The sequence below is a fragment of the Singulisphaera chitinilytica genome (assembly GCF_049331405.1).
In the GTDB taxonomy this organism is placed as follows: domain Bacteria; phylum Planctomycetota; class Planctomycetia; order Isosphaerales; family Isosphaeraceae; genus PoT.
In genome coordinates, this window is record NZ_CP186274.1 from 2,760,453 (window position 1) to 2,818,123 (window position 57,671).

A 57,671-nucleotide genomic window follows, 5' to 3' on the forward strand; every position below is an offset into this window, starting at 1 on the left:
CCGTCGAGGCCGGGGACGGCGAGGGCGGCGAGGGTCCCGCCGTGGCCGTCGGGGCTGAGGGCGAGCCGACCCTTGTCGGCGAGGAGGACCTTGCCCGTCTCGCGGTCGATGGCCGGCATCTGCCCCTGGACGAAGAAGCGGACGTGCTCCAGGCCGAAGTTCTTGTTCTCGGCGAAGAAGGCGACCGTCGTGTCGTTGTTCTCGGGGCTGGTCATCACGTAGAGGGGCACGGTCTTGCCGTGCCTCCGCCCCAGCGCGACGATCTTTTCGGCGTGGATCTGGAAGAGGCTCGCGCCCGAGACGGGCCCGATCGGGTACGTCCCCTTGGGTCCTTCGAACCCGAGGCGGGTGCCCGAGCCCCCCGCGACCAGGATCACGCCCACCTCGCCGGCGGCCAGGGCGGCATTGCCGACCTCGGTGATGTGGCGACGCGCGACTCGCTCCCCGTCCGTCTTGGGCAGGCGGAACACCTCGATCGGCTCCACCTTGTCCCAGGCGGCCGGCTCGTCACCCGAATCGCCCTTCAGCATCTTGGCGACGAGCTGGTCGAGCTGATCCAGGTCGAGGGCCTCGACCTCTCGCGCGAGCCGGACTTGCTGGCCCTCGTCGAGTTCGGACCACCACCGGAGGAGGTGTTCCTGACCGTGCTGCGTTAACCGCTCCAAAAGTTCGCGGTCGGGGGGCATGCAATGCGACTCCCAACGTTCACCGCCATGGGGCTCGAGGGAGGTTGCCTCCCCCGGCCGCCTGCGCGGCATCGAAAGTAAGAATTTCAAAATTCCAGGGCGAGGCCATCGTAGGCCAGGGCAACTTGGGGGGGCAAGGTCGACTCGGTCGGGCCGTGGTCGAAACTGTGCGAGAGATGCGTGAAGAAGGTTCGTCGGGGCTTGAGCCGCTCGACGACCTCGAGGGCCTGTTCCAGGTTAAAGTGGGTCGGGTGCGGCTCGAACCGGAGGGCGTCGAGGATCAGGGTGTCGAGGCCTTCCAGGAGCGGCCAGCTCGCGTCGGGGATCTTGCGGACGTCGGTGCAATAGGCGAGGTCGCCGATCCGGAAGCCCACGACATTGAATCGGCCATGCTCGAGCCTGATGGGCAGGATTCGTTCGCCGAGGACTTCGAATGGCACGGCGGGGGCGATCGACTCGAACCGGAGCTTGGGCAGGTGGCCCGGCGGCAGGTTCATGCCGAGCTCGTTGAAGGCGTAGTGGAAGACGCTCCGGATCGTCGCCTCGGTCTCGGGCTCGCAATAGATCGGGACCGGCCCCCCCAGGAACTTGGGGAAGAGCCGGGCGTCGTCGAGCCCGAACAGGTGGTCGGCGTGGTTGTGCGTGTAGGCGATGGCGTGGACGAGCTTGATCCGCTCGCGCAGGAGTTGGATGCGCATCTCCGGCGTGGTGTCGATCAGGAGGTTCCCCTGCGGGAACTGCAGGAGGACGCTCGGCCTGGTGCGCGAATTCCGAGGGTCGGTCGAAGAGCAGACGGCGCAATCGCAACCGAAGACGGGCACGCCCGTGGACGTGCCGGTGCCGAGGAACAAGAGCCGCCTGCTGCGGGTGGTTGCAATCATTTCCGGCAAGCCACTGACCTCCGATGCCGCGATGCGAACCGAGCCGACGGCGCGTCGTCCCCCCTCTTCCGGCCCTGCCTAGAATCGGGACGGGATATTGTACGACCTTGCCGCGGGATCTTCGACGGCAACTTGATCGCGACGGAACGAGCCGGGCGAAGTTTACGCAGGTCATTGTCCCATGAAGGTTAGAGTGCGGCGTCTCGGGACGGGTCTCACCCCGCCATTCCGCTTGACGGAGGGTCGCCGGCAGTTGTAAGATCGCTGCTACAATCGACTTATTCCGACTACAATGCTCTTCGGGGCAGGGCGAATTCGGCAATGGAACTGCTTAGCGAAATTTGGGATAAGACGAACGACGCGTTCTCTGCGATGTCTGAGGGGGTCTCCGAAGGGCTGATCCGCCTCTTCGGGAACTCGAACGAACGTCAGATCCGCCGAATGCGGCCGATCGTGGCTCGAATCAACGAACTCGAGCCGTCGATGCAAAGCCTGACCGATGACCAGCTCTACGCCAAGACGGAGGAGTTCCGGTCTCGGCTGGCGAAGGGCGAAACCCTGGACGCCCTGCTGCCCGAAGCCTTCGCCGCCTGCCGCGAGTCGGGCCGGCGGTTCCTCAAGATGCGGCACTACGACGTCCAACTCATGGGCGCCATGGTGCTCCACGGCGGCAACATCGCCGAGATGGTCACCGGCGAAGGCAAGACCCTCGTCGCCACCCTCGCCGCCTACCTCAATGCCCTCACCGGCAAGGGCGTCCATGTCGTCACGGTGAACGACTACCTCGCCCGCCGCGACGCCGAGTGGATGAGCCCGCTCTTCAGCGGCCTGGGCATGACCGTCGGCGCCATCCAGTCCGAGATGGACTCGGAAGAGCGTAGGGAAGTCTACTCCCGCGACGTCACCTACGGCACGAACAACGAGTTCGGCTTCGATTATCTCCGCGATAACATGAAGCCGACCAAGGACCTGCAGGCGCAGGGGCCGCTCAACTACGCCATCATCGACGAGGTCGACAGCATCCTCATCGACGAGGCGAGGACGCCGCTCATCATCTCGGGCCCGGCCTTCGACGACGTCCGCAAGTATGCCGAGGCGGACCGGATCGCACGCCTCCTCCGCAGGGACGTCCACTTCGAGGTCAAGGAAAAAGAGCGGACCTGCCACCTCAACGACGAGGGCATCCGCGAGGCCGAGAAGATCGCCGGGATCGAGAGCTTCTACACGCCCGGCAACATGGAATGGCCGCACCTCATCGACAACTCGCTGAAGGCGCACCACCTCTACAAGCGCGACCGCGATTACGTCGAGATGAACGGCGAGATCGTCATCGTCGACGAGTTCACGGGTCGCCTCATGACCGGCCGGCAGTGGTCGGACGGGCTCCACCAGGCGGTCGAGGCCAAGGAACGCGTCAAGATCAAGGAAGAGAACCAGACGCTCGCCACCATCACCCTCCAGAACTTCTTCAAGCTCTACAAGAAGCTCTCGGGGATGACCGGCACGGCCATGACCGAGGCCAACGAGTTCTACAAGGTCTACCACCTCGACGTCGTCGCCATCCCGACGAACCGGACCCTGACCCGGCAGAGCTACGCCGACGTGATCTATCGCTCGGATCGGGAGAAGTTCAACTCGATCCTGAAGGAGATCCAGGAGGTCCACGCGACCGGGCGGCCGATCCTCGTCGGCACGACCTCGATCGAGAAGTCGGAAGAGATCGCCGACCTGCTCAAGCGGCACGGCATCCCGCACCAGGTGCTGAACGCCAAGTACCACGAGCGCGAGGCCGAGATCGTCGCCCAGGCCGGCCGGAAGGGGGCCGTGACGATCGCCACCAACATGGCCGGCCGCGGCACCGACATCATCCTCGGCGGCAACCCCGAGTTCATGGCCTGGGCCGACCTGAAGCGCCTCACGAACGAGGACGGCCGGCCCCTCTATCCGACCCGGCTCGAAGTACCGCCCCAGGTCTGGGTCGCGGCGGTCGAGAAGTACGCGCCCGAGATGAAGGCCGAGGGACGCGAGGTCGCCGAGGCCGGCGGCCTGCACATCATCGGCACCGAGCGCCACGAAAGCCGCCGGATCGACAACCAGCTCCGCGGTCGCGCCGGCCGTCAGGGGGACCCGGGAACGTCCCGATTCTTCCTCTCGCTCGAAGACGACCTGATGCGGAAGTTCGCCGGGGAGTGGGTCTCGAACGTGCTCACCCGCCTCGGCATGGAAGAGAACGAGGCCATCGAGAGCAAGCTCGTCTCGCGCCGGATCGAAGGGGCCCAGAAGAAGGTCGAAGAGCGCAACTTCGACTCTCGTAAGAACCTGCTCGAATACGACGAGGTCATGGACGAGCAGCGGAAGCGGATCTACTCCTTCCGGCAGCGGCTCCTGGACGGGTACCCGGCCAAGGACTCGATCCTCGACATGATCGACGAGCAGGTCAAGGGCGCGGCCGACCGCTTCCTGGCCGACGACTATGGGACCGCCAGCTTCGCCGAATGGGCCGGCCAGCGGCTCGGCGTCGAGCTTGCGGCCAGGGACTTCCGCGGATCCGAGTTCCAGGACGCCGAGGAAGAGGCCAAGCGCCAGGCCGAGCGGCAAGCCAACGACCAGGTCCGCGAGGCGATCGAGGAGAACCTGCCCCCCGACGCCGACCCGTCGGAGTGGACCTGGCAGTCGCTGGCGTCCTGGGCCAACACCCGCTACAGCCTCAACCTCAAGGACAAGGACCTTCGCAAGTTCGGGAGCTACGAGGGGGGCGAGTTCGAGCTCGACCGAAACGGCCTCGAAGACTTCCTGGTCCAGAAGGCCAACCACACGATCACGACCGTCGACCTCGCCCCGTCCCAGGAGTTCCTCAAGGGCGACTGGGGCCGGCGCTCGCTGGCGGGCTGGGTCCACCACAAGTTCGGGCTCGCGATCGACCCGGCCGAATGGGAGCAGCTCTCCAAGGCCGAGATCGTCCGCAAGATCCAAACTCAGACCCGAGAGCTCTACGCCCGCAAGGAGGCCGAGTTCCCGGTCCAGGTCGGCCTGACCAAGTTCCTGGCCGAGCGTTCCCAGAACCAGAGCCCCCGGTACGACCGCGACGGCCTGGCCCTCTGGGCCTCGGAGCGGTTCCGCACGGCCGTCGACCCCGAGGAACTCCGGCCGCTCCTGCGTCCCGAGATCGAGGCCTTGCTCCTCGAAGTCGCCCGCAAGCACTATCGAGGCGCCAAGCTCGCCGAGGAGCTCGAGCGTCGGATCGACGCCGCCTACGGGCCCAGGCCCGAGGAGACCCGATTCGGCCCCGCCCCCTCCCCGGCCCCCGACGCCAAGAAATTGGCCGAGCTGGTGGCCTGGGCTCGCGCCGAGCTCGGCGTCGACGCGAACGTCGAGGAGATGACCGACGAGGGTCGCGAAGAGGCCCGACTCGAACTCTTCAACGCGCTCGACTCGCAGCATCGGCCCGAGATGCGCGAGATGGAGAAGGTGCTCGTCCTCCAGATCCTCGACTCGAGCTGGATGGAGCACCTCCGGGCGATGGACCACCTCCGGAGCTCGGTCGGCCTGCAAGGGTACGCCCAGATCGACCCGAAGGTCGAATACAAGCGCGAGGGCATGCGGATCTTCTCGGAGATGTGGACCGGCGTCTCCGACAAGGTGACCGACCTGATCTTCCGCGTCGAGCAGTTCGATCCGGAGTTCCTCTCCTACCTGGGGAGCCGCTGGCAGCTCGACCGCGCCCAGACGATCCACCAGGCCCCGGCCTCCGAGCTTTCCGCCGCCAGCCCCGCCTCCGGCATCCGCGCCCAGCAGGAAGCTGCGATCGCCTCGAGCCAGCAGTCGACCGAGAAGAAGGCCGAGCCGGTCCGGAACCTCGGGAAAAAAGTGGGTCGAAATGACCCCTGCCCCTGCGGATCCGGTAAAAAATTCAAAGCTTGCTGCATGAGGAAAGAGGCCGCGGCCGATTCTTTCTGAATGGCGACGCGAACTCATGAGGGTTCATACCCTCGCTGACACGAGCATGCCGAGCCTAGCCGCTCGGCATGTTCGTTTCCCGGCGGATACAACATTGTGCCGCATCTCATTCAAGAGGCCGGAGTTAGGTTCGACGGGCGGCGAACGCTCGTCGGATCGACGCAGATCGTAGGCTGAGTTCTTCCGACTCATCCCGGGCAAGGGCCCGGGATGGGGGGTGTTGCACGCGGATACCGAGGTGAATCGGGCACACGAGTTGCTTTAACGGGTGACTGTTCCGGTTACGCCGGAGTACGCGATGCTGGTCCGGGAAAGGATTCCCCATGCCGTTGCTGTTGAATCTCGTCTATCTCGCCCTTTTGACGGCGTGTGCTCCCCTCCTCATCATCAGGGGGCTGCGAACGGGTCGATACCGCGAGGGATGGCCTGAGAAGTTCCTCGGCCGGGCCCCGATCCGGATCTCCGACCGTCCCTGCCTCTGGTTCCACGCGGTGAGCGTCGGCGAGGTGCATTTATTGCAACCACTGGTCCAGGAGCTCGCCCGCAGGCGGCCCCGCTGGGACGTGGTGATCTCGACGACGACGACCACCGGGCTGGCCTTCGCGAGACAGACTTTCCCCGACCTCGTCACCTTCTACGCCCCGCTCGACTTCAGCTGGGCCACCCAGCACGCGATCAGCCGGGTCCGGCCGACCGTCCTGGCCCTCGTCGAGCTCGAGCTCTGGCCCAACCTCGTCTGGGCCGCGAAGCAGGCCGGGGCGCGGGTCGCGATCGTCAACGGGCGACTAAGCCATCGGAGCCACCGCGGCTATCGCAGGCTCCGGGGCCCTCTCGGCTCGACCCTGCGTCGGATCGACGCGGTGACGGCCCAGACCGACGAGTACGCCGCGCGTTTCATCGACCTCGGGGTGCCGAGCCAGCGGGTCCGCGTCACCGGCTCCATCAAGTATGATGGCCTGGAGTGCGACCGAGCGAACCCGAGGACCCTCGCCATGCGTCGGGCGCTCGGCCTCTCGGCCTCCGACCTCATCTTCGTGGCGGGGAGCACCATGGAAGGGGAAGAGGCCGCGGCCCTCGCCGCCTTCCACGCCGCGAGAACCAGGCACCCGAAGCTGCGGCTCGTCCTGGTCCCCCGGCACCAGGATCGGTTTGAAAAAGTTGCAGAGTGGCTCCGCTCGAAGGGTGAAACCTTCGTCCGCAGGAGCGAGGGGCTCGAATCCCCCTCGATCCGGAACCCGGCGCCGATTATCCTGGTGGATAGCATCGGCGAGCTCTCGGCGGTCTGGGGCCTGGCCGACGTGGCGTTCGTCGGCGGCAGCCTTCTGCCTGGGCGTGGCGGCCAGAACATGATGGAGCCGGCCGCCTTCGGCGCCTCGGTCATGTTCGGGCCTTACACCGAGAACTTCCGCGAGACGGTCGAGCAACTGCTCTCGAGGCGAGGCGCGCGTCGGGTCTCCAGCGCCGACGAGCTGACCCATGCCCTGATCGCCGACCTGGACGATCCCGAGGCCGCCGCCGAGCGTGGCGAGTCGGGTCGTGCCTACGTCCTGGCCCAGCACGGGGCCTCGCACCGGACCCTCGCCGAGCTCGACCGCCTGGTCGACGCCACTCCGGCACTGGCCAATTGACAGGCCCCTCGACCGCCCGCGATACTCTCGAAAGCGTCCCGGGCGGTTCCGCGGGAAGGCCTGAGCCGGCCGGCATCTCGAAGCACGAAGTCCCGGCTTGCCCGCGAGTCGAAGGCGGATCCTTCGGCCCGTGGGCTTACTGGTTAATCGCCTCTCGCGGAGCAAATCGCCCCGCCGTGCGGCTTTGGAATCGCCCTAGAGGTAACTCCGGGCGGTTGTGAGGTCTCAAGCGGGTGTGGTACGCTCGGCTCCCATCGCCGCTATGGCGCCGGGAGAAGTGATAATAGGGAGATCGAAATGAGCGAACTAGAGAATCCTGAATCCGCGGCGGGCTCGCAGCACCATCCGATCCAGCAGCAGACGACGGAAGTCGTCGTCGACGATTCGGGGACGGTGCCCTCGTACTCGAATTTCTGCCGGGTGACGGCGACGCCCGAGGAAGTGATCCTCGACTTCGGCCTGAATCCCCAGCCGTTCGCCACGGGTCGCCAGGAGGTCAAGGCGAACCAGCGGATCGTCATGAACTTCTACACGGCCAAGCGGTTGCTGACCGCCCTGGGCATGACCATCCAGCGCCATGAGCAGACGTTCGGCTCGATCGAGCTCGACGTCCGTCGTCGCGCGGGCACCGCCCAGCAGCAGTTCCCGCAGCCGACCGCCGGCCGCCCCACCGGCCCCAAGGGCGTCGTCGAATAATCACGCCCCGACCGAGACAAGGCGGCCCGGACCGGCCCTCGCCTCGACGGGCCGGCCTCGCCGTCGGAATCCTCGCCCTCATCTCGCCCCAGGCATCCTCGCCGTCGTCAGGCACGACGAGCCTCGGACGCCACTCCGGCAGGTGAGGGTTCTTCGCGCGCGGCCGGTTCAACTCGGTTCGCTTCATCCCGCCTCGGTTCACTTCCGAATCCCTCCTCGCTTCTCCTCGGGTCGCTTATCCACGGTCCCGGCGTGATCCACAACACCTCGTATCCGGTGTCGGACGTGGCGATTTTGCGGGTTCCACCCGATCTTTCGTTGATGTCAAGGCGGCGATCAGCCGATTCTTCTCAGCAGAATGGTCCGCGCACGCCGGTCGTGCCGGTTCTCTTGGATCGCCGCCTATTCCGACTGATCCGCGAGAACTAGCCGCGCCGATACCGTAGATTGCCGGGCAACGCCTCGGTCCTGGAAGGACCCGTCGATCCTAAGGAGAGAATGGAATGTCTCACCCAACCCGACCGCAGGCACAGGGCCCAGCGCGGCGGCGTCGTCGTGATCTTCGGATCGAGCCCGTTCAAGCCCTCGAACAGCGCTCATTGCTCGCTCCCTTCGTGGCGACGGGTCCGATCACGGCCTCGTTCGCCACGGCGACGGGCACGCCGACCAATGCTAACCTGGGCACGGTCACGATCACGTCCGGCATCACCACGGGCAGCAGCACCACGTTCCCGACGGCGGCCCCGACGACGTCGGTTGCGATGCTGACCCCGGCCTCCTCCTTCGGCGGCGACATCGTCCGGATCAAGGCCGGCCCCGGCGGCGTCTTCGGCAACGTGCTCTACGCGGTGGACCGCGGTGCCGGCGGGAACTCCAGCGCCGCCAACCACCCGGGCGTGATCTATCGCGTCGACCCGGCCACGGGCAAGGCGAGCGTCTTCTTCGACCTGAACTCGGTCATCAACCAGCTCGAGCCGGGCGGCAACGCCAGCAACTCGGTCGGGGCCTCGACCGGCTTCGTCAACTGGTATGACATCGCGTTCGACCCCGAAGGGACGTTCAACGGCACCCCGTCGATGTTCGTCAGCAGCGTCGACCGGACCGACCCGAACAAGAACATCATCTACCAGATCAGCCCGCAGGGGACCTTGCTCGGCACGTTCGTGAGCCTGACGGACGGGCAGTCGGCCCTCAAGTTCAACATCAACCCGACGGCCATCCTGGTCCCGCCCGTCCAGGATCAGAGCTTCCTCCGGGGCCTGATCGCGGGCACCGGCACCGGCTCGACCACCAGTTCCAGCTCCGGGACCACGTTCGCCGCGCTCTACTTCAACGCGAACGCCTACTCCCCGGGCCAGAACATCAGCACGAGCACGCTGCCGACCGGCGTCTCCCAGACGAACCTCGACCTCGGCCCGCAGGTCGGCCTGACGGCGGCCAACCAGGATTACCTCTCCCAGGTGTACTCGGCCTACACCGACTTCGGCACGCCCGCCAGCGACAGCGGCGGCATCCCCGCCAGCCCGGGCCTCTCCGGCGTGCAAGGGCTGAATGGCGAGGACCTCATCGGGCTCTTCGGCACGACCTCCACGAGCCTCACCCCCGACCAGACGTCGGAGATCTCGACCACCTTCCGCCGCTTCCAGGACATCGCGTTCGACCAGTACGGCTACTTCTCCCAGGGCTTCCCGCTCAGCACCACCACGTCGACCAGTTCGGGGACGGGCAGCACGGGGAGCGGGACGACCACGTCCTCGGCCTCGCTGGGGACCCCGGTCTCGGCGGGTAACCTGTTCGTGGCCGACCTCGCGACGGGCCTGAGCGTCAGCGTCACCCCGCTCGCGCCGCTGGCGACGACCGCGATCCAAGTCCCGATCCAGGGCCCCGGCACCATCGGCGTCACGACCGACGCCTCCGGCAACGTGGTGCCGATCGTCACCAACGGCAACACGACCGATGGCAGCAACATCGGCGGCCGCATCGTCCGGATCACGCCCGACGGCACGGTGACGACCTTCGCGGCCGGCTTCAACACCTCGGGCGCCCAGGATTCGACGAGCTTCCTCGACTCGAGCCTGAGCATCTCGTTCTCGGCCGACGGTACGACCCTGTACGCCTCGGACGACGACGGCATCTGGCAGTTCAAGACGACGACCAGCCTCGCCACCTCGACGACCGGCTCGTTGATCGGCCTCAACGACCTCCGCACGTTGGGCGTCCCCTACGACGGCAACGGCAGCGCAGTCGCGATCGTCGATACGGGCGTCGATGCCACCTCCCCGCCGTTCCGCGGCCGCGTGGCCGGCGGTACGAATGTGGTGACGGGCGGCCTGGGCAACACCGACACCGCGACGTCCGTCTCGAGCTCCGGCGGCAGCACGGGCTCGACGGGCGGGACGGGCGGTAGCACCGGCGGCTCGGGCTCGAGCAGCGGCGGGAACTCGATCACCGCGGTCTCGGTCGACGGCCACGGTACGCTCGTCGCGGGCGTCGTGGCCCAGTTCGTGCCCCAGGCGACCCTCAATCCGGTCAACGTCTTCTATCCGTTCCTCTCCGCTTCGTCCACCACTTCCTCCGGTTCGGGCAGCGGCACGGGTGGAGGAACCGGCGGCGGCACGGGCGGAGGAACCGGCGGCAACACCGGGGGCAACAACGGCGGGACGACCATCACCGCCAACTCGAACGCCTTGACCACCACCAACGCCGTCTACCAGGGGACGGCTTACGTGGCCTCCCACCCGTATGTGAATGACCCGGTCCGGCCCAACAAGGTCAACCGCGTGATCGCATCGGTGTACGGGTTCGGCTCGACGGAGACGTTCGACACCGAAGGGACCGCGTACCGCCGGTATCCGCAGATCGTCATCGCGTTCAAGAACCAGCTCAGGAAGTTCCGTGCCCTGGGCATCGCCCCGGTCGCGGCGGCCGGGCAGTTCGGCGCCCCGTTCGCGGCCGGCTCAAGCTCCAACAGCACCAGCGTCGGCGGCGGCACGGGCGGCAGCGGCGGGACCAGCGGTGCCACGATCGGTGCGACCGGCACCAACAACGCGAACAACTCCAATGACGGCGACGTCAACGGCATGGCCTTCCCGGCCGTGCTGAACGAGATGGTGTCGGTCACGGGCACGATCCCGTTCCCGTACTCCAGCTCCCCCTCGAGTGCCCCGACGGACCCGACGATCGGCGTCCTCCAGACCAACATCAACAATGTCCCCGCCCAGATCCTCTACGAAGGGGTCGCGGTCGGAGGCATCCAGCTCGCCACGGGCACCAGCGGGACGGGCACAGGCTCCGGGACGACGTCCGGCAGCTCGGACCCGATCAGCCAGCTCACGCAGGGCAACCTCGCGATCTACAGCGACCGGGTCCTCGCGTCGGCCAACCGCAGCGCGACGACCGACTTCGCCGCCCCGGCCATCGACGTGCCGACCTTCCGCCGTCGGTTCACCCAGACCACGAGCAGCACATCGACGGGCACCAGCGGGACCTCTTCGTCCACCAGCACCCTGACGGGCGACTCGACCGACCCGAACGATCACCTGACGTTCATCCAGGGCGGTACCTCGCTGTCGGCCGCCATCGTCGGCGGGTCGTTCGCGATGGTCTCCTCGGCCCTGAACTACTGGTCGACGATCAACCAGACGGGCGTAACGTCCGATGCGTACCTGACCACCCCCGTCCAGGCGATGACCCTGAACTTCGGCGGTGCGGGTGCGCTCAAAGACCTCTCGATGTACAACAACCCGGACGGGATCAACGCGATCCTCCAGTGGACCGCCGTCCCCGTCACGGATGCGAACGACGGGCTCAGCACCGCGAGCCCGCCGTACCTCACGGGGAGCACCGACTTCCGCTCCTACTCCCGCATCGACGTGGGGAACGCCATCGCGGCCGTGGAAGGCACGATCGCCATCCAGTACCTCTTGCAGCACAACGACTTCCCGCTGATCGACGAGAACAACGACGGGAGCATCACGGCCCAGGAAATCCAGGACTTCGTCGACAACGCGCCGAAGACCGGGCAGTACGAAGCCGCCGCGATGGCCCGCCTGCTGGGCGGAACGTCACGCATCCCGAGCGACAGCACCACGCTCTTCGGCGAGCAGCCTGACCAGCCGGACGTGCTGCAACGCCGGTTCAACTTCTTCGACGCGGCCGCGGACGGGCAGCTCAACGGCTCGATCAGCATGGCGCAGCTCCGCATGCTGTCGAAGACGCTGCTGCCGTCCCCCACGGCCTTCACCATCACGAACCGGCAGAAGTCGGCGAACGCCGGGTATCTGCTCGACCCCAGCGTGACCCGCAACTACCACGACTTGCAGCACCTCCAGCCCAGGTACACGCTGGTGCCGAAGAGTGCCCTGGTCAAGTACCGCAACATCTCTCCGGATCGCTTCAAGGTGAACCGGCTGGTGGGCACCGACTCGATCGCGGGCCAGTTCCCGTTCTACACGCTCTTCGCGGGCGGTAAGACGACCAGGACCGTGGTTCAGAACTCGGTGAAGCCGGCCAGCGTCACCACGAGTTCGACGACCCCGACGGTCGGATCCTCGACGCACACCACGACCGGCACCGGGACCGCCGGCGGCAGCACGACCACAGCCCAGACCACGACGGGCACGGGCTCCGGATCGACCTCGACGACCGGGACCGGGACCGGCACGAGTGCGGCCCAGTCCGCCGCCACGGCCCAGGGGCTGATCGACTACGCCAAGCAGCTCGCCAGCGGCTCCGGCACGACGACCCCGACGACCACCGCCTCCACCACGACCACCACGGGGACAGGTTCGGGAACGGGGTCGACGGGCAACACGAGTTCGAGCACCAGCACGAGCAGTACGGCGTCGAACAGCAGCACGGCCTCGTCGCTCCCCTCCATCTTCGGATCGGATACGAGCACGACGACTGCCTCGAACCCGCCGGCCCAGACCGACCCGACCAAGAAGACCAGCTGAGGTCTTCCCGCAAATCGGGTCCCCTGAAGTCACGAAGGACCGACCGGCTTCCGAAAGGAGGCCGGCCGGTCCCTTTTCATTGCCCGGCCGAGAGCCCCGATCAACATCAAGAATGCTTGATTCGATACCACGTTGATGGTTCGAGGTGAAACGGGAAGACGCAGACGGCCGACGCAGCCGGCCTGATCTCGGGACAGGGGAATGCCTCGGCGATCGGACTCACGAGGGCGATGCAAGCCTCGAGGCCCAGGCCGAGGAGATGCTTGATCCCCCGCGAATGCACCGACTCGAAGTGGCCGACCGCCCCCGCCGCGTGGTGACTCATGCCGCGTCGAGTCCCTTCGCGGACCTTGACACCCGCCGCCGCGAGCCTGATCAACCCCTGGAGCACGACCGCCTCGGCCCCTTTGCGTCCGTGCGCATGCCAGAGCGCCTCCCAGTATTCGTGCGACTCCCAGTAATATCCCGCGTTGAAGAGTTCGAAGGCCCGGAGATAACAGGCCGAGACCTCCCAGCGATCGTCCACGATCGGCTCGGCGACCAGCCGGGGCCTGGCGAAGGAATGGCCGGCCTCCGAGCGGACGGGATGAGGCCAGGGGCCCTTCGGGAAGTAGGTGTAGGGGGGGAGGGGGTCGTCGGGTCCGATTTTCATCTCGAACTTCCTGGCCTGGGCGTGCGAAGATGGCGACTCGGCCGGACCTGCCTGTTCGATCATGGACGAGAGGGCCCGGGGACGGCAAGATTCGTCGGCCGGCGCGGAGGGATCCCCGGCCGATCGCCCACCCTCTGACGCGGGATCCTTCCTTTGCTAGCAACCGCCCCCCTGGTCCTCATCAACGCGGTCGGCCTGACGGGCCGGCTGCTGCCCCATGCCCCCAGGCTCAAGGCCCTCGCGGACTCGGGGTGGTCGAAGCCGCTCCGCGAGGTCCTGCCCGCCGTCACCTGCACGGCACAGGCCAGCATCCTGACGGGAAAGCCCCCTTCGGGACACGGGATCGTGGGCAACGGCTGGCTCTTCCGCGAGACGGGCGAGGTCCGGTTCTGGCAGCAGTCGAACCGCCTGATCCAGGGCGAGCCCCTCTACGAGACCGCCCGCAAGCGTGCCGAGGCCCAGGGGCGGACCTTCCGGACGGCCAAGCTCTTCTGGTGGTTCAACCAGGGGGCGGCCGTCGACCTGAGCGTGACCCCCAAGCCCTATTACGGCTCCGACGGCAACAAGGTCTTCGGGATCACCGGGTTCCCCGACGGGCTCTGCGAGCGCCTGGAGTCGGAACTGGGGACGTTCCCGTTCCGGACCTTCTGGGGGCCGGGTGCGGGCTTGCCTTGCACAACCTGGATCGCCAACTCGGCGGCCAAGGTGCTCGAGACCGAGCGGCCCAACCTCAGCCTCGTCTACCTGCCGCACCTCGATTACGACCCCCAGCGCCTCGGGCCTTCGAAGTCGGACATGCCCAGGCTCGTCGGCGAACTCGACTCGGCCTGCGAACGCTTGTTCGAGGCCTGCAAGCGCCTCGGCGCCCGCGTCTGGGTCGTCAGCGAATACGGCCACTGCGACGTCTCCCGCCCGGTTTACCTGAACCAGGTCCTGAGGCGCGAGGGGTTCCTCGTCGCGAGGGACGGGCCGTTCGGCGAGGTCCTCGAGACCTTCCAGAGCCGGGCCTTCGCCGTCTGCGACCATCAGCTGGCCCACGTCTACGTGCGGGATCCGGAAGACCTGGCCCGCGTGGGGGACATCCTCGCCGGGGTCCCCGGCGTCGCGCGAGTGCTCGCGGGAGAGGCCCGCGAGGACGTGGGGCTCGACCATCCGCGCTCGGGGGAACTCGTCGTCCTCTCCGACCCCGACGCCTGGTTCGCCTACCCGTACTGGCTCGACGACAAGAAAGCCCCCGATTTCGCCAGGACGGTCGACATCCACCGCAAGCCCGGCTACGACCCCTGCGAGCTCTTCTTCGACCCGAAGCTGCCGTGGGCCAAGGGGCGCGCGATGCGCAGGCTGATCCAGAAGAAGCTCGGATTCAGGACCCTCTTCGACGTCATCCCGCTCGATGCGGGCCTGGTGAAGGGGAGCCACGGGCTCTACGCGCAGGCTGACGAGGATCGGCCCATCCTGATCGGCGACGGGCCGGAGCCGACCTGCGAGGGCCTGCTCGACATGACGGCCATCCACGGGATGCTGCTCAACTCGCTCGTGCCGGAGTGAGGCGTCGGCACCTCTCGAAGCCAAACGATGTTCCACATGAAAACGCCTCCCGAATGATCGAGAGGCGTTTTCATTAACATTAATTCATGTCAGGCCACGGCCGCCTGGACGAACGGCTTCGGTTGGAAGTTGGGGGTCCAGGTCGGGAGGTCGCAGAGGCCGCCGCCGCAGAAGATGTGGTGCCAGAGCTGGGTCGAGACGACGCAGGTCAGGCCGACGTCGAAGACGAACCGACGCGCGGTGATCCTGGGCATGTGGGTCTGGAAGAACCGCTCGCGGGCGATGACCTTCGGGTCGAAGTAGCCCGTCTTGCTGAGCGACTCGGGGCTGAGGAGCTGGTCGACCCAGGCCGGGCGCTTCGGCCCGAGGAACGTCTGCGAGAGGCTGGCCCGGAACATCGTCTTCGGCCGATTGGCGATCTGCGCGGGGAGGGTCTTGGCCGCGACCTGGCGCAAGATCCATTTCTCGGTCCGGCCGTGCAGCTTGTAGTTCGGGTCGATGCCCGCGCAGAACTTGATCACGTCATCATCGAGGAACGGGTAGCGGGCCTCCACCGACGAGTGCATGGCGATGCGATCCCCCTTGGAGATCATCAGCAGCCCGGCGAGCATCACCTTGTAGCCGACGTAGAGCGACTGGTTCAGCGGGTGCCAGCTCCCGATGCGGTCGTTGGTGATGCTGAGGTCGCCATACGGGTTGTGATCCCCGAGCTTGCTCCACATCCCGGGCGTGTAGAGGATCGAACGGGCCTGCCCGATGAGCTCGTACATATCTTGCTGGGCTGTTCTAACACCGCCGATTGCACGCTCGGAGGGCCGGTGGGCCGAGCCGCCGCCGATCGCCGTGAGCAGGAACTTGCGGGTCAGGCGGGGCAGGAACGGCCCCACGCTGTTGATGACCGAGTCCCGCGCCTTCTGAGTCTTGAACCAGACGTAACCGGCGAGCGCCTCGTCGGCCCCTTCGCCGGTCAAGACCACCTTATATCCTTGCCCGTGAACGGCCTGGGCGAGCCGCATGAGCGCCGCGCACGAGGTGTCGAGGACCGGGCCTTCGGCCGCCACGGTGAGCTCGGGGAAGGCGTTGGCGATCTTGTCCTTGTCCATCGTCACCATCGTCAGCTTCGAGCCGAGCACGTCGGCAGCCTCGGTCGCCTCCGAGCGCTCGTCGGGGCCGGCGTTGTCGAGTCCGATGGTGAACGAGGGGACCGCCTCGCCCCGCTGCCTGCTGCTCATGCCGAGGACGACGGTGGAGTCGAGCCCGCCGCTGATGTAGCTGACGACCGGCACGTCGCTGCGGAGCCGGCGCTCGACCGACCGGCGGAGCACTTCTTCGAATTCGTCGACCAGGGGCCTCGGGTCGTCGAGACGACGCTCGTCGCCGGCGTCGGGGAAGTCGAGATCCCAGTACTTCTTGACCTCGACGCGCCCATCCTTGATCTTGAGGTAGTGGCCGGGGGCGAGGGACTTGATCCCGTCGAAGAACGTCCGCGTGGTCCCCGCGCAGAAGAACGAGAAGAGGTGGTCGATCCCCTTGTGGTCGGGGCGGGCCTCGACCATGCCCGAGGAGAGCAGGGCCTTGATCTCCGAGCCCCAGAGGAGCCAGCCGTCGCGCTCGGTGTAATAGAGCGGGCAGATCCCGACGCGGTCTCGGCCGAGGATCAGGGTGCGGTTTTCGCGGTCCCAGAGCGAGACGGCGAACTGGCCGCGAGCCTTCTCGAACATCCCCTCGCCGAGGTCCTCGTAGAGGTGGACCCAGGCCTCGGTGTCGCAATGGGTGGAGAGCCGGTGCCCTCGGCCAAGGAGCTCCTCGCGGAGCTCGGGGTACTCGAAGAGCTCGCCGTTGAAGGCGACCCAGATGTCGCCGCGCTCGTTGGGGATCGGCTGACGCCCGCCCGCGAGGTCGATGATCGACAGCCGGCGTGCGCCCAGCATGACGCCGGGCTCGCTATGGAATTGCTCGTCGTCCGGCCCTCGGTGTGCGATCGCCCCGGTCATGGCGAGGAGTCGTTGCACGGGGAACTCTCGGGTGCCGGTCAAGTCCAAGGCTCCGGCGATTCCACACATCGTCGATCCCTCTTCCAGGTGGTCTCTCGGGAATCAAGCCGCCGCGACGCCTGGTCCGCCTTGGCGAGCGGCACGCCCGGCCGACTTGCCGTGTGTCCGCGATCTTACTACCGCAAAGGCCGACGAGACTCGTGGAGCCTTCCCGATCTGGAGGCGAAGGCCCGCGACGGGATGGGCACGACTCGCCTCGGCTGGCGCCGGCGCATCGGCTTCGGGGGGATTGAGGCCGCGAATGGGTCCGCGTCAGGGTCCGACGGGTTGCGAGACCCTTGCGTCATCTTGCAAGGATCCGGCCGTCGCCGTCAATCTCCGATCGGCAGGAGGTCGCCTTCGCCCAGGTCGAAATTCAGGATCACGGGGACGATGCTCAGGGTCCGGCGACGGCTGGCGCGCCAGTAGACGACACCGCCGAAGACCGTGATCAGGAGAGTTCCGACCTGGAAGCAAATTCCGCGGAAGCCGAGGGGGACGTAGAACGCCATGTCTTCAGTCCTCGCTGGGGATGGATGGTGATGGATGAAATCAGGACTTCTTCCTCGACCCCCGCGATCATCATCGGCCCGTGTCGGCCGTCGCTGATGCTGCTGAGGCCCGCGAAACGATCGGCGATCTTCGTCGTGAGGACCGGGATCACGGTCTGCGTGTGCCCGCACTGGTTCGCGAAGATCACGGGGATGCCCAGGTCGCTGGCCACCTTCCCCGGGATCGCGCCCGAGAGCGGGCCTACGTGACCGAAAAGCCAGTGCTTGCGACCGGTCTCGCGATCGGCGAAGTCGGGCCAGGCCGCCGAGACAATGGCCAGGTCGATCCGGTCCCGATAGTCCCGCCAAACCTTCCGGTAGATCATGTCCGCGCAGATGGCGAAGCCGATCCGACCCCAGGGGGAGTTGACGATCAACGGCTTGCGACCGGGCGCGAAGCGGAACCTCTCCCAGAAGACGAGGTTGCGCTTGCGGTAGATCTGCGTGTCGCCGTCGGGCATGACGAAGGCGAGCGAGTCGTAGAGGTGCCGGCCTTCGCGCTCGACGAAGCCCGCGGCGATCCCCATCTTCCAGCGCCTGCTACGCTCGCGGAGGTGGGCCAGCGTCGGCCCATCGCGATCCTCGGCGTAAGGCGTATAGTCGGGACAGAGCCCATAGCCCGTGTTGAACAGTTCGGGCAGGACGACGAGCTCGGCGCCGGCATCCCGGGCCTCTTTGATTCGGGCGTCCGCCCGGCCGATATTGGCCGCGACGCTGAGTGGTTCACACGAGAGCTGGATGGCTGCGGCGGCGATCTTCACGTCGGTTCACCCCCATCCCTGAGGATGGCGAACGGATGTGGCGGTGCGTCACTTGGAATTTGGGGAACGGGATCGAGCCGGGGCTCGACGCAGGCTCGGACTAGCGAGGCGACTCTCTCTTTATCGGGCCGGCTCGAGGTCAATCCATGACCCGTTTGCCGGCCGATTCGGGGGGCCAGTCGGTCAACAACTGCAAAACCAGCGCAATCCGCACTCTCTCACAGGCTTCGGCGGACTGCCCTTTCGTCTCAGTCGGGGCCAACCACCGTGTCGAGGCCGGGTTGCGGATTCTCCAATAACCCATTTCGAAAAAGGCGGGTAGATCAACTCAACTTTTCCAGTACGGATTCCGAGGGACCGGCTTGGAACACTCCTCAAGCTTGATGCCCTCGTCGCCATTCGAGTATTCTTTCGGTAGAGACTGTTTGGGCAGACCGAACGGAATTTACCGTGACATTGACTCCTGCTGCACAGAAATTCGTCCTCCACTGGGGCGAGATGGGCCAGGCCTGGGGGATCAACCGTACCATGGCCCAGGTCCACGCCCTGCTGTTCGTCTCGCCGCAGGCGCTCGACGCGGAGGAGATCAGCAAGCTGCTCGACGTCAGCCGCTCCAACGTCTCGACGAGCCTGCGCGAGCTGATCACCTGGGGTGTGGTCAAGCGCGTCCACATCATCGGCGACCGCCGAGACCGGTTCGAAGCGCTCAAGGACGTGATGGAGACCTTCCGGGTCATCATGGCCGAGCGCAAGCGCCGGGAGATGGATCCGACGATCGCGCTCCTGGAGCATTGCGTCCGGGAGGCGAAGGCCGGCGGCCCCGCCGAGCAGTACACGCGGGAGCAGCTCGAGAAGATGCTCGAGTTCACGAGCATGGTCACGGCCTGGTACAGCCAGATCGACCGCCTCTCGACGCCGGCCCTCCAGCGCCTCTTCCGGGGCGGGGCTAAGCTCGCCAACCTCTTCAGCCTGGGCAGCCCGGCACAGGAAGAGCCCGAGCCCCCCAGCGCGAACCCGGCCTGAGCCGGGGGAGGGCGTTGATTGTCGACATTGCTCAGCGCTTCTTCGTCGCCTTGGACTTCGCCTTCGCCTTCTCGGCCTCCTCTTCCTTGGCACGCTCGAGCGCCTCGGTGTAGGCCTTGACCACCTCGTCGTCGAGGTAGCGGTCGATCAGGGCCTGGAGGTCGGAGAGCTGGGCCTGGGCGGTCTTGGTCAGGATCGCCGCCTTCGTCCTGGCCTGCTCGACCGTCGCGTCCTCCTTGAGCTTGGCGAGGCGGTCCGCGTACTTCGCGCGGGGCGGGAGCGAGGCGAACTCCTTGAGCGCCTCGGCGACCCCCGTCCAGTCCTCGCCTTCGGACCGGGCCTTGAGCCTCGACTCGAGTCGGGACCGCCTGGCGACGAGGTCGAGCACGGCGTCCCGGAGCGAGTCGAGCTGGGTCTCGAGAGCGACGGTCTCGGGCCTCGGGTCGAAGGGGATGACCCGCTCGTCGGTCCCCTCGCCGAGCATGAGGGGGACCTCCACCATCGGCTCGACGTTGCCGGCGAGGAGCCGCAGGATCACGAGGCCGTCGGTGATCCCCGGCTGGAGCACGACGCGGCCGTCGCGGTCGGTGGTGCCCACGTCCTGGGGAGCGCCGTCGGGGACCGAGCGGGCGGTGAGGGTGTACCCGGCCGCCGGGGCCTTGTCCGCGCGGGTGACGAACCGGAGCCGCGTCGGCAGGTCGCCCGGCTTGATCCCGAGTGCGTAGATCGTGTTCTTGCGGGCGATCCGCTTCGTCAAGGGGTCGCGCAGGGCGCTCACGATGGCGCAATGGGCGCCCGGACTGCTCAACGTCTCGGCGCGCAAATACGTGAACGGAATTTTGAGGATCCGGTTGCTGCCGTCGGGCTGATAAACCAGGCGCAGCGGCTCGAAGACGGTGCCCGTCTTGACCACCTGCCCCGTGGGGCTCGCCGGGGGAATCGACGAGCCGTGGACGGTGACCGAGACCCCGCCCCCCGCTGGCTCGCCGATCTCCGCGATCGGGTTGAAGACGTCGAGCGAGAGCCGCAGCAGCTCGCGAGGGAGATCCGAGGGGAACTCGACCACGCGATGCCGGAGCGGCCCCAGGCGCCTGAGGAAGACGTCGTACTCGCGGCCGACCAGGGCGAGCCGGCCCCCCTGCATCTGGAGCTGGAGGATCCAGACCTTGTCGAAGCCGCTCCCCGCCTTCGCGAGGGGCTCCGTCGTGACCGTGCCCAGCTCGAGCAGCCCGATCGGGTCGTCCCCCTCGACGATCTTCAAATCCCAGGGGGGGCCGACGAACCGATCGACCAGCCGGGTCCACGCGACCTGGATCAGCTCGAGCCGCCTGGCGTCGATCCGGGCGGCGGGATCGACGCCGAAGTGGACCTCGATCCGGTAAGGCCGGCGGTCGATGGGGACGGTTTCCGCGGGGCTCGGCGACGGCGCGGTGGCCGGGGTCGGGGCCGCCGCTGTCGGGGCCGAGGCTGGTGGCGGCACGGCCGCGGGGGTCGGCTCCGCCCCGATTAAGGGCAGCGTCGACAGGCCCAGGGCCAGGCAGAGCGAGGCCAGGCTCACCAGGGGTCCTTGGCGTACCACGGTTGGATCTCCCAGGTTTCGATCCCTTGATAGAGCGTGTCGGCGACCTCGGGCGGGCCTTGCAGGCGGGTCCGCCAGGCGTAGTGATCCTCGAGCTGCCAGAGGGGGATCACCGGCAGTTCGTCGCGCGTCTCGGCGTCGATCTGCGTGGCGATCCCCTTCGCGGTCGGCCACTCGGGGGCGCGTTCGAGCTGGAGCAGGAGCTGCAGGATCCTCGGGCTCGCGACGGAGGCGAGGGCATCGCCGCTCGACGGCGCGTCATACCCGGGGCAGAGCATCCGGCCGGCCTCGAGGACCGGCTCTTCCGGCCTGGAGGCGCGATAGGCCAGGTCGAAGCGTCGGCCGCTCCGCAACTCGGCCTCGAGCTGCGACTCGGGCCATTCCTTCGTCGTGATCTCCAGGCCGATGACCTTGAGGACCTCGACGATCTTGGGGATGACGGCCTGCGCCTCGGGGAGGGCGGGGTATTCCAGCGTGAGCTTGATCGGGTTCCCCCCCATCTCCTTCCTGGCCGCGGCGACGAGCATCTTGGCGAGGTAGGGGTCGAACGTGAACGGCTCGATCCCGACCGCATCGGCATAGCTCCCCTTGGCGAACGGGCCGTCGGAGACGAGGTTCGCGGCGTCGGGCGGGTGCTTCAGCAAGGTCTCTTCCAGCAGGGTCCGGCGGTCGACGGCGTACGAGATCCCGCGCCTCAGGGCGCGATTGCGCAGGGCGGGGGTCCTGCCGTCGAGGGCGATCCGATGCAACGAGGGCCTCGAGTAGCGGCCGATTTTGATGTCGGCCTGCGAGGCCAGGCTCGCGACCCGGTACGAGGGGACGTGCTCGAGCAGGCTGATGTCGCCCCGCACGAGCGAACCGATGCAGGCCTCGGCGCTCGGGAGGACCAGCTCACGGATCCGCCGGATCTTCATCCCCTTGGCCCCCCGGAGGACCATCGACGTCTCGTTCGAGGCGCTCCACTGATAGGGGCCGTCGCCGACGACCACGCGGCTCTGGTCCCCCATCACGACCCGGCCGTCGAACCCCGCGTGCGCCGGGCCGACCGGCATGATCAGCCAGGAGGCCGGCTTCAGGAGCGCCCGGGCGAGCTGGATCTCGACCTTGGAGTCGTCGGGGGTCTCGACCTGCTTGAGGTTCTCGGCCCAGCGCGCGTTGAAGGCGGGCGACGTCGGGCTCGCCCGGTCGATGAAGGCGCGGGCGACGTCGGCCGAGGAGACGGGGCGCGAGCCGTCCGACCACGGGATCGACTTGCGGATCGAGACCACGAGCTTGCGGCCGAGGTCCCCCGACTCGAGCCCCGAGGCGAGCTGCCCGTGGGCCTTCCCCTGGATCGAATCCTCGTCGTCGTGGGCGAAGAGGGGCAGGAAGAGGAGCCTGTTGATCCGCTCGTCGGCCGGGGTCTCGATCCAGGGCCCGATCGGGTGCGGGACGTCGGTGACGGCCACGTCCAGCGTCGTCTCCTCGCGGAAGGAGGTCGCGTAGCGGTCGCCCAGGCCTTCCAGGGTCGGCCAGACCCGCAGGCCCTCGACGAGCATGTCGAGCCGACGGTCGCCGCTGGCCTTCCCGGCGTCCTCGGCGAGCTTTTGCGCCCTGGTGATGAAGCGGGACTGGACCTCGCGCAGGGTCGGGTGATTCGGGGCCAGGGGCTCGAGTTCGTGGAGGATCCGCCGCCCCTTGGCGTAGAGCCCGAGGTCGAACGCACGCGAGGCGCGGGTGCCGTAGGCGGTGGCGAGCTTGTCGGAGACGCCGGGGTACTTGGGCTTCCTCGCGAAGAGCTCCCGGAGCAGCCGGACGCCCCGCTCGCCGTCGCCGTCCCGGAGCGCGGCCGAGCCTTCTTCGAAGAGGAGCTGATTCACATGATCATCGAGCCCCGGCCAGTTCCCCTGCCGGTTCTGCACCCGGAGGTACGATTCGAAGGCCTTGGCGAAGTCTCCGGCGCGGACGAGGCGCTCGCCGTCGGCGAGCAGCAAATCCTCGAAGTATTCGACCTTCTTGATGAGTCCTCGCTTGATCTTGTAGTCGCGGATCTCCCCCTGGAGCAGGTGGAGGGGAATCTCCACCTGGCTGGGGGGGACCTGCTTCTCCTCCTCTTCCTTCGGCAGGCCGAGCTTCTCGCGCTCGCCGGGGATGAATACGTTGCCCACCTTGCTCGCCTCGGGGCGAGACTTCTCCTTCAAGGGGTCGAACGGCGGCAACGGGCGGGGGCTGATCGGGTCGACCAGGAGCACCTTGCCGTCATTCAGCGTGACGCGGTCGAAGGGGGTCGCCCGCAGGAGGTCCTTGGGGATCGGGTCGTCGCTCCCCTGGCCGAGCGCGGGCATCGGCATCTCGAGAGCCAGACCGAGCGCCAGGGAGAGGCCGAGGAGCGCAAATAAAGGCTTGCACAGAAATTTCATTCGTAAAATATGGTCACGCGAATCCGCATATTGCTTGTTCATGGCTTGGCTCCCTCGGACTGGGAGGTGCCCGGGCTCGAGAGGACGCGGAGCGACCCGGCGGCGACCGGGATGAGGAGCTGGGAGCCGGATCCGACGAGGTCCCCGCCGGGGGTCGAGCCCAGGGGGATCTGGTCGAGCAGGACGCCGTCGTTGAGCGAGCGTGACTCGACGGTGCCGTTCTTGCAGAGGAAGTAGGCCGTCTCCTCGCGCAAGACTGGGGGCCCGAGCGGCGTGCCATTCTTGAGGGTGATCGACCAGAGCCGCTGGCCGTCGGGGGCCAGGGCGAGGACCTTGCCATCGCGCGTCGCGATGAATGCCCGACCGTCGATCGCGAGCGGCGGCTGGGCGAGGGGGGCCGAGAGCGGCCAGGCCCCGACCGGGCTGAAGTCGCGGGCGGCGAGGCTCCGGACCCGGTTATCCACCGTGGTGATGACCACCGCGCCTCCCGTCGAGACAGGATCCTTCGAGAGCGGCTCCTTGAGGTTCACCTCCGAGTTGACGACGAGCCGCGGGCGTCCCTCCGCATGGAGCGTCAGGCGGCGGAGCCGGCCCGATTCGTCGACGAGGGCGATCGTGTCATCTTCGAGTCGGAGGGCGCCTCGCCAGAGGGTCGGGTGCTCGCGATCGAAGGGGGGGACGTACGGTTCCGCCCGCGACTGGCCGGTCCTGGGGTCGATCAGGTAGACGCGGCCATCCTCGCCGGGCAGGAGCAGGCCCTTCTGCCAGACGATGGGGGTCGCGGCCAGGGCGACGGGGAGCTCGACCCAGCGGAAGGGCTCCTGCGGGCCTCCCAGCAGGAGCGATCGCGGTTTGTCGCCGGCCAGGAGGATGGTGAAGTTGTCGCCGTCGAGACGCCGCAAGGGGCCTGGGGGCAGGCTGAACTCTCCGGGCCGAGGCAGGAGGGTCTCGATGAACCCGCCCGCCTTGAGTTGGTCGGGCTCCAGGGCGATCGTCTGGCCGTCGATCCCCAGGGTGGTCAGGGATTTCGAGGGGTTCGCGTCGGTCGGCTGCACGACCCAGGGGGAACCAAGGACGGTCCGCCAGCGCACCGTGCCTTTCTGGGGCTCGACCCCGCAGACGAGGACTCCCGGCCGTTCCGAGATCTGCTGCGTCAGCACGGCCAGGGGCCCGGCGAGTTGGATCGGTGCGAGAGCAGGGCCGGCCTCGGCGATCGACCAGGTCGGTCGGATCTGGCCGGTCTCCGGGTTCAGGTCGTAGCGCCCGCTCCGGCTCGAACTCAGCCAGACCTCGGTCTCGGAGCGGGCGAGGGCGTAGGTCGGGCCGGTGGGCTTGGCCTCGTGGACGAGCTTCGCGATCGGCCGCAAGGGGGTCTTGGCCTCGTAGGCCCCCACGGCATAGGCCGAGAGCCCTCCGCGATCGCCCGAGGTCCAGAGGACCGAGCCGAAGGCCCCCGGGGCGCTCCAGGTCCAGCCGGGGACCTCGATCTGCTGCACGGGCCGGATCTTGGCCCCCTCGGCGTCCAGCACGAAGATCCGCCAACGACTGTTCAACAGCGTATCATTCTCGGGGATGATCAGATATCGCCCCTGTCGCGAGGGGGGGCTCAACACCGAGCCGATCGGGTGCCCGAGGTATTCCACCGAGGCACAGGCGAGGGGGTCGCGCGTCAGGATGAAGAGGCAGTCGCGCTCGGCGAGGACGTAGAGGAATTGCCCGGCCTCGTCGCTGACCGGCGTCCTGCCGAGGGGGAGCCCCAGGTTCAAGGTCCCGCGGATCTCTCCCGAGTTCAGGTCGAGGAAGAGGAGCTTGCCGCTCGGCGTCGCCTGGATCACCTGATTCCCCAGGACCAGGGGAGGGTCGGTGATCGGCTCCTCGGTCCCTTGCCTCCAGACGAGCGCGCCGGTCCTGGCGTCGAGCCGCACGAGCTCCTGATGGATCCCGTCGAAGACCAGCGCGGTCGAGCCCCCCGGGATCGCCTGGGGCGGGAACGCGGAGGAGAGGCCGACCGGGTACTGCCAGAGCGGCGCCCCGCTGCCCCCGTCGAGCCCGTACGCGATCCCGTCGGCGATCGCGAAGACGCGCGACGTGGACGGGCTCGTCGGCTTCGCCAGGTTCGGCCAGCGCATCACGAGCGAGGTCAGGGGGCCGAGCTTGTCGTCGTGCGGCTCCTTCTCCGCGGGGCGTCTCGAAGGGTCCAGCTTCACCGCCTTGCGGACGAGTTCGTTGGCCTGCTTGAGCCTGGCGACGAGGTCGCGGTCCTCGGCGAGGTCGGCGTACTGATGCACGAGCGTGTCGCGGGCCTCGTAGACCCCGGCCGAGGATCCGGCCGTGATCGCCGCATCCATCGCGGCCAGGGCCTTCGTGCGGATCCCCGCCTTGACGACCGCCGCGCGGGCCTCGGCGAGCTTCGGCAGGTACTTGGAGTGCTTCAGCAGTTCCTCGGCCACCGAGCCGGTGATCCTGGCGTGGAGCGCCCTCGCCGACTCTGCCTCGGCCAGGACCTTGGGATCGCCCGAGATCTTCGCCCGATCGGCGAGGGCCTCGCCCGCCTTGATGACCTGGTCGTCGAGGTCGGTGCTCGAGTCGACATAGGCGGGCTCGTCGCTCACCGTGTCGATCATCTCGCGGGCGGCGTCGAGGGCGTTGGACCAGGAGGCGCCCGAGGCGGTCGTGAACTGGCGGACGTTCGCCAGGGCCCGGAAGACCCTGGCCTTGCTCACATTCTTGGCGTCCTTCGGCTTCCGCTCGAGGTATTCCTCGAATCGGAGGATGGCGTTGCGATAGTCGCCGTCGTCGAGGCTCTCCACCCCGCGCTGGAAGAGCCTGGTGGTGATGGTCCGGGAGATCACCCCCTGGAGGAAGATGCCGGCCACGATCAGGACGGCCAGCGAGCCCACGAGGCCGATGATCAGCGGGGAGTTCAGGATCGTCTCTTCGCCGGGGGCCGACTGCCGGCCCGAGAAGAAACGCTTGAGGGCGTTGGGGTGCTGCCCTTTGGACTTGGCGTTCGCCGCGTCGGTGATCGCCTGCTCGGCCCTGGCCTCTTTCTTGGAGCTTCGCGCGAAGCCGAGGGCGTCTTCCGCGGCGAAGCCCGACTCCCGCTTCTTACTCTCCTCTTTCTTCGGCTTTACCTTCTCCTCCTTGCGCTCGACCGGCAGGGCGGGCCTGGGGCGGGAGGAGGCGGCCGGGGGGTTGCTCGCCGAGGGGTTCAGGAGGATGGGGGTCGCCATCACCCGGGTCGCATCGTCGCGCGGCAGGTCCTCGTCGGCGTAGATCATGAAGATCCGGCAGGGGCCGACGGTGATCTCGTCCCCCTCGCGGACGCTGGCCGAGGTCATCCGCCGGCCGTTGACCTCCAGGAACTCGGCGGCGGGGAAGGCGTCGACCTTGTACCGTTCGGTCCGCCAGCGCATCCGGCCATGGAACGGGAGCACGCCCTCGCCGGTCAGGACGATGTCGCACTTCGGGCTCGAGCCGAAGAGCACCGTCTGATCCCGCGAGATCTCGACGCGATGCACCTGCCCCTGTCCATTATGAACTTCGAGTGTGGCCATGCAGCTTGGTCAACCCCGCGGATCGGAACGTTGGAGACGGCCCTCTCGTATGGGCCAGCCTGTCGCGAAAGGTGGACGATTCGATGGGACTGCAAAGACTTCGATTCGAACGTTGAGCCTGCGTTTAACGGAGCGTCTCCTGCGCCAGCACGACGAACCCATAGCTGTCCCCGTCGGGGACGACGCTGAAGCGAGTGACGCGGATCTCCGCGGGATCCCTGCCCTTGAACCGCTTCTCGAGCTGGGCGAGCTCGTTCTCGACCTTCTGGGGATAGAACTGGATGACGACCCCCTCGCCGACGTCGATGCCCGCCTTGCTCAGCAGGGCGATGTCCGACGCCTTGCGCCCGCGCCCCTGCCAGAGGAAATAGAGCCGGCTATCTCCCTGCCCGCTGCCCGATCGCTTGTGGGGCGTGTCCTCGGAGAAGTGGGAGACGTATGTGAGCTGATTGCCCGAGACGACGGCCAGCTCGACCCCGAGCGCGTCGAGCTGCCGGGCGTACTCGTCGGCCGTCTGGCCGGGGTTGTAGACGATGCTCCAGCGCTGCTCGCGAGGGACGCCGCCATCCCCCGGGCCGAATCCGAGGCCGGGGCCTCCGGTGCCGAACTTGGAGGCTCGTCGGCCGGTGGCGACCGACCCGCCGCTGGGCATCACGGCTCCGAGGTCGACCTCGGCGAGGTTCTGGCCCGCCTCGGCCACGGCCTCGAGCATGGCGGCCGGGGTCTGCTGCACGGATGGCTCTTCGAACGCGCCCGGGGCCTCTTCATTGTTCGAGGCCTGGGCGGCCACGTCCGCGCCGGCGATGTCGACCTTCTCGGTCGAGCCGGGGGTCCCGTCGGGGCTCCCTCCGCCGCCGCCGAAGACCTCCACGATCTCCAGGGGCGCGGTGACTCGCGAGGCATAGGCCTGGTTCGTCTGGTAGATCAGCCAGAGCCATCCCACGACCAGGGTCGCCCCGACGACCAGGGCCATCAGGAACGAGCTGACGCGGTCGTAGAGCGACTCCCCGCGTACCTGGGGTTGCATCGGGTCTGGGGCAGGGGGTGTCGTCGTGTTCAATGGTTCCTGGCTCATCTCGGGCTCCGGGGGGATGAACCGGTCGATGTCGGGAGCGTCGGGGAGGTGCCCACGGTCCCCGTCTCCTCCTGCCCTTCCAGGTCGAGCGGCCTGATGGCGGCGTACCACTCGCGCCAGCGCTTCGCGGCCTGCTGGCGTTCGTCGGGCGTCGAGGGGGTCGAGGGCCCGAGCCCCGCGATCTTGCGGCTGAGGATCTGGAGCCCGAGTTTGGCCTCGGAGACCACCTCCTCGTCGGGGTCGGTGATCATGTCGATCAGGCTGGGGACCACGTCCATGTCTCCCGTCCGGCCGAGGGCCCAGGCGCCGACCCGGCGGACCCCCGGATCCCTGTCCTTGAGCATCTTGCGGAACCGGTCCTTCTGGGGACGCAGGACGTTCGGCCCCTGCGTCTGGTAGCGCCCGACCAGTCCGGCGAGCGCGGCCTCCGTGTCCTGGGCCCGCGGATCCTCGATCACGGCGAGCATCCCTTCCACCGCGCCATTCATCGGGCGCGAGACCACGCGGCCGCCGGCGACCGTCATGCTCGAGAGGTCCTTCGGCAGTCCGCGACCGCCGAGCAGCGTCCCCGCGCCCAGCCGCTTGACCTCGACGCGACGGAGGGACTTGGCCGTCGACCTCGTGAGGAAGAGGATCGCCCAGACCGTGTTCATCTGCACGCCGTGGGTCCCGGTCCAGGATCCGTCCTGCCCCTGGCTCGAATTGATGTAGCCCCGGCCCTGTTCGAACCAGTTGACGCGCCCCAGCGACTCGCGCTCGGCCAGGGCCCCGATGCGCTCGATGCCGTAGAGGCCGTAATAGGTCGAGGGGCCGAAGACTCCCGTGTTCGCCAGCGGGAAGTTGTTCGAGATCCATCCGATGCCCGCGCGGACGGCCTGATCGATCCGGGCGGTGGACGTCTGCACGTCGTAATGGGCGGGCGACCCCTGGGGGCTGAGCGCGACGAGCAGGGTGCTCGGGGCATCAGGTGCCTTGCGCAGGGGCGCGAGCTGCCGGCGGCAGATCAGGAGGCTGCCCACGCCCGCGGCCGTCATGGAGATGGTCTCGCGATACGCACCGTCGCCCGGGTGATACGACCATCCCCCTTGGGGCGACTGCACCGACAGGAACCACTGGGCCGCCCGATCCCAGACGCCCGGCGGGATGGTGGCGCCGGCGTTCTCGGCCTCCCAGAGGCCGAGGACGGCGTATTGCGAGATCGAGGTATCCCCCTGGGTCCGATTGTCGTAATCCCAGGAGCCGTTGGCCTTTTGCTTGCTGATCAAATACTGGGCGAGGGATTCGACAGCGTTGCGCTGACCGCCATCGAGGTTCGAGAGCAGCATCGTGGCCACGGCCGCCTCGTAGACGTCGTGGCCACCCCGTCGCTCGGGCACGTACCCGCCCGAGAAGCGTTGCAAGACCTTCGCGGCGCAGGCGGCGACGACCGGATCCGTCGCCGGGACCTCGGCCTTGAGCAGCGCGAGGCCGATCAAGGCCGATTCGCCCACCTGCTGATTCGCGACGTGGGAACGGAGATAGGCAACGCCTCGGGCCGCCGCGGGATCGACCTCGGCGCGAACGCTCCCCTCGACGCCCCAGGAGAGGCAGACGAGGGTCAGAACGATCCGTCGGAGGACGTCACTGCGTGCGGCCATCGGGCTCGATCCCCAACGACTACGGATGTAGCACATGCATCATATTGTAGCGTGGATGCAACGAGGTGCAAATCTCCCACGAGAACGATATCGAAGGACGCCGATAAGTCGAGAGGGCGACTTGAGCCGATGCCCGGACAGCCCGGCTCGGTCGGGGCGGCGTCAGGGCAGCAGGGGACGCACTTCGATCTTGCGGAAGAAGATCTCGGCGGCCTCCGACTGGAACTGGATCTTGCCCTTGGTGAGGCTCGAGCCGGTCCCGACGTTGACGACGTAGCCGTTCATGATATTCGTGATCGTGTCCCCCTTGCAGATCACCTCGAGCCGGTTCCACTCGCCATGCGGCTTCTCGACGCCGTACTCGTCCTGGAAGCCGATCGTGTCGGTCCACTTGAGGTTCCGGCCCCACCAGTTGTAGCGGCCGGCGTTCTTCGTGACCTTCTCGCCCCCCTTGGAGTAATAGAGCTGCTTGTCGGCCTTGACGACGGTCTCGCAGGAGAGCGTCGGCTTGCCCTTGCCCGCGACCATCAGGAGGTCGCCGCAGCCCCCTTCGATGATCTGGCACTCCTGCGACTCCATCCAGTGCCCCCCCGCGGCGCCATCGGGGCCGACGCAGTGGAGCAGGATGCCCGAGTCGCGGGCGGCCTTCGTGCGGGGCTCCCAGGTCTTGTCGCCCCAGCGCCACTCGGCGATCAGGTGATAGTCGGAGTATTCCTCGCGAGTGGCGAACCCGCCGAATTCCTCGCCCGAGACGCGGATGATGCCGTCGTTCACCGTGAAGACCTTCAGCGGGTCTTCGTAGTGGTGATCATGGGTGTAGACATAAAAGCCCGAGAGGTCCTTGCCGTTGAACGCGAGGATCGGCTCGCCCGACTTGACCTGCGGGAGCTCCCTGGCGAACGAGGGGATCGGATCCTTCGCGGCGCCCGCCGAGAGGGCGACAGCAACCAGTGGCAGTGCGGCGGCGACGAGGATCCGCCGGAGGGTCTTGGCTTTCTTCATGGAGGTGGGCCTCGGGGGTAGGGGTGCGGGGCTGAGGGGGAAGAAAAACTCGCTCGGGCCGATGCCGATCAGGAGCCACGGCGATGGATGGCCGCCCCTTGCTGGCGGCAGACCTGTTCGACCCGGCCCATCATCGTCTCGTCGAGGCAGGCGACCGAGAGGATCATGCCCTGGCCCCCCTCGATGCACTCGGGGGGCGTGACCCCCAGGCGATCGTTGGGGACGCCGATGGCGGTGAGGAGTTGGATGGCCGCGTTCCCCTGCGCACTGTTGTAGAAGAAGGCGACGACGCGCGGCAGGGGTTCGGTGTGCTCGACCTTTCCCGGCCGGACCTGCGGCATTTCCATGGGACGTTTCTCGAGCCTCGAAGAGTCGGGGGCCGTCTCGATTTCGTCGCATTGCGACGCGTTCCGAGAGTATCGCGTCAGTCCCGCACTTGCGAGCGATGTCCAGGCCCGCCCCGGCAAGTTTTCGACGACTCACTGCGAGCGCGGACGTGTCTCGGTGGCCAAAGGGCCGGACGCTCTGCTAGGATCGGTAAGCCCGGTCACCCAGAGAGGCGATTCGCGATGATGTCGAGCCTGATCCTGCTGTTCGTACTCTTCAAGGGGGATGCGCCGAGTGCGCTCGAACCGCTCGGCAAGCTCGATCATCGGCCGATCAAGGAGGCGTCGGGGATCGTCGAGAGCCGTCGATTCCCCGGGATTTTCTGGGTCCACAACGACTCGGGCAACGCCCCGAGCCTCTATGCCGTGAAGCGAGACGGCACGCTCGTCCGGGAGTACGCGGTCGCGATCCCCAACATCGACTGGGAAGACATCGCGATCGACGACGCCGGGCACCTCTACATCGGCGAGATCGGCAACAACGGCACGAAGCTCCCCCTGAGGGTGATTTACCAAGTCGACGAGCCCGACCCCTCCAAGGCGAGCGCCGGGCCCCTCAAGGTGCTCAAAACGAGCTTCTACCAGTTCGCCGATAAGGACTCTCGCTTCGACGCGGAGAGCCTCTTCATCGACCGCGGGCGGACGCTCGTCATTTCCAAGCATCGCGACGAGAAGGTCGCGGAACTCTTCAACGTCCCGTTCGACCCCCCGGGGAAGCTGCTCAGCCCGGTGATCCCCGAGAGCTTGGGCAAGCTCCCAGGCTTCCGCGAGCCGGCCACTGGCGCCGACCTGACGCCTGACGGTAAGCGTCTGGCGGTCTGCTCGTATCAGGTGAGCCGGGTCTACGAGCGCGGTGAAGGGGACACCTGGAAGCTCGTGGGAACGTTGCGGTATCCGCAGGAGGCCATCGAGGCGATCTGCTGGTCGGGGAACGACCTGATCCTCGCCTCGGAGAGCCGGCGGATGTTCCGCATCTCGGAAAAGGCCTGGCGCCTGGCGCCTGCCGACGACAAGGCACACCCCGGTCGAGGCAAGTCGCCCGGGAAATAAGCGGAAGATTCGACCCAAGATGTCCATGAATTCGACTGATATCGTCGTGATCGGCGGCGGGGTGATCGGGCTGTCGATCGCCTACGTGCTCGGCCGGGAAGGGATCCGGACCACGGTCCTCGACCGCCGCGAGCTGGGCCGTGAGGCCTCCTGGGCCGGCGCGGGCCTGATCCCGCCCGAAGGCGTCAGGCCGGGCGGGCACCCGCTGGGAGAGTTGCGGTCCTGGAGTTCAAAGCTCTATCCCGAGTGGTCGGCCCGCCTGCTCGAGGAGACGGGGATCGACAACGGCTATCGCCTGACGGGGGGCGTCGACGTCGCCTTCACCGATGACGAGGAACTGGCCCTCAAGACGGCCGCGGGGCGCTGGCGGACGGAGGGGATCACGTTCGAAAGGCTCCTACCGAACGAGTTCGACCGCGTCGAGCCGGCCTTGAGCCGCGACCTGCGCGTCGCCTACTTCCTGGCCGACCGGGGCCAGATCCGCAACCCCCGGCACCTCCGCGCCCTGGCGGCGGCGGTCTCGAAGCAAGGGGGGCTGCTCCAGCCCGGCCGGGAAGTCATCGGGTTCGAATTCGCCGACGGCAAGGTCACGGCACTCCACACCGAGGAGGGGAGCATCCCCTGCGGCGGCGCGATCATCGCCGCGGGCGCCTGGTCATCCTCCGTGCTGAAGACGCTCGGCGTCGACGCGCCCACGCCACCGTTGAAGGGTCAGATCGTGCTCCTCAAGAGCGATCGGATGCTCCTGAGGCGCATCGTCGAGCACGGCAAGAACTACCTCGTGCCGCGCGACGACGGCCGGATTCTCGTCGGGGCCACCGAGGAGGACGCCGGCTTCGACACCAGGACGACCAGCCTCGGCGTGCGGACCCTCCTGGACGAGGCCATCCAGCTCTGCCCCTGCCTGGCCGAGGCGGAGGTCGAGAAGGCCTGGGCGGGGCTCCGGCCCGGCAGCATCGACACCCGGCCTTACATCGGGGCCGTGCCCGGCTTCGAGAACCTCTTCCTCGCCTCCGGCCACAAGCGGTCGGGGCTCCAGCTCTCGCCGGGAACGGCCGAGGTGATCGCCGACCTCGTGCTGGGCCGAACCCCTCGGGTCGACCTCAGAGACTTCCGCCCCGATCGCGAGCCGGCCGAGGCCGGCGCCGGCGAAGACGCCTTCCGCTCCTAACGCATCTCAGCGGAGGACCTTGCCCTTCACGTCAAGGACCCGCGCGACGGCGAGGCTGTTGCCGAACGTGCGGAAGTCCTTGAAGGTCCAGACGACCTTCTTGGCCTCGTCGACCTCGATGAGCTGGGGGTTCTCGGGGCCTGCGTGGCAGTTGCCGATGATGACATGGCCGTTGGGCAGGACCTGGAGCGTGGTGACCCAGGCGAGCCGGATGTTGGGCAGCTCGTCGTGGCCGACCTCCCAGACGATCTTGCCCTCAGGGGTGACCTCGATCACGCGGTTGCCATTGCCGGCGGCAATCAAGGTGTTCTTATTCGGGAGCCGCAGGGCGCCGAAGACCTCGGTCCCGTGCCCTTCAGGTCCATGCCCGTCGGATCGGGGACGGCCGGCCAGGTCGAGCGTGTAGCTCCAGACGACCTTGCCCGAGCCGTCGTACTCTCGAACCGCCGAGTCCCCCTCGTGGCAGACGAGGTAGTGGCCGTCGTCGAGCTTGCGGACCATCCGCGTATCCCGGTGCGGGTCGGGATGGTCGAGGACGAGCGGGATCTCGCGGACGATCTTGCCGTCCTTGTCGACCTCCACGAGCCGGCCGTTGCCGCTCTCGGCGACGAGGGTCAAGCCGTCCTCGAGGCGCAGGAAGGCGTGGACCTCGATCCGCCCCTTGTAGCCGGCCTTCGGCTTCGCGGTGTACTGCCAGACGATCTCTTTCTTCGGCGTGACCTCGACGATGGTGGTCGCGTCCTTCGGCAGCAGGATGTTGCCGTTGGGGAGCTGGGCGAGGTCGTGGGGCGTCCCCTGGACGGGGTACTCCCACTCCACCTCGCCGCTGGCGCCGACGATGGCGACCCGATCTCGATCCGAGCCCAGCACGCGATACGGTGGACCGCCCCGCTCCTCGCCCAGGGCCGAGGCCCCGGCGCCGCCCAGGACAATCAGCACGGCGGTCGAAAACACCCTGGCAATGCTCATCGTGGTCGTCTCTCGGAGGGCTTGGGGTCGGACTCAGATCAGGTTTTAAACATCAACCGACGCCTCGGATCAGATGATCGAGGCGATCGGCTCGGCCCCTTCGACCCCGACGAGCTTCTGGTCGAGGCCGTTGTAGAAGTACGAGAGGCGGTTGGGGTCGACGCCGAGCTGGTTCAGGACGGTCGCGTGCAGGTTCTTGACGTGCAGGCGGTCGCTGATGGCCTCGCCGCCGAGCTCGTCGGTCTCGCCGACGCTGACGCCCCCCTTGATGCCGCCGCCGGCCATCCACATGGTGAAGCCATAGGCGTTGTGGTCGCGGCCGGTCCCCATCGCGTACTCGGCGGTCGGCTGGCGGCCGAACTCGCCCCCCCAGATGACCAGGGTCTCGTCGAGCATCCCGCGACGCTTGAGGTCCTTCAGGAGCGCGGCGATCGGCTTGTCGGTGCGGCCGGCGTGGTAGTTGTGGTTATCTTCGAGGTCGCCGTGGGCGTCCCAGTTGCTGTCGTTGTGCGCCCCGCCGGCGTAGAGCTGGACGAAGCGGACCCCGCGCTCGACGAGGCGCCGGGCGAGCAGGCAGCGGCGGCCGAAATCCTCGGTCTTCTTGTCATTGAGACCGTAGAGCTCCTGCGTCTCCTTGGTCTCGCTGGCCAGGTTGACAGCCTCGGGGGCGTGCCGCTGCATCGAGTAGGCCATCTCGTAGCTGGCGATCCGCGCCGAGAGGTTCGTGTTGTCGACGCGGGGGCCGAGGTGGTCGTTGTTGTACGCGTGCAAGGTGTCGAGCAGGTGACGCTGGCGCGACTCCGAGACCCCCTCGCCGCGGTTGAGGTCGAGCACCGGCACGCCGGCCGAGCGGAGGATCGTCCCCTGGTACGAGGCGGGCATGTAGCCGCTCGACCAGTTCTTGGCGCCGCTGATCGGCCCGCCGGTGGGGTCGAGCATGACGACGAAGCCGGGGAGGTCCTCATTCACGCTGCCGAGGCCGTAGTTGACCCACGAGCCGAGGCAGGGGCTCCCCGAGAGGATCTTGCCCGTATTCATCTGGAGCATGGCCGAGCCGTGGATCGGCGAGTCGGCCGTCATCGAGTGCAGGAAGGCGATGTCGTCGACGCAGGTCGCGAGGTTGGGGAAGAGGGTGCTGACCCACTTGCCGCACTCGCCGTACTGGTGGAACTTCCACTTCGGCCCGACGACGCGCCCCTCGTTCTTCTTGCCGCCTCGGCCGAACGTCTTGATGGTGATGGTCTTGCCATCGAGCGCGTACAGCTTGGGCTTGTAGTCGAACGTGTCCATGTGGCTCGGGCCGCCGTACATGAACAGGAAGATCACGCTCTTGGCCTTGGGGGCGAACTGCGGCGGCTTGGGGGCCAGCGGGTTGGCCTGCCGCCCCTGCACGAGGCTGGCCGCCTGGGCCGCCTTGGAGAAGAAGCCGTCGCCGGAGAGCATGCCGGTGAGCGCGAGCCCGGTGAAGCCGGCCCCGGCCTCCCAGAGGAACTCGCGGCGGGTCCGGTTGCAGAAGTTCCCAGCGGGCTGCTGACCGTCGTGACTGGGCTGGTTCATCGCTTGGACTCCGTCGTCGGGTTCAGTCGAGGTACACGAATTCGTTGAGGTTGAGCGCCAGGAGGCAGAAGGAGTCGACCGCGTTCTTCGCCGAGGCCCCCTCCTGCTTCTCGAGGTACTCCACGAGGGCGAGCCCCCGGTTGATTTCCGCCTGGGTCGGCACGCGGGTCGTCACCAGCTTGAGGGCGAGGGCGACCTGATCCTCAACCTTCTCCCCCGCCTCGCGCCTGACGCGCTCTCCCATCCTCGCGGCCTGCTGGTTCAGGAAGGCCCCGTTGAGCATGGCGAGGGCCTGGGTCGGCTGCGTGGTGGCGAACCGCACGGGGGTCGAGCGGTCGGTCTCGGCGAGGTCGAAGCTCTCCAGGATCGGCGTCAGGAGCGACCGCTTCACGTGGATGTAGATGCTCCGGCGGACCTGCTCCTCGGGGGGCGACTTGCCCCAGCCCGCGCCCGGGACCGACTGCCCGGCCATGACCTCGGCGGGGATCTCGGGATAGATCCCGGGCCCGTACATCTTGAGGTTCAGGGACCCGGTGGCGGCGAGGATCGAGTCGCGGATCTCCTCGGCGCTCAGGCGCCTCATGTCGAACCGCCACATCAGGTCGTTGATCGGGTCCTGGGCGAGGGCCTCGGCGTTGGCCTTCGAGGACATCCGATACGTGTTCGAGGTCATGATCGTCCGGTGCAAGGACTTGAGATGCCAGCCTTGCTTGAGGAACTCGGCGGCCAGCCAGTCGAGCAGCTCGGGGTGGGTCGGCCTGTCCCCCTGCATGCCGAAGTTGCTGGACGACCGCACGATCCCCCGGCCGAAGTGGTACTGCCAGACCCGGTTCGCCATCACGCGGGCCGTGAGCGGGTTCTCGGCCGAGACCATCCAGTCGGCCAAGACCGAACGCCGGCCGCTGGTGGTCGCCCCTTGCGGCGGCTGCGGGATGACCGGCGTGGCATTTCCGAGGACCTCGAGGAAGGCCGGCTCGACCTTGTCTCCCTGGACGTGGGCGTTGCCACGCAGCAGGACGAAGGTATCCGGGGCGGTGGTCCCCGACTCGGTGACGCAGAGGGCCCGCTCGGGGGCGGCCGTCTCCTGGCTCAAGGACTTGAGCTCGCGCCTCAACGTCTGGTAGCGGGCCATCCGGTCGGCGCCAAGGAGACGCTTCCCTTCGGATCGCATGAGCTGGACGACGTCATCCCCCTCGGCCTGGGCCACCTTCGGGGCCGACAGCGAGCGGCGCTCGAAGCCAGGGCCCGACCAGGCGACCGAGAGCCCCATCGCGTTCGACTTCTGGAAGTATTCGAGCTGGATCGGCAGGCGGCCTTGCGAGAGGGTCACGGTCCCCTTCTGCTCGCGGCCGACCTCGTGGAGCCCGTCATGCTCGACGACGGTCTTGCCCGCGACCTTGAGCCTGGAGCCGTCGTCGGAGTCGAGGAAGAAGGTGTACTCGCCGTCCTTGGGGACGATCAAGACCCCTTCGAAGACGAAGCCGAAGGCGTCGTCGCGGGTCCGGGGGCCCAGGTCGAAATAAGGCTTCGGCATCGTCCCGACGTCTTCGGGCTTGAGCGTGGCGAAGTCGGGGAGCTTTTCCCAGGTGTCCCGGTAGTAGCGGAAGTGGAGGTCGTCGAGGTCGACCGTCGCGATGGCCTTGGCCTTCTCCTGCTGATACGCGGTGCGGAAGGCCTGCTCGATGCCGGCGACCTCGACCTGCATGGCGTCGCGCCTGGCCTGGGTCTCCTTGACGCTCGCCTCGAACTGCTCGCGGGCGGCCTGGTTCGCGAAGATCGCCACCTCATCCGTCGGCCCGCCGTTGCGGTATGGCTGGACGTTGTGGAAGAACGAGAGGAGCCGGTAGTAGTCCTTCTGCGGGATCGGGTCGAGCTTGTGGTCGTGGCAGCGGGCGCAGTCGATGGTCAGGCCCAGGAAGACCTGCCCTGTCGTGGCCACGACGTCGTCGAGACTGTCGTAGCGGGCCTGGACGCGGTCGGTTGGCTCGTCGTCCCAGATGCCGAGGCGGTAGTAGCCCGTCGCGATCAGGGCGTCGTTGGTGCGGTCGGGGAGCTCGTCGCCGGCGATCTGCTCCTTGACGAAGCGGTCATAGGGCTTGTCGTCGTTGAACGACCGGATGACGTAGTCGCGATAGCGCCAGGCGTTGGGCTTGGGATTGTCGCGCTCGTAGCTGTTCGTCTCGGCGTAGCGGACGAGGTCGAGCCAGTAGCGGCCCCACTTCTCCCCGTAGCGGGCCGACGACAGGAGGCGGTCGATCAGGTCCTCATAGGCCCTGGGGGACTGATCCGCCTCGAACGCGGCGACTTCCTCGGGGGTCGGCGGCAGGCCGGTGAGATCGTAATAGGCCCGGCGGATCAGCTCGCGGCGGCTGGCCGGGGCGTTGGGCTTGAGATCCTTGGCCTCGAGCTTGGCCAGGACGAAGGCGTCGATCGGGTTGGCCACCCAGGCAGCGTCCTTGACGGCGGGCAAGGGGGGCGAATGGATCGGCTGGAAGGCCCAGTGGGCCCGCTCCTTGTCGCCGATCTTGAACTCGGCCTTGCGGGGCGCGGCGGCCGCGCCGTGGTCGCCGGGCCAGGGGGCCCCGATCTTGATCCACTGCGTCAGGTCGGCGATATCCCGGGCCGCCAGCTTCTTGGACGGGGGCATCTTCGGGCCGTCGTCGCCGTGGTTGATGGCCCCGACGAGCAGGCTCTCCTCGGGGTTGCCGGGGACGATCGCCGCCCCGGAGTCTCCCCCCTCGATCATCGCGGTCCGGGAGTCGACCCGCAGGCCCCCCTTCTGCTTCTCCTCGCCGTGGCACTTGGTGCAGTGGGTGACCAGGGTCGGCCGGATCCGGCTCTCGAAGAACTGGACCTGTTCCGGAGAAGGAGCGGGAGCAGGCGCAGCCTCCTGGCCGAAGGCAGACCCCGAGCCGGCACTCGCGCAATAGGCGCCGAGGCATAAGACCAGATTGCGGAGCGGGGTACGCGTCATCGCGGCACCTTGGTGCTTCGGAGGAGGGCCTGGAGAATCAGGGCCCGGGGAGGGAGCGTACGCTGGCTTCTCGAGCTCGAAGACGGCCGGGAGAGGTAACGCATCAATTGTGCCACGAAGCCTCAAACTCCGGGAGCAGAATTCCCCGGCAATTTCTGCGTTGTTTCCGCCTGAATTCACCGGAAATCCTCGATAAAGCCCGGAGTGGAGCAGGGCACGAGAGAGGAACGGTTGCCGGACCTGTCACCGGATTGTAACCTGGATGGAGAACAAAGAAACAGCAGGGTGACAGGCCTCACGTTGTAAGTCATGCCATCGATGGAAGTTCCCCCCGCACGCCGCGTCTGGACACGCAAGCCGAGTGGCCCCCTGATCGGAGTCGTGGCGGATTCGGGGCAATTGGCCCGGGTTGCCTCGACGGCCGGCATCGATTTCCTGATGGGCCTGAGCGCCGGGATTTACCGGAATCATGGGGCGTCGGTGCTGGGCGGGTGCCTCCCGTTCGTGAACAGCAACGACATGACGGAGGCCTGGGTCTGCGAGCGGATCGTCCCGGCGGCCGGCTCGACCCCCGTCTTCGCCGGGCTCCTCGTCGGCGATCCTACGTGCCCGATCGAGGAGCGGTTCGAAAGGCTCCGGGCCCGGGGGGTCTCCGGGATCGTCAATTACCCGTCGCTTTCCTTGCTCGACGGGACCTTGCGGCAGATCTACGAGGCCAACGGCTGCACCGTCGAGGCCGAGGTCGAGTTGATGGCCCTGGCCCGCTCGTTCGGCTTCACCACGTTCGGGTTCGTGGGGGCGGAGCGCGAGGTCGCCACGCGGTTCGTCGACTCGGGGATCGACCTCCTGATCATGACCCCCGGCCTGACCCGGATGCTCGAGGACATCCACGAGCGTCGCGACCGCCTGCAGCACGATATTTTGCGGCTCAACGAGGTGCTCGAGGAGGTCCGGCGGCGGAGCCCGCAGCTCCCTTGCCTCGTCTACGGCGGGCCGATCACGTCGCCCGAGGACCTGGAGCAGGTCTATCGCCAGACGACGTTCGACGGCTTCGTCGGCGGCTCGGTCTACGGGCGATACCCGGTCGAGTCGGGGCTCTCGACGGCGATCCGGCGGTTCCAGAGCGTCGGCATCCACCCCGAGGGGGAGCGCCAATCCGGGCTCGGCCCGATGATCGGCGCGACGCCGCCGATGCGGGAGCTCTTCCGCCTGATCCGGAGGGCCGCGGCCTGCGACCTCAACGTCTGCGCCGAGGGGGAATCGGGCGTCGGCAAAGAACTGGTCGCCACGTCGATCCACCGGCTCAGTTCACGCTCGCAAGGGGCCCTGGTGACGCTCAACTGCGGCGCGATCCCCGAGTCGCTGCTCGAGAGCGAACTCTTCGGCCACGAGCGCGGGGCCTTCACCGGCGCCGATCGCCGACGCCTCGGCAAGTTCGAGCTGGCCAACAACGGCACGCTCTTCCTGGACGAGGTCGGGGACCTGAGCCTCCGCGCCCAGGTCGCCTTGCTCCGCGCGATCCAGCAGCGCGAGATCACCCGGGTCGGCGGAAACGTCTCGATCCCGGTCAATGTCCGCATCGTCGCGGCGACCAACCAGCCCCTCGCCAGCCTGGTCGACCAGGGGAAATTCCGCGCCGACCTCTACTACCGGCTCAACAACCTGACGCTCGAAGTCCCGCCGCTCCGCGACCGCCTCGACGACATCCCACTCCTGGTCGAGCCGATCCTGGCCAACCTCCGCGTGCAGATGAGTCGAGAATTCCTCGACCTCTCCCCACCCTTCCACGAGAAGTTGCGCAAGCATGCCTGGCCCGGGAACCTCCGGGAATTGCAGCACGTCATCGCCCAGGCCGCGCTTCTGGAAGACGGGGCTTTGTTGACGGGTCGCCACTTCGTCCCGAGCGCCGGCGAGGCCTCTCGATTCCAGGCCAATGGCAAAGCCGCCGCGCGAACGCTGGCGGAGGACGTCGGCGCCGACCTCCGCGAGAGCCGCCGCGGCCGGATCCGCCAGGCCCTCCACGAGGCCGAGGGGAACAAGAGCCAGGCCGCCGAGATCCTCGGCGTGAGCCGGAAGACCTTGTACGCCTGGCTTCGAGAATTGAACGAATCCGAATAACCTCAGGCCAGCAGCGGCTTGACGATCTCGCCCGAGACGTCGGTCAGGCGGAAGTCGCGCCCCTGGAACTTGTACGTCAGCTTCGTGTGGTCGAAGCCGAGCAGGTGCAGGAGCGTGGCGTGGAGGTCGTGGACGTGCACCTTGTCCTTGACGACCTGGAAGCCGAAGTCGTCGCTCTCCCCCAGGGTGACGCCCGGCTTGATGCCGCCGCCGGCCATCCACATCGTGAAGGCGTTCGGGTGGTGGTCGCGCCCGTCATTGCCCCCCTGGACCATCGGGGTGCGGCCGAACTCGCCCCCCCAGACGACGAGGGTGTCGTCGAGGAGCCCGCGCTGCTTGAGGTCCTTGACGAGCGCCGCCGAGGCCTGGTCGGTGTTCTTGCAGTTCTTCTTGAGGTCGCCGACGAGGTTCCCGTGCTGGTCCCAGGCCTCGTGGAAGAGCTCGACGAACCGCACGCCGTTCTCGATCAAGCGGCGCGCCAGCAGGCAGTTGTTGGCGAATGACGGCTTGCCCGGCTCGGCCCCGTACATCTCGAGGACGTGCTTGGGCTCGCGCGAGATGTCCATGACCTCGGGCGCCGTGCTCTGCATCCGGAAGGCCATCTCGAACGAGCTAATCCGCGTGGCGATTTCGGGGTCGCCGACCGTGTCGAGCCGCATCTGGTTCAGGTCGCGGACGGCGTCGAGCGAGTCGCGCTGGAGGTCGCGATCGACCCCTTGCGGGTTCGAGAGGTAGAGCACCGGGTCGCCGCTGCTGCGGAACTGGACGCCCTGGTGGACGGTCGGCAGGAAGCCGTTGCCCCAGTTCGAATTCCCGCCGCTCGGCCCCTTGGAGCCGGAGGAGAAGACGACGAAGCCGGGCAGATCCTTGGACTCGCTCCCGAGCCCGTACGTCGCCCACGAGCCGATGCTCGGGCGGCCGAACTGCTGCGACCCCGTGTTCATCATGATCTGGGCCGGAGCATGATTGAACGCGTCGGTGGTCATCGACTTGACGATGGCGATGTCGTCGACGATCTCCGCGAGATGCGGCAGCAGCTCCGAGATCTCGGCCCCCGACTGCCCGTGCTTCGCGAACTTGAACTTCGGCCCGAGCAGGGTCGAGCTCGGGTTGATGAACGCCGCGCGGTACCCTTTGATCAGCTCCGGCGGGGGGAGCGTCCCGTCGAACTTGGCGAGCTGCGGCTTGTTGTCAAACAGTTCGAGATGGCTCGGCGCACCTGCCATGAACAGGAAGATGACCCGCTTGGCCTTGGCGGCGTAGTGCGGGGCCTTGGGGGCTAGCGGGTCGGCGGGCAGAGAGGCCGTCGAGTTCGAGGCCGCGTAGCCTTGCTCACGCAGGAGGTTGCCGAGGGCCATGGAACCGAGGCCCACCCCGCACTGCTGGAAGAACCAGCGGCGGGCCACCAGCCTCGGGTCGGCATGGCGATAGTAGTGATCCTGACAGTTCATGGCTGGCCTCACTCCTTGCAAATCGTTTCGTCGAGGTTCAGCAAGACGCGCGAGACGGCCGTCCAGGCGGCGAGGTCGGCCGGGGTCTTCCCCTCGGGCAGGGTCGGCGGCTTCTCGGGATTGGCCGCGGCCAGATCCCAGGGCTTGAGGTTCCCCGCCTTGAACCGCTCGGCCTGCTTCTCGAGGAGCCCGAGCAAGACCGTCATCTCCCGCTCCGTCGGCGGCCTCGACACGCAGCGCCTGAAGGCGAAGGTCAGGCGGTCGTGGTCGCAGCAGGCCTCCTCCTGGAGCGTCTTCAGTGCCAGGGTCCTGGCGCACTCGAGGAAGAGGGGCTCGTTCAGGGTCGTGAGCGCCTGCAAGGGCGTGTTGGACCGGGAACGCCGGACGCACGAGAAGTCGCCGTTAGGGGCGTCGAAGCTCTGCAGGGCCGGGTAGGGGACCGAGCGATAGCGGAACGTGTAGAGGGCGCGCCGATAGCGTTCCTCCCCCTTGGCCTCGCTCCAGACCTTCGGGCCATAGCTCACGGGAGGCTGGAAGAGGAACTCGGGGGCGGGCGGATAGACGCTCGGGCCGCCGACCTTCTCGTTGAGCAGGCCGCTCGCGGCGAGGGCGATGTCCCGGACCACCTCGGCGTCGACCCGGAACCGAGGCCCACGGGCCAGGAGCCGGTTATAGGGGTCGCGGGCCGCCAGCTCGGGCGTGACGCGCGACGACTGGCGATAGGTGGCCGAGTTCACGATCAGGCGCTGGAGGCTCTTGACGCTCCAGCCTTGATCCATGAATTCGACCGCGAGCCAGTCGAGCAGCTCGGGGTGCGAGGGACTCTCGGCCTGAGAGCCGAGGTCCTCGCTCGTGCTGACGAGCCCGGTGCCGAAATACGACTGCCAGACCCGGTTCACGAACGAGCGTGCGGTCGTCGGCGCCTTGCGGTCGACGAGCCACTCGGCGAAACCGAGCCGATTCTGGGGGGCGTCGGCGGGAAGCGGGTTCAGGAACGAGGGGACGCCAGCCCCGATCTTCTGCTCGGGCTTTAGGAAGTCGCCCCGCTTGAGCAGGTGGGTCTCCCTGTGCATCTGGCGGGCCTGGAGCACGAGCTGCGTCGTCCCCTGGGGATGCCCCTTCCAGAGTCCGTCGATTTTCGCGTTGGCGTCCTTCCATTCGGGGACCGTCGTCCGCCAGTAGCTGAAGATCGCGTTGGTCTGAGCCTGGGAGCGCCGGGCGGCGGGGATCGCCAGGATCTCCCGGACCTTCTGCGGCAGGGGGTCGGCCTCGGCCTTGTCCGCCGCGGTGATCGAGAGGCGGAACCGGCCGAGGTTGTAGCTCTGGTTGTCGTCGGAGTTCCAGCCGCCGTGGTTCTGCTTGACGTAGAACGTCAGGATCGTGCCGGACGGGAAATTCAGGGGCTTCTCGGCGACGAAGACCGCCTTGCGAGGCTGGTTGCTCCGACCGGGGCCGATGTCGATCCCCCAGGCCGTCTCGTCCTTGCCGTCGATCGCGAAGTCGACGGGCCCGGTCACCCTGCGACGCTCGCTCTTGTCGTCGAAGATGGCGGGGATCTCAGTCTCGGGAGGATTCACGTCGGCGGTCGCCCGCACGAGCTTCACCGGCGTCACCTTGCCCGGAGTATCGGCGGGGGCGGCGTGGATCTCGAGGTCGGTGAGTGCCGCCAGGCCGTTCGGCGACCGCCCGGGGCCTGCCTGGGGCAGGTCGGGGTCGTTGAGGAGTTCGAGGCGGAACGCGCGGATGTCCTTGAGGTCGGTCTTGGCGGTGAGCTTCAGGGTGTGCTTCGTCGGGGCGTATCCCTGGGCGAGGAGCGAGTCGTCCTCGCGGAACTGCATCTTCTCGCCGCCGGTCGAGATGTCGTCGACCTCGGGGCGGACGACCGTCCAGGCCGGCTGGTCGTGGGCGACCTTCGCCTCCCAGTCGGCCATCTGCTTCTCCCAGTCGGGCTGGCGATGGCGGAGGTCGGCCTCGATCTCCGCGACCTGGCGGAAGATGTCGGCACGCTTCGATTCCTGCTCGGGCGTGTAGACGGCGATGTTCGATTCATGCGTGTCATTCAAGAACGCGAACATCTTGTAGTAATCTTCTTGCGTCAGCGGGTCATATTTGTGGCTGTGGCACTGGGCGCACTGGATGGTGAGGCCCAGCATCCCCTTGCCGATGGCGTCCATCCGGTCGAACATCGCCTCCATGCGGAACTGCTCGGGGTCGACGCCCCCTTCCTCGTTGATCATCGAGTTCCGCAGGAAGCCCGTCGCCACGACCTGGTCCTGCGAGGCCCCCGGCTTGAGGTCCCCCGCGAGCTGGTCGACGATGAACTGGTTGTACGGCATGTCGTGGTTGAACGCGCGGATGACCCAGTCGCGATAGAACCAGACCTGCCGCGACTTGTCCTTCTCGTACCCGTCCGAGTCGGCATACCGGGCGGCGTCGAGCCAGATCCGCGCCCAGCGCTCGCCGTAATGGGGCGAGTCGAGCAGGCGGTTGACCTGCTTCTGGTAGGCGTCGGGGCTCGTGTCGGCGAGGAAGGCGTCGACCTCGGCGACGGTCGGCGGCAGGCCGATCAGGTCGAGGCTCAGCCGACGCAGGAGGGTCGTCCTGTCGGCCTCGGGCGAGGGCTTGAGCGACTCCTTGGCCAGCTTCGCGTCGATGAAGTCATCGATCGCGTTGCGGCGCCAGGCAGCGTCGCGAACCTTCGGGGGCTCGGGCTTCGTCGGCGCGATGAAGGCCCAGTGGGCGCGGTAATCCGCCCCTTGCTCGATCCAGGCCTTGATGAGGGCGACCTCGGCCGCGGTCAGCGGCTTGCCGTCCTTGATCGGCGGCATGTGCTCGGAGTCATCCTCCGAGATGATCCGCTGGTACATCTCGCTCTCGTCGAGCTTCCCGGGCACGACCGCGTGGTTGCCGGTCTTCGACTCGCCGAAGGTGCTCTCGGGGGTGTCGAGCCGGAGCCCCCCCTTGCGCCTGGGCTCATCGGGGCCGTGGCAGGTGAAGCATTTGCCCGAGAGGATCGGCCGGATGTCGCGATTGAAGTCGACCCGATCCGCCGCATTCGCGACGCCGAGGGGCGCCCCGAAGACGAGGCCCGCGAGGAGCCCGAAGGCCGCGAGTCGGGTGCGAGATCGCCCCGGGTCACCGCAGACCATCCCATGGAGACCTCCGACCATGCGTCCTCTCCCTTCGCTTCGCTGGTGCGCGCCAATGCCACGGGTGGTCACAAGGATCTTGTGAATGACCAAGTCGGCGAGTTCATCTGGCTGGAAGGAGTGCTGAGGCCCGCCTGACCCAGGCGTAACCCCTCGACACAAGCTCATGATATCCGCATTCGCCCGGCGTTGGCAATGTTTGCGCACGTGACAATTGTCGGCGCCGGGCGTGCGTTCGTCACGTTTTCGGGCGTCGGCCGGGCCGGGGAAGCTCCCGGCCCCGGCTCGCGAAGGTGGACTTACTCGGCGGGCTTGGCGAGGGTGCAGTCGGATGAAGTCGGGTCGAGGGACAGGGTCTCGCGCATGGACTGCGTCGACTGCGACTGCGAGATGGTCAGGCGAGCGATCGCCTTGCGCATCAGGGACCAGTCGATCTCGTGGACGTCGACGGGCATGCCCACCCCCTTGAGCATTGTCAGGGTGAGCCGCCCGCCCAGGTGCTGGCGGAATTCTTCGAGGCCCCGATAAAGGCTCTCGCTGTCGGCCAGGACCGCGTGCCCCAGCGGGAAGCCGAGGTCGATCAGGCACTGCATGACCTGGTCGGCGACCTCCTGCGGCAGGCCGAGCGCCATGGCCGAATAGAGGCAGTCGATGGCCACGCCGATAGCCACGGCCTCGCCGTGGCGGACCTGGAAGTCGGTCATGCTCTCGAGCTTGTGAGCCGACCAGTGGCCGAAGTCGAGCGGCCTGGCCTCGAGCGACTCGAACGGATCACCCCCCTGGGTGATGTGCCGGCGGTGCCACTCGGCCGAGGCCCTGATGATCGGCAACGCCACCGAGTTATCCCGCTCCCGGATGCGGGACGCACCCCGGCAAATCTCGGCGAACATGGCCGGATCCTTCAGGAGCGAGACCTTCACCGCCTCGGAGAATCCGCAGATGAAGTCGCGGTCGGGCAGGGTGGCGAGCAAGGACGAGTCGTTGATGACGGCCCAGGGGACCGCGAACGAGCCGAGCCAGTTCTTCTTGCCGAACAGGTTGACCCCGTTCTTGACGCCGACGCCCGAGTCGGCCTGGGCGAGGGTCGTGGTCGGGAGCCTGACGAGCCTGATCCCCCGGTGGGCGATCGCCGCCGCGAACCCGACGGCGTCGAGCACGGCCCCGCCGCCGATCACGACGACGTAGCTCCTGCGGTCGAGCTTCGCCGCGTGGAAGACCTTGAGCATCCGCTCGAGGATGTGGATGTCGTTCTTGACCGCCTCCCCCCCGGGGACGATCTGGAGGTTGCCCGCGAGCTCGAGCCGGCCGGCGTTCCGGGTCGCGAACGTCTTCAACGACGCCCGGAGGTCCGGCATGGCGTCGGCGACGTGCTGGTCGGCCCAGAACTGGACCCGAGCCTTGAGCCCTTCCGTCTGCTCGAGGACTTCGGCGAGGACGTGCTGGTCGGCGCCGAAAATATCGTCGGTGAATCGCAACCGATGCACGAACGCGGGGGCGAACGGCACCTCGGCTGGGATGGAATTCGTCTCGATTGTCATCGGCGCGAGGCTTCCAGGTTTCGTGGGGCGGGTCACCTCTGACCGGGCCTTTGAGATTGGCCGGCGGGGGCGGTCGAATACCTTACTATACGGCCCGCTTCCGGCCGGGTCGAGTCGTCAATCGCCCCGACCGGAAAATCTTTGGGAGGGTCCCCTCGATCCTGCCGGCACCCTCGCTCAGGGCTTCGGGACCTCCCAGATGGTCCCCCCCAGGAACCGGGTCGGGCCGCTCCGATCGTGATAGTAGTAGACCGAGACCATCTTGCCATCCGGCCGGATCACCGAGCGCACGTAGCCGACGTCGCGGCCCCCGCCGTCGTCGCGGAGACGAATCGGCTCGCTCCAGGTCTTCCCCGTGTCAGAGCTCAAGCGGGCCCTGATCCCATAAGGCTTGGCGCGCAACCCATAGATCAGGCAGAGCCGGCCATCCTCGAGCCGGAGCAGGCTCGGCGGATTCCCCTCGCCGGCCTCGGGCTCGGGCTTCGAGAGCAACGACCACGAGGCCCCGTCGTCGCTGGAACCATAAGCGTCGATGCAGCTCTCCGACGGGTCGAGGCGCCTGATCGTCGTGACGAGGCTCGAAGGGGAGACCCGGACCGTCGAGGGCATGATCGCGTAGCCGGCCGGCTCGGGGCCGATGAACGATAGGAACTTCCAGGTCAGGCCGCCGTCGTTGGTCCTCGCGGCGAAGGGGCGTCCTTCCTTGCCGTTCGACTTCGATGCGGTGAGGATCAGGTGGCAGTCGTGCGGCCCGTTGACGACGTAGTCGGTGCGCCCCATGACCCCCTTCTGCCCGAAGAGGGGCAGGCGATAGGGGCCTCGCCACGACTTGCCCCGGTCGTACGAGTAAAAGAGCCGCGAGACCCCGTTATTCGTATTCTCCATCCGGACCGTCATGGCGAAGTCGGGATGGGTGAAGTCGATCTTCTCGACGAGATCCTGGAGCGGCCTCTCGACGGCCCCCGGCGGCATCTGCCCGTGCCTCATGCCGGGTGTGCCCACGAGGATCCCCTTCGGCTCGGGCTCCTCGAGCTTCCAGGTCTTGCCGCCGTCCTTGCTCCTCGCGAAGGCGAACTCCTCCGCCTTGCTCTTGTCGATATGATGAAAGTCGCCCCGGTCCTTGTAATAACCGCGGCTGAATCCGACGAGAATCTCGTCCCCCCAGATCCAGATCCCGTGGTTGGCCGGCCAGCCCGCGAACCGCCCTTCCTCGCGGTAGACGACCACGTGCTCGACCTTCTGAGCCGGGACCTCGGCGGCCTCGATTCCGCAAGTGCCCCGGCACCCAAGGGCGACCAGCCAAAGGCGCAGCGCGAACACCCAACCTCGAGCCCGGCGACAGACCATCGGACGATCTCCTTCGATCGGCTTCCTGGAATGGAGAATCAGACGGCGATTCTGCCCGCGAACGACCGATCTCCATCGATCTTCCCACCTTGAGCGTCGGGCGTTGTCCCGTCAAGGAGGCAATCGTTCGCCTGATCATCTTCGGGCGGATCCTGGGTTGGATCCGCCGTGCGCAAAAGTTCTTCGAAATCTCGGAATCAGCAAAGTTCGAAGGCTTCGGCAAACTCGCAGGGGGTTGCCGATCAATGGGCAGAGGGGTGGACCATGCCGAGGCTCTCGTAGGGGCAGTCCCGACCGACGTCCTCGAGCGCGAACTGAGGGGTCATCGGCTTGGGCAGGAACCCGTCGGGCTTGAGCCGGATCATGGCCTCGAGCTTGTCCAGATCCGTCGTGCCCGTGGAGACGAGGACCTTCGTCTTCAGGTTCAGGTTACGGATCTTGTCGAGCACCTCATCCCCCGTCCCGTCCGGCAATTCCACGTCGAGGATGAGACAGCAGGGGGCCGGCTCGGAGTCGAGCAACGCCAGGGCTTCCCCCACCGTCGCGGCCGCGTCGACCTGCCAGCCCATCTTCAGGAAGCGTGATCGCAGGACGTTCCGAGTCATGTCATGATCTTCGACGACGAGTAGTCGGCACATCGCTCTGCACCCCTTAGCCTTACACGACAGTCACTTCCTCATTGATGTGAGAACATTCGCACGCGAATCGAGCGATGAGACGTCCGAGTACCTCCTGTCATCGAACCGGCTCCGGAGAAACCCTTAATGCAAGACGTGTTCCATTCATCCCCAATTCTGGATGAGATTTCAATTTCGCGGCGCCGAGGCATCATGCATCCGTCGCATGGCGTGAACAGGCCTACAATGCTGTTCGTAGTATCATCGCACGCGATGCAACGGCCTTGATCGTTACAAGGATTATCCAGCTCGCAATCGCCTCAAACCCGGAGGCCAGGCTACTCGGGCCGGTGGATGCCCATGGCCTTTATCCGAGAGGTCAACGTCGTCGGCTTGATGCCAAGGATCTCCGCGGCCCCCCCCTCGCCGGAGACCTTCCAACGCGCCTTGCGGAGGGCCGCGAGGACGCTCTCGCGTTCCAGACGTTCGAGATCGGCGTAGTTGAGTATGTCCATCTGCGACGCTGACCCGACCTCGCCGGATGTCGAACGGTCGGGGCTCCTAACAGCGATATTGGCAGGCTTCGTCAATTCGAAACGCAAGGGCCCCGTCAGCGAGAGGATGGCGGCACGCTCGATCACATTCTGAAGCTCTCGAATGTTCCCATGCCACGCATGAGCTTGCAATTCCGCGACCTGCTCGCGGGTGAGGGGCTGATCCCGGATCCCCATCCGTCGGCAGCTCAGCCGCATGAAGTGGGCGGCGAGCAGGGGGATATCCTCGCGCCTCTCGCGGAGGGGCGGCACGACGATCGGGAAGACGCTCAGGCGGTAGTATAGATCCTGGCGGAACCGCTTGGCCTCAGCCTCATCCTTCAGGTTCCGGTTGGTCGCGGCGATGAGCCGAACGTCGGCCGACCTCGGCTTATCCTCGCCGATCCGCTCGAAGGTCCGCTCCTGGATCACGCGGAGGAGCTTGCCTTGCATGTCGAGCGGGATCTCCCCGACTTCGTCGAGGAAGAGCGTCCCGCCGCTCGCCAGCTCGAACCGCCCGATCCGGTCGCGGATCGCCCCCGTGAAGGCCCCTTTGACGTGCCCGAAGAACTCGCTCTCGAAGAGTTCCCGAGGGATCGAGGCGCAGTTCACCTTGATCATCGGCCCGTCGCGGCGACGGCTCCGGTCGTGGATCGCCCGCGCGATGAGCTCCTTGCCCGTCCCCGACTCTCCCAGGATCAGCACATTCGCATCCGTCGGCCCGACGAGCTCGACCTGCTGGAGGACCGCCTCGAGCGCCGGGCTCTTGCCGACGATCTCGCCGAACGCGTTGGCCGCCTTGACCTCATCGCGCAAGTACCTGTTCTCGAATTCGAGCCGCCGCTTGAGCTGCTCGATCTCCTCGAAGGCCCGCGCATTCGCGATCGCCGCCGCCGCGTGGTCGGCGATCATGCGGAGCCAGACCATCAACTCCGGGTCGAGCCTCGCCCGCAGGAAGAGCCCGAGCACGCCGAGCACCTGCCCGCGATGCATCAAGGGCTGCCCCGCGAACCCTCGGATCTGCTCGCGCCCCGCCCAGGCCGCGTCGGCGAGCCAAGTCCCGTCTTCCTGGATGTCGACGACCTCGATCGCCTCGGCGCACGCCGCGATCTGCCCGACCTTGTACACCCCGACGGGGAACCGACGAAACCGCCCGTCGATGCCCGACCAGTTGTCCCCCTCGCCAAGCGGCCTCCCCGCGCTTGCCACCAGATGCAGGCAGGCCGTCCGATCGGGGCAGGCCGCCGCCGCCCGGCAAACCCCGCAGATATCCCCCGGCCGCAACAGCCAGATTCTCGCCAGCGCCGCATCCGGCAACCCCGCCAGCCGCTCGACAATCAGTTGCAGCAGCGTCTCCGCCGAGCGCTCCTGCGCCATATCGAGCAGGAGCCGACGATACGGGCCGAGCTCCTGGGCGGCCTGGGTGGGAGGGGGCATGTTCGCTTTCGATTCTGCCTTGAGACTTCAAATGGTCGACTCTCACATCTTACGAGATTTCGCAAACGAGTGGCGAAATCTCGCAAATTCACGAATTTCCGTCAGCAGGTCAGATCAAAGCAATGAATCGCAAGTCACCTTCAAAATTAGACTTGCGACCAATTCGAGGGCTTGGCCCAATTCGTGCTTTAGATGAGTTGTGTGGTCGACACGAAGCATTCGGGAACAGCCGAGGGGAGCGAGCGATACCAATGGCCGACAGGGAATATCACACGGTCGCTCGCCTTGGAGAGATCGCCGAGGGCTCGGCCCGGTCATACTGGATTGAGGGCAAGCGCGTCGTCATCTTCCACTGCGATGACACATACTATGCGATGGCCGATGCCTGCCCGCACCAGGGGCGGAAGCTCAGCCAGGGCCAAATGGAATGCGGCGTGGTCCAATGCAGCGGGCATGGCTGGCGATTTCGCCTGGCCGATGGTCGGGAGGTCGACCGCCCGCAGGTCCGGGTCCGGACGTACGGCGTGAGGATCCGGGGAGACGAGATCCAAGTCGCCTTCGATACGCAGGAACGCCCCGTCGAGGCCTACCCCTCGATACCTCTGGCCGGCGAGAAGGCCATAGGATTGCTAACATGAGTGAAATCCGTCGACAATCTATTCTGGAATCCAGGCATTCTTTCACTCATACGTCGCGAGTCTCGCCATGTTGACCTCACCGCATCGATTCAGCGTCAGGGCCTTGCTGGGCCAGCGATGCTCGGAATGCGGGGCAGGGCGGGTCTTCCGGGGCAGGTTCGCGATGAACGAGTTCTGCCCGGCCTGCGGCTACAAGTTCGAGCGTGGTCCCGGCTATTTCACCGGGGCCATGTACTTCAGCTACGCCCTGGGGATCCCCCTGATGGTCGCGGGCACGGTCGCGGGCAAATACTGGGCCGTGCCGTCATGGCCGCTCCACCGGATCCTGCTCGCGGTCTGGGTCATCACCCTGCCGCTCGCCCCGGCGGTCTTCCGATATTCACGCGTCCTGTTCATCCACTTCGATCGCTACTTCGACCCCTTGGGGACAGGCGACGAGATGCGGGAGCCGGGCCCTCGCCAGGCGGCACCCCCGGTATCAGAGGGCGTCGAATACGCCCAGCCGCAAACGAATCCAAACTTCTGAACTCCAAGCAAGTTCAGTCCGATCGAGATTCCCCTCGCATTCTTCTACGGATAGGTGGTGTCTCATGGATCCCGTGACCTATTTCGGAACCGTCTTCTTCCTCTTCATCATCTGCCTGCTCGCCGCGGGGATCCTGGGCCGGGGTTGGTTCCTCTGGGCCTCCGAGGACCGCAACGGCAAGCCACGGGACGCGTCCTGATTTGATCATGCCGGCATATAACAGACATCGATCCCGGAGGAGTCATGAGAGTCCGCGCGGCCGTGGTGCAGGCGGCCCCTTTGGTCTTTGACCTCGACGGTACTTTGGAGCGGGCCCAGGAGCGGGCGAGGCGTGCGGCCGAGACGGGGGCGCAGATCGTCGTCTTCCCCGAGGCCTTCGTCTCCGGCTATCCCCGAGGCCAGGACTTCGGCGTCAAGGTCGGCTCGCGCACGCCCGAAGGCCGCGAGCTCTACCACCGTTACTGGGCCAGCTCAATCGAGGTCCCCGGCCCCGCCACGGCCCTCCTCGGCGACCTGGCCAGGGAGACGGGCACGTACCTCGTCATGGGCGTGATCGAGCGAGAAGGGGGCACGCTCTACTGCACGATCCTCTACTTCGACGCGCACGGGAGCCTCCAGGGCAAGCACCGCAAGCTGATGCCGACCGCCGCCGAGCGGCTCGTCTGGGGCTGCGGCGACGGCTCGACGATGCCCGTGCTCGATACCCCCCTGGGCCGGGTCGGCGGGGCCATCTGCTGGGAGAATTACATGCCGATGTTGCGCATGCACCTCTACGCGCAGGGGGTCCAGATCTACTGCGCCCCGACGGCCGATGAGCGCGAAACCTGGCTGGCGACGATCCGGCACATCGCCCTCGAGGGTCGGTGTTTCGTCCTCTCCTGCAACCAGTTCGCCCGGCGATCCGACTACCCGGCCGACTACCCCGGCATGCTCGACGCCGAGCCCGATCGGGTCATCTGCCGGGGGGGCTCCTGCATCGTCGACCCGCTGGGTAAGGTCCTGGCCGGCCCCCTCTTCGACGAGCCCGGGATCCTCGCCGCCGACCTCGACCTGGACGAGATCATCCGCGGCAAGTTCGACTTCGACGCGGTGGGCCACTACGCCCGCCCCGACATCTTCCAGCTCCGCGTCAACACGGCGCCCACCCCGGCCGTCACCACCCGGCCCGGCCCCTCGCCGCGCTGATCCACCCCGAGGACGACCAGCAGCCATCCGGGGCCGACCGGCCCCTCGAGGAGACACGTCATGTCCGATCCAAAAATGAACACGACTTCATTAAAATCTTCCGAGACCCCCAAGCCTCCCAGCAAGGTCGAGGCCGTCAAGCTGGCCAGCGAATACCTCAAAGTTCAGGTCGTCGACGAGCTGACGAACGGCCAGAGCCACTTCAGCGAGGAGGCGATGAACGTCCTCAAGTTCCATGGCTCGTACCAGCAGGACGACCGCGACCTGAGGACGGGCCTGAAGCGCGAGGGGAAGGAGAAGGCCTATCAGTTCATGGTCCGGGTCCGCATGCCCGGCGGCAAGCTCGCCACAGCGGATCAATACCTATCCGTCGCCTCGCTGGCCGAGACGGTCGGCAACGGCACCTTGCGGATCACGACGCGGCAGGAGTTCCAGATCCACGGCGTCCTCAAGCGCGACCTCCCCGCGACGGTCCGGACGATCAACGAGGTCCTCCTCTCGACCCTGGCCGCCTGCGGCGACGTGGAGCGCAACGTCCTCTGCTGCCCCGCGCCGATCCAGGACTCGATCCGCGACGCCATGCAGGCCGATTCTTCGCTCTGGGCCTCGCACGTCGCCCCGCGATCCTCGAGCTACTGGGATATCTGGCTCGACGGCGAGAAGCTCGACAACCCGCTCCTCCCCGTGGCCGGCCCGATCCGCGTCCCGACCCCTGGGGACGACGCCGTGGAGCCGATCTACGGCAAAGCCTACCTCCCGCGCAAGTTCAAGACGGCGTTCGCGCTTCCCGAGGACAATTGCACCGACGTTCATGCGAACGACCTCGGCTTCCTGGGGATCGTCGAGGGGGGCGTCCTCGTCGGCTACAACGTCCTCGTCGGCGGCGGCCTGGGCACAACCCCGAGCGCCGACAAGACCTTCCCCTACCTCGCGGTGCCCCTCGGCTACGTGGATCGATCGGAGATCCTGGATGTCTCCGAGGCCGTCGTGAAGGTCTTCCGCGACCACGGCAACCGCTCCGACCGCAAGCGGGCCCGGCTCAAGTACCTCGTCCACGACTGGGGGATCGCCGCCTTCCGCGCCAAGGTCGAGGAGTACCTCGGGCAACCCTTGCTCGATCCCAGGAATGTGCATGTCTCCGACGTCGACGACCACCTCGGCTGGCACGAGCAGGGGGACGGCAAGCTCTTCCTCGGCATCCCCGTCGAGAACGGCCGGATCAAGGATGAGGGCTCGTTCCGCCTCTTCAGCGGCCTGAAGGCCTTCTTCGAGCGGTATCGGACCCCCGCGCGGCTCACCTGCCAGCAGTCGATCCTGCTCACCGGCCTCGACCCCTCGTGGCGCCCCGAGATCGAGGCCTGGCTCGAGTCGCACGGCATTGCCACGGTCGAGCGCATGAGCACCGTCCGTCGCTGGTCGATGGCCTGCCCGGCCTTCCCGACCTGCGGCCTCGCGGTGACCGAATCCGAGCGGGCGCTCCCCACGATCATGGACGAGCTCGAGGCCGAGCTGCCCGGTCTCGGCCTGGCCGATGAGCGGTTCACCGTGCGGATGACCGGCTGCCCCAACGGCTGCGCCCGCCCTTATAACGCCGACATCGGCCTCGTCGGTCGCTCCGCCACGCGCGACGCCAATGGCCTCCCCGGCCCCGGCACCTACACGATCTTCCTCGGCGGCCGCACCACCGGCGACCGGCTCAACGTCGTCTATAAGGACTACGTCCCCTTCGACAAGGTCGTCCCCGAGTTGATCCCCCTCTTCACCCGCTTCCGCGACGAGCGCCACCCCGGCGAGACCTTCGGCGACTTCTGCGACCGGCTCGGCGTCGAGAACCTCGCCGCCACCGTCACCGCATGACCCTCCGGGCGGGAGGCCCCTTTCGAGCCTCCCGCCCGGCAGTTCGCCATCGAGTCAGGACTTCCGCTCCAATTTCTCGACCTTGGATTGCTCGCGCTTCCAGATCTCTTCCTTGACCGTTTCCTCATGAAGAGCTTTGCTGATATCACTCTTCAAGGCCTTCGTGTTCTTATCCAGGCTGTACTCGATGAGGACCTTTTGCTTGGCACCGGCCTGCTCGCGTGCAAATTGCGCCGCCTTATTGCTTGCCTCGCGCGCCACCTTCTGCGCCTTGGACAGGTAGCCCTTCTTGAACATCTTCTCGGCCCAGTCGAGCGTGTCTTTCGAGCGGGTTTCCTCGGCCTCGGCGAGCTTGAGGTGGGATTGGGCCACGGCCAGATCGCGCGGGTAGGAGACCTCCAGGAATTCCTCGAGGGCAATCTCGGCGAGTTCGCGATTGAGCCTGGCGATCTCGTAAGCGGCCTTGGCCTTGCGCGTCGCCAGGCGTTGGGCATTCCGCTGTATCGGGTCCTCGGCGGGCTCCTCGACTTTCGAGCCCCGGCCCATCGGCTCTTTCTCGGGCGAATCTCCGCGACCGACCTGGGCGACCAACCGGCCCGCCCGCGCCGGCTCGTCGGATCCTCCGCCTACGAAAGTCGCCCCTCCGGTCGCGATCCCGATGGCCATCGCGGCCAGGACGAGATGGCGTAGCGAGACCATCCCCATCCAATTTGAAACATACTCAAAAACCCATATGAGTTCGCAACCAACTATGGATGATATCACGGGACGAGTCGCCATTTTCATCGCCGCGTCGACGGCATTCCTGGCGATCCTATCGGGAATGGCCGCGACGGCGTCCTTCCGCCAGGCGTCGAAGAACGACGAGGCCACCGCCACACCGACGCCTCGCCGCAGCAATCGCTCGCGGAGCAGTTTCCGCCCTTGCGCCTGCCGGCTCTTGATCGTGCCGACGGGCCAGCCTAGGAATCGTGCAGCCTCCTGATGCGTCCGGCCTTCCAGGTCGCAGAGCAGGAGGGGCCTCCGATACTTCTCGGGCAATCGGTTCAGTTCCTCGTGTACTGCCTCGTCGCGCAAGGGGTCACATGCGGGTTGCCCGTCGAAGATTCGGGCCGAGCCCTGCGTCGCGAATCGTTGCTCGTTCTTGAGGCGACGCACGAGCCTCGACCGATGAAAGGCCGCGGTCCGGCAGGCGACCTGGTGCAGCCAGGGCCCGAGCGAGTCTCGCACCCAGAGCGAGCGGGCCTTGCGGACCAGCACGAGGAAAGTGGCCTGGAAGGCGTCTTCCGCCACGTGCTCATCGCGCACGATCGCCAGGCAGGTGCGCCAGACGAGCGACTCGTGGCGCTCGACCAGCGCCGAGAAGGCGAGCTCGGCGACCTCGATCCCGTCGGTGGCGAACCGTTCCAGCAATTGGCCGTCGGTCATGTCCCGGACGGCCCCGATGTTGTAGAGGATCTGGATCTGTCGAAAGAGGGCGCGATCGCGTTGCTTGGCTCTCACGAGATTTCCCCCCACCAGGCGGGCCGCCTTCGCAAGCCCGCCGTGCCCGAGTCGGTCCTTTCCCAATAATGTCGCGGGCCGCCCGGCTGGTTCTCGAATTCGTGAGGCTCGGAATTTCTCGCCCTCTGCCTTCTTCGAGCGAGGTATCACCCTCGATCGGATGGATCTCAGGCCAGGCCCTGGCGGGCCCTCCAGGTGAGCTCACTCCCATGAGGGCATTTGCAGCGCCAGAGGCCCGCCTTGGGCCTCCGGGTTCGGAGGTGCAGGCGATCGCAGCCGGCACAGCGCGCTTCCCAGCGTGCCGATTCCTCGAGGGTCTGAGGCACCAGCGGCTCGAGCGCCGGGTCCCCCTTGAACTCGAAGACGAGCGGAGATCGCCCCTTGCATCGGCAGCGATACCCATTCAGGCTCGTCGGACGCCTGTAACGGTGGAACGTATGATGACACGTCGGGCACGTGGCCTGCCACTGGCCGGGCGAGAGAACCGTCTCTCGCGAGTTGTCGCATGCGCGAGGCTTCGCGCCCAACCTCAGCGCCACCGCCTTCCACACCGGCCCATGCCTCGCAGCCGGCCCGGCGATGGCGTGGGCGATCTCGTGCCGGAGCGTGTCGAGCACCACGGAAGCCGGGTTGTTGCTCGCGTGGAACTCGGAGATCTCGATCCGCTTCGACTGATATTTGCAAACCCCCAGGCGTCGCTTCGTGTTCGCCAGGGCGAACGTCCAGCCCCGCAAGCCATGCGACTTGATCTCCGAGCCGGCGATGTCGACCAATTCCTTCAAGTCCATGACCAACTCCCTGGGCCCGCCTCCTAACCCGACCGAACCGCCCCATTTCAAGTCGCGACCGGCGAACCCGCCGGCCCACAATTGTATGGCGACCGCGGTGCCAATCGACCTCCATTTACGATCGATTTAGCCCTCATGACTTCGGAGATCCTTCCTCAGTCCCCACGATTGAGGGGATGGATTGTGCGAAATCTCGCTTTGCTGGTGAGGAATTGACACACGAGGTCTCAACTTCCATAATCTCAGGCGTCAGAAAG

38 protein-coding genes (1 of these 38 only partly in view) are annotated in these 57,671 nt (G+C 67.1%); 14 read left to right on the forward strand and 24 right to left on the reverse strand.

Annotated elements, in window-relative coordinates; all coding sequences use genetic code 11:
- Window positions 1–686, reverse strand: the 5' end (the start) of a protein-coding gene (locus tag ACOYYX_RS10985) for a UTP--glucose-1-phosphate uridylyltransferase (RefSeq protein ID WP_422929970.1). 742 nt of this gene lie to the left of the window's left edge; 686 of the gene's 1,428 nt are visible here — the first part of the coding sequence; the start codon lies at window positions 684–686; its stop codon lies beyond the left edge, outside the window.
- A gap of 86 nt (window positions 687–772) precedes the next feature.
- Window positions 773–1,567: an MBL fold metallo-hydrolase gene (locus tag ACOYYX_RS10990; RefSeq protein ID WP_422929971.1), complete on the reverse strand. Its 795-nt coding sequence runs from the start codon at window positions 1,565–1,567 to the stop codon at window positions 773–775.
- A 321-nt stretch (window positions 1,568–1,888) separates the two neighbouring features.
- Between ACOYYX_RS10990 and secA the strand changes: the two genes are divergently transcribed.
- The 4 genes from secA to ACOYYX_RS11010 all read left to right on the forward strand — a co-directional run bounded on the left by secA (window position 1,889) and on the right by ACOYYX_RS11010 (window position 12,803).
- The gene (secA, locus tag ACOYYX_RS10995; RefSeq protein ID WP_422929972.1) at window positions 1,889–5,524 is read left to right on the forward strand and encodes a preprotein translocase subunit SecA; all 3,636 of its coding nucleotides are present in this window, start codon (window positions 1,889–1,891) and stop codon (window positions 5,522–5,524) included.
- 323 nt (window positions 5,525–5,847) lie between these two features.
- Window positions 5,848–7,152 carry a 3-deoxy-D-manno-octulosonic acid transferase gene (locus ACOYYX_RS11000; RefSeq protein WP_422929973.1) on the forward strand — a complete coding sequence of 435 codons (1,305 nt, stop codon included), beginning with the start codon at window positions 5,848–5,850 and terminating at the stop codon, window positions 7,150–7,152.
- Between the two features lie 297 nt (window positions 7,153–7,449).
- Window positions 7,450–7,848 (forward strand): DUF3467 domain-containing protein, encoded by a 399-nt coding sequence (locus ACOYYX_RS11005; RefSeq protein ID WP_422929974.1) that lies wholly within the window; start codon window positions 7,450–7,452, stop codon window positions 7,846–7,848.
- A gap of 599 nt (window positions 7,849–8,447) precedes the next feature.
- Window positions 8,448–12,803, forward strand: a complete 4,356-nt coding sequence (locus ACOYYX_RS11010) for a hypothetical protein (RefSeq protein WP_422929975.1) — start codon at window positions 8,448–8,450, stop codon at window positions 12,801–12,803.
- Between the two features lie 106 nt (window positions 12,804–12,909).
- Here ACOYYX_RS11010 and ACOYYX_RS11015 read toward each other — a convergent pair whose 3' ends face one another.
- Entirely contained in the window at window positions 12,910–13,455 is a 546-nt protein-coding gene (locus ACOYYX_RS11015; RefSeq protein ID WP_422929976.1) for a DUF309 domain-containing protein, read from the reverse strand.
- A 153-nt stretch (window positions 13,456–13,608) separates the two neighbouring features.
- Between ACOYYX_RS11015 and ACOYYX_RS11020 the strand changes: the two genes are divergently transcribed.
- On the forward strand, window positions 13,609–15,003 hold the full coding sequence (locus tag ACOYYX_RS11020) for an alkaline phosphatase family protein (protein ID WP_422929977.1): 1,395 nt from the start codon (window positions 13,609–13,611) through the stop codon (window positions 15,001–15,003).
- An 89-nt stretch (window positions 15,004–15,092) separates the two neighbouring features.
- Here the strand turns inward: ACOYYX_RS11020 and asnB are convergent, their stop codons facing one another.
- From asnB to ACOYYX_RS11035, 3 genes are all read right to left on the reverse strand, one after another.
- The gene (gene asnB / locus ACOYYX_RS11025) at window positions 15,093–17,039 is read right to left on the reverse strand and encodes an asparagine synthase (glutamine-hydrolyzing) (RefSeq protein ID WP_422929978.1); all 1,947 of its coding nucleotides are present in this window, start codon (window positions 17,037–17,039) and stop codon (window positions 15,093–15,095) included.
- 329 nt (window positions 17,040–17,368) lie between these two features.
- Window positions 17,369–17,548: a hypothetical protein gene (locus ACOYYX_RS11030; protein WP_422929979.1), complete on the reverse strand. Its 180-nt coding sequence runs from the start codon at window positions 17,546–17,548 to the stop codon at window positions 17,369–17,371.
- A complete protein-coding gene (locus ACOYYX_RS11035; protein WP_422929980.1) occupies window positions 17,488–18,348 on the reverse strand; it encodes a carbon-nitrogen hydrolase family protein in 861 nt (286 codons plus the stop codon). Before ACOYYX_RS11035 ends, ACOYYX_RS11030 begins: the two co-directional genes overlap by 61 nt.
- Before the next feature lie 450 nt (window positions 18,349–18,798).
- On the opposite strand from ACOYYX_RS11035, the gene ACOYYX_RS11040 reads away from it, so the two are divergent.
- The gene (locus ACOYYX_RS11040) at window positions 18,799–19,371 is read left to right on the forward strand and encodes a GbsR/MarR family transcriptional regulator (protein ID WP_422929981.1); all 573 of its coding nucleotides are present in this window, start codon (window positions 18,799–18,801) and stop codon (window positions 19,369–19,371) included.
- Between the two features lie 31 nt (window positions 19,372–19,402).
- On the opposite strand, the gene ACOYYX_RS11045 is transcribed toward ACOYYX_RS11040, so the two are convergent.
- The 7 genes from ACOYYX_RS11045 to ACOYYX_RS11075 form a co-directional block, all read right to left on the reverse strand.
- Window positions 19,403–20,950: a hypothetical protein gene (locus ACOYYX_RS11045; RefSeq protein WP_422929982.1), complete on the reverse strand. Its 1,548-nt coding sequence runs from the start codon at window positions 20,948–20,950 to the stop codon at window positions 19,403–19,405.
- Complete coding sequence (locus tag ACOYYX_RS11050) at window positions 20,926–23,391, reverse strand: ABC transporter substrate-binding protein (RefSeq protein ID WP_422929983.1); 2,466 nt, start codon at window positions 23,389–23,391, stop codon at window positions 20,926–20,928. The genes ACOYYX_RS11045 and ACOYYX_RS11050 overlap by 25 nt, the downstream gene beginning before the upstream one ends.
- On the reverse strand, window positions 23,388–26,906 hold the full coding sequence (locus ACOYYX_RS11055; protein WP_422929984.1) for a PQQ-binding-like beta-propeller repeat protein: 3,519 nt from the start codon (window positions 26,904–26,906) through the stop codon (window positions 23,388–23,390). The genes ACOYYX_RS11050 and ACOYYX_RS11055 overlap by 4 nt, the downstream gene beginning before the upstream one ends.
- A 124-nt stretch (window positions 26,907–27,030) precedes the next feature.
- The gene (locus tag ACOYYX_RS11060) at window positions 27,031–27,981 is read right to left on the reverse strand and encodes a hypothetical protein (RefSeq protein ID WP_422929985.1); all 951 of its coding nucleotides are present in this window, start codon (window positions 27,979–27,981) and stop codon (window positions 27,031–27,033) included.
- Window positions 27,978–29,618 (reverse strand): HEAT repeat domain-containing protein, encoded by a 1,641-nt coding sequence (locus ACOYYX_RS11065; RefSeq protein WP_422929986.1) that lies wholly within the window; start codon window positions 29,616–29,618, stop codon window positions 27,978–27,980. Before ACOYYX_RS11065 ends, ACOYYX_RS11060 begins: the two co-directional genes overlap by 4 nt.
- A 162-nt stretch (window positions 29,619–29,780) precedes the next feature.
- Entirely contained in the window at window positions 29,781–30,620 is an 840-nt protein-coding gene (locus tag ACOYYX_RS11070) for a 3-keto-disaccharide hydrolase (RefSeq protein WP_422929987.1), read from the reverse strand.
- 68 nt (window positions 30,621–30,688) lie between these two features.
- Window positions 30,689–30,967 carry a hypothetical protein gene (locus tag ACOYYX_RS11075; RefSeq protein WP_422929988.1) on the reverse strand — a complete coding sequence of 93 codons (279 nt, stop codon included), beginning with the start codon at window positions 30,965–30,967 and terminating at the stop codon, window positions 30,689–30,691.
- A 222-nt stretch (window positions 30,968–31,189) separates the two neighbouring features.
- On the opposite strand from ACOYYX_RS11075, the gene ACOYYX_RS11080 reads away from it, so the two are divergent.
- Both ACOYYX_RS11080 and thiO read left to right on the forward strand, forming a co-directional pair.
- A complete protein-coding gene (locus ACOYYX_RS11080) occupies window positions 31,190–32,056 on the forward strand; it encodes a hypothetical protein (RefSeq protein ID WP_422929989.1) in 867 nt (288 codons plus the stop codon).
- A 25-nt stretch (window positions 32,057–32,081) separates the two neighbouring features.
- Window positions 32,082–33,227, forward strand: coding sequence for a glycine oxidase ThiO (gene thiO / locus ACOYYX_RS11085; protein WP_422929990.1), 1,146 nt, complete (start codon window positions 32,082–32,084; stop codon window positions 33,225–33,227).
- Window positions 33,228–33,233: 6 nt separating this feature from the next.
- Here thiO and ACOYYX_RS11090 read toward each other — a convergent pair whose 3' ends face one another.
- From ACOYYX_RS11090 to ACOYYX_RS11100, 3 genes are all read right to left on the reverse strand, one after another.
- Window positions 33,234–34,196, reverse strand: a complete 963-nt coding sequence (locus ACOYYX_RS11090) for a PQQ-binding-like beta-propeller repeat protein (protein WP_422929991.1) — start codon at window positions 34,194–34,196, stop codon at window positions 33,234–33,236.
- Between the two features lie 69 nt (window positions 34,197–34,265).
- Window positions 34,266–35,753, reverse strand: coding sequence for a DUF1501 domain-containing protein (locus ACOYYX_RS11095; RefSeq protein WP_422929992.1), 1,488 nt, complete (start codon window positions 35,751–35,753; stop codon window positions 34,266–34,268).
- A 22-nt stretch (window positions 35,754–35,775) separates the two neighbouring features.
- Window positions 35,776–38,727, reverse strand: a complete 2,952-nt coding sequence (locus ACOYYX_RS11100) for a DUF1553 domain-containing protein (protein WP_422929993.1) — start codon at window positions 38,725–38,727, stop codon at window positions 35,776–35,778.
- A gap of 309 nt (window positions 38,728–39,036) precedes the next feature.
- On the opposite strand from ACOYYX_RS11100, the gene ACOYYX_RS11105 reads away from it, so the two are divergent.
- Window positions 39,037–40,845: a sigma 54-interacting transcriptional regulator gene (locus ACOYYX_RS11105; protein ID WP_422929994.1), complete on the forward strand. Its 1,809-nt coding sequence runs from the start codon at window positions 39,037–39,039 to the stop codon at window positions 40,843–40,845.
- A 2-nt stretch (window positions 40,846–40,847) separates the two neighbouring features.
- On the opposite strand, the gene ACOYYX_RS11110 is transcribed toward ACOYYX_RS11105, so the two are convergent.
- The 6 genes from ACOYYX_RS11110 to ACOYYX_RS11135 all read right to left on the reverse strand — a co-directional run bounded on the left by ACOYYX_RS11110 (window position 40,848) and on the right by ACOYYX_RS11135 (window position 50,917).
- Window positions 40,848–42,296: a DUF1501 domain-containing protein gene (locus tag ACOYYX_RS11110; RefSeq protein WP_422929995.1), complete on the reverse strand. Its 1,449-nt coding sequence runs from the start codon at window positions 42,294–42,296 to the stop codon at window positions 40,848–40,850.
- Window positions 42,297–42,304: 8 nt separating this feature from the next.
- The gene (locus ACOYYX_RS11115; RefSeq protein WP_422929996.1) at window positions 42,305–45,466 is read right to left on the reverse strand and encodes a PSD1 and planctomycete cytochrome C domain-containing protein; all 3,162 of its coding nucleotides are present in this window, start codon (window positions 45,464–45,466) and stop codon (window positions 42,305–42,307) included.
- Window positions 45,467–45,744: 278 nt separating this feature from the next.
- A complete protein-coding gene (locus ACOYYX_RS11120) occupies window positions 45,745–46,983 on the reverse strand; it encodes a 3-dehydroquinate synthase (protein ID WP_422929997.1) in 1,239 nt (412 codons plus the stop codon).
- A gap of 177 nt (window positions 46,984–47,160) precedes the next feature.
- Window positions 47,161–48,330: a sialidase family protein gene (locus ACOYYX_RS11125; RefSeq protein ID WP_422929998.1), complete on the reverse strand. Its 1,170-nt coding sequence runs from the start codon at window positions 48,328–48,330 to the stop codon at window positions 47,161–47,163.
- 242 nt (window positions 48,331–48,572) lie between these two features.
- Window positions 48,573–48,935 (reverse strand): response regulator, encoded by a 363-nt coding sequence (locus tag ACOYYX_RS11130; protein ID WP_422929999.1) that lies wholly within the window; start codon window positions 48,933–48,935, stop codon window positions 48,573–48,575.
- Window positions 48,936–49,285: 350 nt separating this feature from the next.
- A complete protein-coding gene (locus tag ACOYYX_RS11135; protein WP_422930000.1) occupies window positions 49,286–50,917 on the reverse strand; it encodes a sigma 54-interacting transcriptional regulator in 1,632 nt (543 codons plus the stop codon).
- A 251-nt stretch (window positions 50,918–51,168) separates the two neighbouring features.
- Here ACOYYX_RS11135 and ACOYYX_RS11140 point away from each other — a divergent pair, with 251 nt between their 5' ends.
- The 5 genes from ACOYYX_RS11140 (at window position 51,169) to ACOYYX_RS11160 (ending at window position 55,123) form a co-directional block, all read left to right on the forward strand.
- A complete protein-coding gene (locus tag ACOYYX_RS11140; protein WP_422930001.1) occupies window positions 51,169–51,555 on the forward strand; it encodes a Rieske (2Fe-2S) protein in 387 nt (128 codons plus the stop codon).
- A 67-nt stretch (window positions 51,556–51,622) separates the two neighbouring features.
- Window positions 51,623–52,081, forward strand: coding sequence for a DUF983 domain-containing protein (locus ACOYYX_RS11145; RefSeq protein ID WP_422930002.1), 459 nt, complete (start codon window positions 51,623–51,625; stop codon window positions 52,079–52,081).
- A 64-nt stretch (window positions 52,082–52,145) separates the two neighbouring features.
- Window positions 52,146–52,280, forward strand: coding sequence for a hypothetical protein (locus ACOYYX_RS11150; RefSeq protein ID WP_422930003.1), 135 nt, complete (start codon window positions 52,146–52,148; stop codon window positions 52,278–52,280).
- 44 nt (window positions 52,281–52,324) lie between these two features.
- On the forward strand, window positions 52,325–53,266 hold the full coding sequence (locus ACOYYX_RS11155) for a nitrilase-related carbon-nitrogen hydrolase (RefSeq protein WP_422930004.1): 942 nt from the start codon (window positions 52,325–52,327) through the stop codon (window positions 53,264–53,266).
- Between the two features lie 60 nt (window positions 53,267–53,326).
- A complete protein-coding gene (locus ACOYYX_RS11160; RefSeq protein ID WP_422930005.1) occupies window positions 53,327–55,123 on the forward strand; it encodes an NADPH-dependent assimilatory sulfite reductase hemoprotein subunit in 1,797 nt (598 codons plus the stop codon).
- Between the two features lie 54 nt (window positions 55,124–55,177).
- On the opposite strand, the gene ACOYYX_RS11165 is transcribed toward ACOYYX_RS11160, so the two are convergent.
- The gene (locus tag ACOYYX_RS11165; protein ID WP_422930006.1) at window positions 55,178–56,626 is read right to left on the reverse strand and encodes a sigma-70 family RNA polymerase sigma factor; all 1,449 of its coding nucleotides are present in this window, start codon (window positions 56,624–56,626) and stop codon (window positions 55,178–55,180) included.
- A 167-nt stretch (window positions 56,627–56,793) separates the two neighbouring features.
- Entirely contained in the window at window positions 56,794–57,414 is a 621-nt protein-coding gene (locus tag ACOYYX_RS11170; protein ID WP_422930007.1) for a SprT-like domain-containing protein, read from the reverse strand.
- Window positions 57,415–57,671: the final 257 nt, after the last annotated feature.

Excerpts from the sequence above, each read along its gene's own strand:
- ACOYYX_RS11145 (WP_422930002.1), top strand. The coding sequence starts at position 51,623 with ATGTTGACCTCACCGCATCGATTCAGCGTCAGGGCCTTGCTGGGCCAG.
- ACOYYX_RS11160 (WP_422930005.1), top strand. The coding sequence starts at position 53,327 with ATGTCCGATCCAAAAATGAACACGACTTCATTAAAATCTTCCGAGACC.
- ACOYYX_RS11015 (WP_422929976.1), bottom strand. The coding sequence starts at position 13,455 with ATGAAAATCGGACCCGACGACCCCCTCCCCCCCTACACCTACTTCCCG.
- ACOYYX_RS11065 (WP_422929986.1), bottom strand. The coding sequence starts at position 29,618 with ATGGCCGCACGCAGTGACGTCCTCCGACGGATCGTTCTGACCCTCGTC.
- ACOYYX_RS11070 (WP_422929987.1), bottom strand. The coding sequence starts at position 30,620 with ATGAAGAAAGCCAAGACCCTCCGGCGGATCCTCGTCGCCGCCGCACTG.
- ACOYYX_RS11005 (WP_422929974.1), top strand. The coding sequence starts at position 7,450 with ATGAGCGAACTAGAGAATCCTGAATCCGCGGCGGGCTCGCAGCACCAT.
- ACOYYX_RS11110 (WP_422929995.1), bottom strand. The coding sequence starts at position 42,296 with ATGAACTGTCAGGATCACTACTATCGCCATGCCGACCCGAGGCTGGTG.
- ACOYYX_RS11100 (WP_422929993.1), bottom strand. The coding sequence starts at position 38,727 with ATGACGCGTACCCCGCTCCGCAATCTGGTCTTATGCCTCGGCGCCTAT.
- ACOYYX_RS11120 (WP_422929997.1), bottom strand. The coding sequence starts at position 46,983 with ATGACAATCGAGACGAATTCCATCCCAGCCGAGGTGCCGTTCGCCCCC.
- ACOYYX_RS11170 (WP_422930007.1), bottom strand. The coding sequence starts at position 57,414 with ATGGACTTGAAGGAATTGGTCGACATCGCCGGCTCGGAGATCAAGTCG.
- ACOYYX_RS11075 (WP_422929988.1), bottom strand. The coding sequence starts at position 30,967 with ATGGAAATGCCGCAGGTCCGGCCGGGAAAGGTCGAGCACACCGAACCC.
- ACOYYX_RS11150 (WP_422930003.1), top strand. The coding sequence starts at position 52,146 with ATGGATCCCGTGACCTATTTCGGAACCGTCTTCTTCCTCTTCATCATC.
- ACOYYX_RS11155 (WP_422930004.1), top strand. The coding sequence starts at position 52,325 with ATGAGAGTCCGCGCGGCCGTGGTGCAGGCGGCCCCTTTGGTCTTTGAC.
- ACOYYX_RS11000 (WP_422929973.1), top strand. The coding sequence starts at position 5,848 with ATGCCGTTGCTGTTGAATCTCGTCTATCTCGCCCTTTTGACGGCGTGT.
- ACOYYX_RS11050 (WP_422929983.1), bottom strand. The coding sequence starts at position 23,391 with ATGAACAAGCAATATGCGGATTCGCGTGACCATATTTTACGAATGAAA.
- secA (WP_422929972.1), top strand. The coding sequence starts at position 1,889 with ATGGAACTGCTTAGCGAAATTTGGGATAAGACGAACGACGCGTTCTCT.
- ACOYYX_RS11135 (WP_422930000.1), bottom strand. The coding sequence starts at position 50,917 with ATGCCCCCTCCCACCCAGGCCGCCCAGGAGCTCGGCCCGTATCGTCGG.
- ACOYYX_RS11055 (WP_422929984.1), bottom strand. The coding sequence starts at position 26,906 with ATGGCCACACTCGAAGTTCATAATGGACAGGGGCAGGTGCATCGCGTC.
- ACOYYX_RS11115 (WP_422929996.1), bottom strand. The coding sequence starts at position 45,466 with ATGGTCGGAGGTCTCCATGGGATGGTCTGCGGTGACCCGGGGCGATCT.
- ACOYYX_RS11105 (WP_422929994.1), top strand. The coding sequence starts at position 39,037 with ATGCCATCGATGGAAGTTCCCCCCGCACGCCGCGTCTGGACACGCAAG.
- ACOYYX_RS11030 (WP_422929979.1), bottom strand. The coding sequence starts at position 17,548 with ATGGCGTTCTACGTCCCCCTCGGCTTCCGCGGAATTTGCTTCCAGGTC.
- ACOYYX_RS11130 (WP_422929999.1), bottom strand. The coding sequence starts at position 48,935 with ATGACTCGGAACGTCCTGCGATCACGCTTCCTGAAGATGGGCTGGCAG.
- ACOYYX_RS11140 (WP_422930001.1), top strand. The coding sequence starts at position 51,169 with ATGGCCGACAGGGAATATCACACGGTCGCTCGCCTTGGAGAGATCGCC.
- ACOYYX_RS11080 (WP_422929989.1), top strand. The coding sequence starts at position 31,190 with ATGATGTCGAGCCTGATCCTGCTGTTCGTACTCTTCAAGGGGGATGCG.
- ACOYYX_RS11090 (WP_422929991.1), bottom strand. The coding sequence starts at position 34,196 with ATGAGCATTGCCAGGGTGTTTTCGACCGCCGTGCTGATTGTCCTGGGC.
- ACOYYX_RS10990 (WP_422929971.1), bottom strand. The coding sequence starts at position 1,567 with ATGATTGCAACCACCCGCAGCAGGCGGCTCTTGTTCCTCGGCACCGGC.
- ACOYYX_RS11125 (WP_422929998.1), bottom strand. The coding sequence starts at position 48,330 with ATGGTCTGTCGCCGGGCTCGAGGTTGGGTGTTCGCGCTGCGCCTTTGG.
- thiO (WP_422929990.1), top strand. The coding sequence starts at position 32,082 with ATGAATTCGACTGATATCGTCGTGATCGGCGGCGGGGTGATCGGGCTG.
- ACOYYX_RS11060 (WP_422929985.1), bottom strand. The coding sequence starts at position 27,981 with ATGAGCCAGGAACCATTGAACACGACGACACCCCCTGCCCCAGACCCG.
- ACOYYX_RS11095 (WP_422929992.1), bottom strand. The coding sequence starts at position 35,753 with ATGAACCAGCCCAGTCACGACGGTCAGCAGCCCGCTGGGAACTTCTGC.